Origin of the sequence: uncultured Brachyspira sp., from assembly GCF_949287625.1 — a bacterium.
GTDB lineage: Bacteria > Spirochaetota > Brachyspiria > Brachyspirales > Brachyspiraceae > Brachyspira.
The window spans coordinates 1-57,671 of record NZ_CASEGO010000003.1 but is presented as its reverse complement, the minus strand read 5'-3'; the positions used below and the strand labels follow the sequence as shown (position 1 = coordinate 57,671).

51 protein-coding genes, 3 tRNA genes and 2 pseudogenes (1 of these 56 running past the window's edge) are annotated in these 57,671 nt (G+C 27.6%); 16 read left to right on the top strand and 40 right to left on the bottom strand.

The features are described from left to right. The 4 genes in view from Q1X91_RS01550 to Q1X91_RS01535 are tightly spaced (at most 31 nt apart) and all read right to left on the bottom strand, a layout consistent with a single transcriptional unit that may run on beyond the window. Positions 1 to 44: the start of a hypothetical protein gene (locus Q1X91_RS01550; RefSeq protein WP_300752672.1), read on the bottom strand. 1,030 nt of this gene lie to the left of the window's left edge; 44 of the gene's 1,074 nt are visible here — the first part of the coding sequence; its start codon is at positions 42 to 44; its stop codon lies beyond the left edge, outside the window. A gap of 31 nt (positions 45 to 75) precedes the next feature. Then, on the bottom strand, positions 76 to 573 hold the full coding sequence (locus tag Q1X91_RS01545; protein ID WP_300752670.1) for a BspA family leucine-rich repeat surface protein: 498 nt from the start codon (positions 571 to 573) through the stop codon (positions 76 to 78). A gap of 22 nt (positions 574 to 595) precedes the next feature. Beyond that, positions 596 to 2,884 (bottom strand): BspA family leucine-rich repeat surface protein, encoded by a 2,289-nt coding sequence (locus Q1X91_RS01540; protein ID WP_300752668.1) that lies wholly within the window; start codon positions 2,882 to 2,884, stop codon positions 596 to 598. 22 nt (positions 2,885 to 2,906) lie between these two features. Further along, positions 2,907 to 3,902 (bottom strand): segregation/condensation protein A, encoded by a 996-nt coding sequence (locus tag Q1X91_RS01535; protein ID WP_300752666.1) that lies wholly within the window; start codon positions 3,900 to 3,902, stop codon positions 2,907 to 2,909. 123 nt (positions 3,903 to 4,025) lie between these two features. Here Q1X91_RS01535 and Q1X91_RS01530 point away from each other — a divergent pair, with 123 nt between their 5' ends. Then, positions 4,026 to 5,006 carry a Gfo/Idh/MocA family oxidoreductase gene (locus tag Q1X91_RS01530; protein ID WP_300752664.1) on the top strand — a complete coding sequence of 327 codons (981 nt, stop codon included), beginning with the start codon at positions 4,026 to 4,028 and terminating at the stop codon, positions 5,004 to 5,006. A gap of 115 nt (positions 5,007 to 5,121) precedes the next feature. On the opposite strand, the gene Q1X91_RS01525 is transcribed toward Q1X91_RS01530, so the two are convergent. The 3 genes from Q1X91_RS01525 to gltA all read right to left on the bottom strand — a co-directional run bounded on the left by Q1X91_RS01525 (position 5,122) and on the right by gltA (position 9,481). After that, positions 5,122 to 7,002, bottom strand: coding sequence for a hypothetical protein (locus tag Q1X91_RS01525; RefSeq protein ID WP_300752662.1), 1,881 nt, complete (start codon positions 7,000 to 7,002; stop codon positions 5,122 to 5,124). 14 nt (positions 7,003 to 7,016) lie between these two features. Further along, positions 7,017 to 7,637 (bottom strand): hypothetical protein, encoded by a 621-nt coding sequence (locus tag Q1X91_RS01520; RefSeq protein ID WP_300752660.1) that lies wholly within the window; start codon positions 7,635 to 7,637, stop codon positions 7,017 to 7,019. A 443-nt stretch (positions 7,638 to 8,080) separates the two neighbouring features. Beyond that, complete coding sequence (gltA, locus tag Q1X91_RS01515; RefSeq protein WP_300752658.1) at positions 8,081 to 9,481, bottom strand: NADPH-dependent glutamate synthase; 1,401 nt, start codon at positions 9,479 to 9,481, stop codon at positions 8,081 to 8,083. Positions 9,482 to 9,691: 210 nt separating this feature from the next. On the opposite strand from gltA, the gene rpmB reads away from it, so the two are divergent. Then, a complete protein-coding gene (rpmB, locus tag Q1X91_RS01510; RefSeq protein WP_020005657.1) occupies positions 9,692 to 9,883 on the top strand; it encodes a 50S ribosomal protein L28 in 192 nt (63 codons plus the stop codon). 32 nt (positions 9,884 to 9,915) lie between these two features. After that, positions 9,916 to 11,664 (top strand): 4-hydroxy-3-methylbut-2-enyl diphosphate reductase, encoded by a 1,749-nt coding sequence (gene ispH, locus Q1X91_RS01505; RefSeq protein ID WP_300752654.1) that lies wholly within the window; start codon positions 9,916 to 9,918, stop codon positions 11,662 to 11,664. Between the two features lie 89 nt (positions 11,665 to 11,753). On the opposite strand, the gene Q1X91_RS01500 is transcribed toward ispH, so the two are convergent. Continuing rightward, on the bottom strand, positions 11,754 to 12,566 hold the full coding sequence (locus Q1X91_RS01500; protein ID WP_300752652.1) for a DUF4912 domain-containing protein: 813 nt from the start codon (positions 12,564 to 12,566) through the stop codon (positions 11,754 to 11,756). Between the two features lie 156 nt (positions 12,567 to 12,722). Between Q1X91_RS01500 and Q1X91_RS01495 the strand changes: the two genes are divergently transcribed. Next, positions 12,723 to 13,259, top strand: a complete 537-nt coding sequence (locus tag Q1X91_RS01495) for a hypothetical protein (protein ID WP_300752650.1) — start codon at positions 12,723 to 12,725, stop codon at positions 13,257 to 13,259. A 65-nt stretch (positions 13,260 to 13,324) separates the two neighbouring features. After that, positions 13,325 to 13,397 (top strand) — tRNA-Asn (locus tag Q1X91_RS01490). A gap of 42 nt (positions 13,398 to 13,439) precedes the next feature. On the opposite strand, the gene Q1X91_RS01485 is transcribed toward Q1X91_RS01490, so the two are convergent. The 4 genes from Q1X91_RS01485 to Q1X91_RS01470 all read right to left on the bottom strand — a co-directional run bounded on the left by Q1X91_RS01485 (position 13,440) and on the right by Q1X91_RS01470 (position 16,708). Then, positions 13,440 to 15,116, bottom strand: coding sequence for an AarF/ABC1/UbiB kinase family protein (locus tag Q1X91_RS01485; protein ID WP_300752648.1), 1,677 nt, complete (start codon positions 15,114 to 15,116; stop codon positions 13,440 to 13,442). A 91-nt stretch (positions 15,117 to 15,207) separates the two neighbouring features. Next, a complete protein-coding gene (locus Q1X91_RS01480; RefSeq protein ID WP_300752646.1) occupies positions 15,208 to 15,522 on the bottom strand; it encodes a phasin family protein in 315 nt (104 codons plus the stop codon). A gap of 147 nt (positions 15,523 to 15,669) precedes the next feature. Next, on the bottom strand, positions 15,670 to 15,882 hold the full coding sequence (locus Q1X91_RS01475; protein ID WP_300752644.1) for a hypothetical protein: 213 nt from the start codon (positions 15,880 to 15,882) through the stop codon (positions 15,670 to 15,672). A 22-nt stretch (positions 15,883 to 15,904) separates the two neighbouring features. Continuing rightward, the gene (locus tag Q1X91_RS01470) at positions 15,905 to 16,708 is read right to left on the bottom strand and encodes a TM2 domain-containing protein (RefSeq protein WP_300752642.1); all 804 of its coding nucleotides are present in this window, start codon (positions 16,706 to 16,708) and stop codon (positions 15,905 to 15,907) included. A gap of 147 nt (positions 16,709 to 16,855) precedes the next feature. Here Q1X91_RS01470 and Q1X91_RS01465 point away from each other — a divergent pair, with 147 nt between their 5' ends. Next, entirely contained in the window at positions 16,856 to 17,596 is a 741-nt protein-coding gene (locus tag Q1X91_RS01465) for a DNA methyltransferase (RefSeq protein ID WP_013113354.1), read from the top strand. Positions 17,597 to 17,760: 164 nt separating this feature from the next. On the opposite strand, the gene Q1X91_RS01460 is transcribed toward Q1X91_RS01465, so the two are convergent. From Q1X91_RS01460 to glmS, 17 genes are all read right to left on the bottom strand, one after another. Beyond that, positions 17,761 to 18,183, bottom strand: coding sequence for a helix-turn-helix transcriptional regulator (locus Q1X91_RS01460; protein WP_300752639.1), 423 nt, complete (start codon positions 18,181 to 18,183; stop codon positions 17,761 to 17,763). 3 nt (positions 18,184 to 18,186) lie between these two features. Next, positions 18,187 to 18,870, bottom strand: a complete 684-nt coding sequence (gene radC / locus Q1X91_RS01455; RefSeq protein ID WP_300752638.1) for a RadC family protein — start codon at positions 18,868 to 18,870, stop codon at positions 18,187 to 18,189. 151 nt (positions 18,871 to 19,021) lie between these two features. Beyond that, on the bottom strand, positions 19,022 to 20,518 hold the full coding sequence (locus tag Q1X91_RS01450; protein WP_300752637.1) for a hypothetical protein: 1,497 nt from the start codon (positions 20,516 to 20,518) through the stop codon (positions 19,022 to 19,024). Positions 20,519 to 20,663: 145 nt separating this feature from the next. Continuing rightward, positions 20,664 to 21,044, bottom strand: coding sequence for a hypothetical protein (locus Q1X91_RS01445; protein ID WP_300752635.1), 381 nt, complete (start codon positions 21,042 to 21,044; stop codon positions 20,664 to 20,666). Positions 21,045 to 21,169: 125 nt separating this feature from the next. Beyond that, complete coding sequence (locus Q1X91_RS01440) at positions 21,170 to 23,305, bottom strand: hypothetical protein (protein WP_300752633.1); 2,136 nt, start codon at positions 23,303 to 23,305, stop codon at positions 21,170 to 21,172. A gap of 88 nt (positions 23,306 to 23,393) precedes the next feature. Then, on the bottom strand, positions 23,394 to 25,178 hold the full coding sequence (locus Q1X91_RS01435) for a hypothetical protein (RefSeq protein WP_300752631.1): 1,785 nt from the start codon (positions 25,176 to 25,178) through the stop codon (positions 23,394 to 23,396). Between the two features lie 21 nt (positions 25,179 to 25,199). Then, complete coding sequence (locus Q1X91_RS01430) at positions 25,200 to 26,024, bottom strand: hypothetical protein (protein ID WP_300752629.1); 825 nt, start codon at positions 26,022 to 26,024, stop codon at positions 25,200 to 25,202. Between the two features lie 252 nt (positions 26,025 to 26,276). After that, positions 26,277 to 27,275 (bottom strand): hypothetical protein, encoded by a 999-nt coding sequence (locus Q1X91_RS01425; protein ID WP_300752627.1) that lies wholly within the window; start codon positions 27,273 to 27,275, stop codon positions 26,277 to 26,279. Continuing rightward, a complete protein-coding gene (locus Q1X91_RS01420) occupies positions 27,259 to 28,602 on the bottom strand; it encodes an LptA/OstA family protein (protein ID WP_300752625.1) in 1,344 nt (447 codons plus the stop codon). The genes Q1X91_RS01425 and Q1X91_RS01420 overlap by 17 nt, the downstream gene beginning before the upstream one ends. Then, positions 28,586 to 29,155, bottom strand: a complete 570-nt coding sequence (gene lptC / locus Q1X91_RS01415) for an LPS export ABC transporter periplasmic protein LptC (RefSeq protein WP_300752623.1) — start codon at positions 29,153 to 29,155, stop codon at positions 28,586 to 28,588. The genes Q1X91_RS01420 and lptC overlap by 17 nt, the downstream gene beginning before the upstream one ends. Then, a complete protein-coding gene (locus Q1X91_RS01410) occupies positions 29,133 to 29,684 on the bottom strand; it encodes an HAD family hydrolase (protein WP_300752621.1) in 552 nt (183 codons plus the stop codon). Before Q1X91_RS01410 ends, lptC begins: the two co-directional genes overlap by 23 nt. A gap of 40 nt (positions 29,685 to 29,724) precedes the next feature. Beyond that, positions 29,725 to 29,797: transfer RNA gene (locus Q1X91_RS01405), tRNA-Arg, on the bottom strand. A gap of 33 nt (positions 29,798 to 29,830) precedes the next feature. Then, positions 29,831 to 29,913 (bottom strand) — tRNA-Ser (locus Q1X91_RS01400). A gap of 64 nt (positions 29,914 to 29,977) precedes the next feature. Next, the gene (truA, locus tag Q1X91_RS01395) at positions 29,978 to 30,721 is read right to left on the bottom strand and encodes a tRNA pseudouridine(38-40) synthase TruA (protein ID WP_300752619.1); all 744 of its coding nucleotides are present in this window, start codon (positions 30,719 to 30,721) and stop codon (positions 29,978 to 29,980) included. A 65-nt stretch (positions 30,722 to 30,786) separates the two neighbouring features. After that, entirely contained in the window at positions 30,787 to 31,746 is a 960-nt protein-coding gene (locus Q1X91_RS01390; protein ID WP_300752617.1) for an ABC transporter substrate-binding protein, read from the bottom strand. Positions 31,747 to 31,838: 92 nt separating this feature from the next. Continuing rightward, entirely contained in the window at positions 31,839 to 33,182 is a 1,344-nt protein-coding gene (locus Q1X91_RS01385) for a hypothetical protein (protein WP_300752615.1), read from the bottom strand. Between the two features lie 588 nt (positions 33,183 to 33,770). Beyond that, on the bottom strand, positions 33,771 to 35,594 hold the full coding sequence (gene glmS, locus Q1X91_RS01380; protein ID WP_300752613.1) for a glutamine--fructose-6-phosphate transaminase (isomerizing): 1,824 nt from the start codon (positions 35,592 to 35,594) through the stop codon (positions 33,771 to 33,773). Positions 35,595 to 35,811: 217 nt separating this feature from the next. On the opposite strand from glmS, the pseudogene Q1X91_RS15590 reads away from it, so the two are divergent. From Q1X91_RS15590 to Q1X91_RS01360, 3 genes and pseudogenes are all read left to right on the top strand, one after another. After that, positions 35,812 to 36,752 (top strand): annotated as a pseudogene (locus tag Q1X91_RS15590) (integrase core domain-containing protein). Positions 36,753 to 36,906: 154 nt separating this feature from the next. After that, positions 36,907 to 39,027, top strand: a complete 2,121-nt coding sequence (locus Q1X91_RS01365) for an alpha-amylase/4-alpha-glucanotransferase domain-containing protein (protein WP_300752609.1) — start codon at positions 36,907 to 36,909, stop codon at positions 39,025 to 39,027. Positions 39,028 to 39,053: 26 nt separating this feature from the next. After that, positions 39,054 to 39,719 carry an AAA family ATPase gene (locus Q1X91_RS01360; RefSeq protein WP_300752608.1) on the top strand — a complete coding sequence of 222 codons (666 nt, stop codon included), beginning with the start codon at positions 39,054 to 39,056 and terminating at the stop codon, positions 39,717 to 39,719. 62 nt (positions 39,720 to 39,781) lie between these two features. Here the strand turns inward: Q1X91_RS01360 and Q1X91_RS01355 are convergent, their stop codons facing one another. Beyond that, a complete protein-coding gene (locus Q1X91_RS01355) occupies positions 39,782 to 41,113 on the bottom strand; it encodes a glucose-6-phosphate isomerase (protein WP_300752606.1) in 1,332 nt (443 codons plus the stop codon). 117 nt (positions 41,114 to 41,230) lie between these two features. On the opposite strand from Q1X91_RS01355, the gene dcd reads away from it, so the two are divergent. From dcd to Q1X91_RS01330, 5 genes are all read left to right on the top strand, one after another. Further along, positions 41,231 to 41,749 carry a dCTP deaminase gene (gene dcd / locus Q1X91_RS01350; RefSeq protein ID WP_300752604.1) on the top strand — a complete coding sequence of 173 codons (519 nt, stop codon included), beginning with the start codon at positions 41,231 to 41,233 and terminating at the stop codon, positions 41,747 to 41,749. Positions 41,750 to 41,938: 189 nt separating this feature from the next. Then, on the top strand, positions 41,939 to 42,901 hold the full coding sequence (locus Q1X91_RS01345; RefSeq protein WP_300752602.1) for an ATP-binding cassette domain-containing protein: 963 nt from the start codon (positions 41,939 to 41,941) through the stop codon (positions 42,899 to 42,901). A gap of 1 nt (position 42,902) precedes the next feature. Then, positions 42,903 to 43,559, top strand: coding sequence for a methionine ABC transporter permease (locus Q1X91_RS01340; protein WP_300752600.1), 657 nt, complete (start codon positions 42,903 to 42,905; stop codon positions 43,557 to 43,559). Between the two features lie 11 nt (positions 43,560 to 43,570). Next, positions 43,571 to 44,377: a DUF169 domain-containing protein gene (locus tag Q1X91_RS01335; RefSeq protein WP_300752598.1), complete on the top strand. Its 807-nt coding sequence runs from the start codon at positions 43,571 to 43,573 to the stop codon at positions 44,375 to 44,377. A gap of 22 nt (positions 44,378 to 44,399) precedes the next feature. Continuing rightward, positions 44,400 to 45,197: a MetQ/NlpA family ABC transporter substrate-binding protein gene (locus tag Q1X91_RS01330; RefSeq protein ID WP_300752596.1), complete on the top strand. Its 798-nt coding sequence runs from the start codon at positions 44,400 to 44,402 to the stop codon at positions 45,195 to 45,197. A gap of 490 nt (positions 45,198 to 45,687) precedes the next feature. On the opposite strand, the gene Q1X91_RS01325 is transcribed toward Q1X91_RS01330, so the two are convergent. From Q1X91_RS01325 to Q1X91_RS01310, 4 genes and pseudogenes are all read right to left on the bottom strand, one after another. Further along, positions 45,688 to 47,304, bottom strand: a complete 1,617-nt coding sequence (locus tag Q1X91_RS01325) for a CTP synthase (protein ID WP_300752594.1) — start codon at positions 47,302 to 47,304, stop codon at positions 45,688 to 45,690. 115 nt (positions 47,305 to 47,419) lie between these two features. Then, on the bottom strand, positions 47,420 to 47,968 hold the full coding sequence (locus Q1X91_RS01320) for a DNA-binding protein (RefSeq protein ID WP_300752592.1): 549 nt from the start codon (positions 47,966 to 47,968) through the stop codon (positions 47,420 to 47,422). A gap of 10 nt (positions 47,969 to 47,978) precedes the next feature. Next, positions 47,979 to 49,190, bottom strand: coding sequence for an ATP-binding protein (locus Q1X91_RS01315; protein WP_300752590.1), 1,212 nt, complete (start codon positions 49,188 to 49,190; stop codon positions 47,979 to 47,981). A 193-nt stretch (positions 49,191 to 49,383) separates the two neighbouring features. Further along, a pseudogene (locus Q1X91_RS01310) lies at positions 49,384 to 50,980 on the bottom strand (peptide ABC transporter substrate-binding protein). A gap of 196 nt (positions 50,981 to 51,176) precedes the next feature. Between Q1X91_RS01310 and Q1X91_RS01305 the strand changes: the two are divergent. Further along, entirely contained in the window at positions 51,177 to 51,575 is a 399-nt protein-coding gene (locus Q1X91_RS01305) for a hypothetical protein (RefSeq protein WP_300752589.1), read from the top strand. 168 nt (positions 51,576 to 51,743) lie between these two features. Here the strand turns inward: Q1X91_RS01305 and Q1X91_RS01300 are convergent, their stop codons facing one another. Further along, positions 51,744 to 52,646, bottom strand: coding sequence for an Rpn family recombination-promoting nuclease/putative transposase (locus Q1X91_RS01300; RefSeq protein WP_300752588.1), 903 nt, complete (start codon positions 52,644 to 52,646; stop codon positions 51,744 to 51,746). A gap of 101 nt (positions 52,647 to 52,747) precedes the next feature. Between Q1X91_RS01300 and Q1X91_RS01295 the strand changes: the two genes are divergently transcribed. Further along, positions 52,748 to 53,638 (top strand): ankyrin repeat domain-containing protein, encoded by an 891-nt coding sequence (locus Q1X91_RS01295; protein ID WP_300752587.1) that lies wholly within the window; start codon positions 52,748 to 52,750, stop codon positions 53,636 to 53,638. Positions 53,639 to 54,022: 384 nt separating this feature from the next. Here the strand turns inward: Q1X91_RS01295 and Q1X91_RS01290 are convergent, their stop codons facing one another. The 5 genes from Q1X91_RS01290 to dnaN form a co-directional block, all read right to left on the bottom strand. Next, positions 54,023 to 54,523, bottom strand: coding sequence for a BspA family leucine-rich repeat surface protein (locus tag Q1X91_RS01290; protein ID WP_300752585.1), 501 nt, complete (start codon positions 54,521 to 54,523; stop codon positions 54,023 to 54,025). A 24-nt stretch (positions 54,524 to 54,547) separates the two neighbouring features. Beyond that, a complete protein-coding gene (gene recF / locus Q1X91_RS01285; protein ID WP_300752584.1) occupies positions 54,548 to 55,615 on the bottom strand; it encodes a DNA replication/repair protein RecF in 1,068 nt (355 codons plus the stop codon). Between the two features lie 92 nt (positions 55,616 to 55,707). Then, positions 55,708 to 56,076 carry a type II toxin-antitoxin system VapC family toxin gene (locus Q1X91_RS01280; RefSeq protein WP_300752582.1) on the bottom strand — a complete coding sequence of 123 codons (369 nt, stop codon included), beginning with the start codon at positions 56,074 to 56,076 and terminating at the stop codon, positions 55,708 to 55,710. After that, the gene (locus Q1X91_RS01275) at positions 56,063 to 56,251 is read right to left on the bottom strand and encodes a hypothetical protein (protein ID WP_300752580.1); all 189 of its coding nucleotides are present in this window, start codon (positions 56,249 to 56,251) and stop codon (positions 56,063 to 56,065) included. Before Q1X91_RS01275 ends, Q1X91_RS01280 begins: the two co-directional genes overlap by 14 nt. A 22-nt stretch (positions 56,252 to 56,273) precedes the next feature. Further along, positions 56,274 to 57,401, bottom strand: coding sequence for a DNA polymerase III subunit beta (gene dnaN / locus Q1X91_RS01270; protein WP_013113460.1), 1,128 nt, complete (start codon positions 57,399 to 57,401; stop codon positions 56,274 to 56,276). Positions 57,402 to 57,671: the final 270 nt, after the last annotated feature.

Below are 57,671 nucleotides of genomic sequence, written 5' to 3'. Positions count from 1 at the left end.
ATAAAATATTCACTATGCAAAATACTATATAATAAATCTGTCATTCATAAAACCTCATAATTTTTTTAAAACTTATCAGTACCATTTAGGACTTTCAGTTAAATTTGTATTTATAAACATATCTTTTGTATAAGTATCCTCGCTTACTTTCCAAGCATCTAAATTCTGATTAAAACTAACAGCATTCTTAAACATACTGCACATATTTTGTACATTGCTTATATCCCATTTATACAAAGGCATATTGAAACTACTAGCTCCGTAAAACATATAACTCATATCAGTAACATTACACACATTCCAATCATTAATACATACATTAAAATTGGCTGCATTATGAAACATAGATTTCATTGTTACAACATTAGAAGTGTCCCATTTCTCTATACCTGAAAAATCAGCCCTTACATTATAATCCTCATATTCGCTGTAAGAACCCTCAAAACATGCAAAATTGGGTTTATCAAAAAGCATAGACATATCAGTTATTAAAGAAGTATCAATATCGCCTAAATATATATTACTATTTTCTATCAAACTTCTTAATTCTATTTTATTGTTTGGTTTATACACGATTAAAATCCTAAATGATTATTTAATAAAAAAGTTCTTCTTTTTTAAAATCACTTATCATCAAAACAAGTATATAATATATAAATCTATTATCAACTGTTTTATTTTCTATATTGTAAAATGATATATTAATTTTAACAATATCTCCATTATTAACATATTCGTCAAATTTAATCTTTATAGTAAATTTATCTTTTTTAAAATCTTCAAAATAAAATATACTCTCTGAATATTCATAAATAACATTCATAGAATATCTGCTTGCAAATGCTTTCAAACTGGAATAAACTATTTCTATGTTTTGAAGCTTTTCTATTACTTTATTGAAATCTGAAGTATCAATATTGATAATTGGAAACTGATTTATAGGCTGTGATATATCATAATCATTTAAATGTATTTTCCATTTTGAAATATCTTCTTTAGTTAATTCAAATATGCTGGATAAATTAATATAACAATTTTCATCTATAACAACATTATTATCATTGCAATCAGTATAACTGCTGTCGCCTAAATATCTGAAAGAAGTTTTAAAATTCATATTTTCATCATATAAATTCCAAATTAAACTATATGCATATTTATTCATTATAGGATTATCAATAAAAATATCTTTCCAAAATTTATAATTATATTTCTTACCGCTTATTAAAATTTTTATCAAATTATAATTCTGGCTCTTTAGTATATTTGGAATCTCTTTTCTAATATGCTTTATTTCTTCTTTTATATTTTCAGGAAAGTATTTCGGTATTGATTTTAATTCTTTTTTATTATTAATATCAAACAATTCTACAGCATTATTATTTTTAAGAGAGATTTTATATTTATTATCATTTACTTCTATGATTTTCTCTACCCTTTTATCAAATCCGAAATCATATACCAATTTGAAACCTAATTCATATAATTCTAAATTCATTTTTTCAGCAATAGAGTTTAATAAGTTAACAGCCTCTTTTTTAATTGAAGCTTTTCTATGTCTAGCAAAAACATTATATAATAAACTTAAAGCAAATTTACTGTCTGTATGCAATGCTAAAATCCTCATAAACAATAAAGAACTATTTTCTCTATTGTACATCTCAATTAACATATTATCATCAGCATATACACCGCAAACTAAAGTAGAAACATCTTTTTGAGAATTAATATATATTTCTCTTATACAATTTTTAAAACTATCTTCATCAAGAAAATTAATTATATTATCAAGACTTTGTATTTTATAAATATATTTTTTTAAATTAAAATATTCTAAATAAATATACTTTATTATTTTTACATCTATATTTTTTGATTTATCTTTACTAAAAACTTTTATTTCTTTTTCTTTGATTATATCATCAATGAACTTTAATTTTGTATTATTTTTCTTATCATAATTCACAAAATTTTCTATATCTTCTATATTACTAAAATTTAATACTTCATTATTATTCGTTTTTAAGTCTGTTAATTCTCTATAAAATTCATTTTCAAGCATTATTCTAAAATCAGCATATATTTTATTATCATAGTTAATAATGCTTTTATATGCCTCTTTTACATTATTTTTTATTATTTCAAACTGCTTAATCTTTGATGATTTATTCTTCGCCGTTACATATTCTGCAATTATAAATTGTATAGGGATTTTATTATTCTTTTTTAGTGATGTTTCTTCAAATGCAAAATCTAAATCTGACACATTATCTAAATTCCAATTGGATAAATCCTGATTAAACATTAATGCCTTATAAAATATATAAGACATACTTTCTAATTTTACAGTATTCCATTTATTTAAAGGCTTGTTAAAACTTCCTGCCCCATTAAACATAGAAAGCATATATTTTACATTTGAAATATCCCAATCATTTAAAGACTTATTAAAATTATAAGCACCAGCAAACATAGAAATCATATTTTCAACATTAGAAACATTCCATTTATATAAAGCCTGATTAAATTTTTCACATAAACAGAACATATTAGCCATATTTGTAACATTAGATACATTCCAACTATTAATATCCTGATTAAATTCCTTACAAGAAAAAAACATTCCTATCATATTATTCACTTTTGAAGTATCCCATTTATATAAAGGCTCATTAAATTGACTTAAACCTGCAAACATAGATTCCATATTAATAACATTTTCTGTATTCCAATTCTCTATACCTGAATATTCTTTTCTATTAGTTTTCCTAAATAAATATGACATATCAGTTATTAAAGAAGTATCAATATCACCTAAATATACATTATTATCTTCTATTAATGTTTTTAACTCTTCTTTATTTTTGGGTTTATATTTATACATAATCTAAATATTAAAAATGTTATTAATTTTGATTATCTGAAGTATTTTCATTATTTTCTTCTAAAGAATTACTTTCTGTATTTGTACTGTCTTCTGATTTACTTTCCTCTTTATTATTAGAAACTTCTTCTGCATTATTACTTTCTTCTTCACTATCTATATTTTCTTTAGGTATAAAACGCTCATCTCTTTTAAATACATATATCTCTTTAAATCGCATCTCTTGTTTTAGTAAAATCTCTTTTTCTTTAACAAGTTCAAGCATAGCTAAAAAGAATGTAACAAGCTGCCTCTTTGTAACTCCGTCTTTAAATAATACTATAAACGGGAAAAAAGCAGTCTCTGATAATTTTATCCTTATCATATCAATAGCATTATCTATATGGAAATTAGACATTCCAGATAGAACTGCCAAATCTGTTTCTGGTACAAACTGAACCTTTGTAAAAGCATATACCAAATCATAAAGCGTAACATCTTTCCACGCAACTTCATTATCATCTAAAGAATTAATATTATTAAAAAACTTCACTCTCTCTGTATCTTTACGCTCAAATATAGAATCCGAAGCCTCCTGAAGTCTGTCAAGCTCTTCAGAAACCATTTTATATCTCTGAAACTCAAGCATCTGCTCTACTATTTCAAATTTTAATCTGTCTGTAAACTTATCATCATCTATATCATGAGGCAAAAGCATTTTTGATTTATATAGATGAAATTCAGAAGCCACTACCAAAAAATCCCCTGTAGAATCAAGATTTAATGCTGCCTGAGCTTTTAAATATTCAACAAACTGATCTATAATTTCCAAGATAGAAACTTCATATATATTTTTTTCGCTTCTTTTAAGCATATCAAAAAGTATAGATAAAGGTCCTTCATAATCTATACTCGATAATGAAACAGTGAACTCCTTATAATCAGGATTATTATTTTCTGTTTCTTTATTATTGTTTAATACGTCAGAATTATTTTCTGTATTATTTTCTTTATTTGTTTCGTTTATATTCTCTTCCATAATGTTTTATACTATATTATAAATATATAAAAATTCAAGTATATAAGTTTTTATTATATTGACAATAAATAAAATTCTAATATTATTTTATTAATAAAATCACTAAAATAAGGGGTAACTAAAATGAAAAAAATAAATATAGGTTTTATAGGAGCTGGAAATATAGCAGAAACTATGGCTAAAACTATAGCTAAAATAAAAGAAGTAGAATCATATGCTGTAAGTGCAAGAGATTTAAAAAGAAGTAAAGCATTTGCCAAAAAATACGGATTTAAAAAGTTCTACGGATCTTATGAAGAGATGTTACAAGATGAAAAGATTGATTTAGTTTATATAGCAACACCGCATTCGCATCATTATGAACATATAAAACTATGCTTAAACAATAATAAAAATGTAATATGTGAAAAATCATTTACTGTTAATGCCAAACAAGCGAGAGAAGTATTGATACTAGCAAAAAAGAAAAAACTTTTACTTGCAGAAGCTATATGGACAAGATATATGCCTAGCAGACAAATAATAAATGACACTATAAAAAGCGGCATTATAGGAAAAGTAACTTCTTTAACTGCCAATTTAGGATATGTTATAAATAAAGTTCCTAGATTAATAGAACCAGAATTAGCTGGGGGAGCTTTGCTTGATGTAGGCGTTTATGCTATCAATTTTGCTTTGATGGTATTTGGTAATAAAATAAGCAAAATAGATTCCTGCTGTGTAAAGACTAAAAAAGGTGTAGATGAACAAAACTCTATTACATTAACATTTGAAGATGGAAAAATGGCTGTATTAAACTCTACAATGTCCGCATTAACTAATAGAGAAGGAGTTATAAACGGAGGTAAAGGCTATATGGTTATAAAAAATATTAATAATCCAGAAAGTATAACAGTTTATTCTCTTGACAGAAAAGTTGTGAAAACTATTAAAGTACCAAAACAAATAACAGGCTATGAATATCAAATACTTTCATGCGTTGATGCAATTAATAACGGCAAACTAGAATGCAAAGAAATGCCTCATGAAGATATTTTAAGAGTAATGAATATAATGGATACTTTAAGAAGAAGTTGGAAAATAAAATACCCTTTTGAAAAATAAAAAGATAAATTTATTAATATAAGAATACCAATTCCAATATTAATAAAATCATATAAACATAAAAAAGCCATGCATGAATATTATTCATACATGGCTATTTCTTTTTTAATAACTTTTAGTTATTTGTTTGAGCAGCATTATTTTCTTCTTCATATCCTGCATTTGCTTGATCAGCTGTGATATTATTTTGCTGCTGATTTTTCAATATCATAGCTTCATCATAAGTAATATATTCCATATTAGGATCATATGTACCAGCTCTTTGTTCACCATTCATACTAGGTATAGTTAATACCTGACCTGGAAGTATCAAGTCTGGGTTATTAGGATCTCTTAATATATTTCTATTAGCCTGATATAATCTGTACCATTGTATAGGATCATTATATATGAAAGAGTATCCAGCTATTCTCCATAAAGCGTCAGTTAAAGGAGTTCTTTGTACAACTGTATAATACATAGGAAGTACAGTAACTTTACCTTCAGTATTAACAGTCTGACCAGTAGTAGCATCGATTATCTGACCTCTTTCACCATCACCGTCTCCTTCTACTAAATCGCCGTCAACAGGTCTTTTTGGTCCCATTTCATATATAGCGTTCATAGAATTATTAGCTTCTTCAAGTTTTTGTCTTGCTAAGGCATTATCATTATTAGCTAATGCATCTTCAGCATCTTTAATAGCTTGAGAAAGATTTTGATCTTCTTCGCTGCCCGGTATTATATAACCTTGATCAACAAGCTCTTGATATCTTGCTTTAATTTCATCTAATTGTCTTTGATTTTCTTCTCTTGCTATAGTGTTATCGCGTTCATTAATTAAATCGTCCATAGCTTTAGAAGCCTCTAATGCTTTTTCACTTGCAGCAGCAGGATCAGTTTCAGCCAAATTATTAGCATCAGCTAAAAGAGTAGATATATTCTGATCAACTTCATCTCCTCTAGTTATAGTGTTGTCATTAACAAGGCTGTCATATTTTTGCTGAGCATTGGCAATATCTTGTTTAGCTTTAGCAACAGCATCTGCCTGTTCTTTAGCAAGTGCTTCCTGTTCTGCTTTTTGTCTAGCTTCTTCTTCAGCTTTTTTCTTAGCTTCAGCTTCTGCCTTAGCTTTTGCTTCAGCCTCTGCTTTTGCCTTAGCCTCAGCAGCAGCTTTTGCTTTAGCTTCTTCAGCTTTTCTCTTAGCTTCAGCCTCTGCTTTAGCTTTTGCTTCAGCAGCAGCTTTCGCTTTAGCCTCTGCTTCTGCTTTTGCTTTAGCAGCAGCGGCAGCTTTTTCAGCAGCAGCTTTTGCATCTGCTTCTGCTTTAGTTATTCCAGCAAGAGCAGCAGCAACATTTTGCTGTACACTTGCAAAATTATCAGATTTTAAAGCCTCATCAGCTTTAGCTAAAGCACCAGATACAGTTTTATCATTATTATCACCTGCTTTTATACTTTTACCCAAAGCAGCATTATATTTAGCTCTTGCATCAGCTATAGTTTTTGAAGCAATATCTCTTTCTCTGCCCAAATAACCTTCTTTAACAGTATTAGCTGATGATAAAGCATTGCTGTAAGAGTTTAAAACAGTTGTAAAAGTATTTGAAGCAGCGATAAACTCTTCATCAGTTTGAGCAGTAGCATCAGGAGCTGGAATGCTTCCTACATTAGCATTTCCTTCTTCGAAATATTTAACAGCTTCCTCATATGTTGTTTTAAATTGATTATCACTAGAAGCACCCATTTGATTTATTTCAGTAATAGCTTTATCAGCATCACTTCTAGTCTTATTTATTCTAACATTCATAAGTCTGTAGAATAATGCCATAGTAGCTTTATCTATACTAACAGAAGCTTCCTGAGATTTATCATAAGACTGCTGATATTGTCCTTCATTTTGAAGCGTATCAGCTTCTTCTGTAATTCTTGCAGCATCTTCATAAGTTTGCGCTGGCAAAACAGACCATGTAAAAGATAATAAAGCTATAGTAGCTATTATTTTTTTTATTCTCATCATTTACTCCTTATATATTAATTCTGTTCCTGTTCAAAGGCTTCAACTTCCTGCATCATTTTTTCTAATTGTGCTAAGCGTTCTTTTACTGTTCTTAAAGCCTCATCACTTTTATCGAATTGCTCTTTAGTTTTATTATATAAATCAGTATATGCTACTTTAGCTTGATAAAGTTTATCTACCATTGTTCTATAATCTTTAGTTTCAGCAGTGTACATTGCATTAGCTTCCTGATATAGAGTATCAGCATTACTAAACTCATCAGCATACATTACACCAGCTTTGATATTAATAGCATTGGTAGCACTTTCATCTGTTTGTTTTTTCAAAATTTCAGAATATGGCGGCAAGCCTTTATCTAAAACTAAATTATAATTAGTTTCAGCAGTTAATAATAACTCTTTAGCTTTTTCTGCCTCATCTTTATTTTCTTCTTTCATGATAATATCAGCTTCTGCATAACCTTTTTCTGCTATATCAAAATCTTCTGGGGCAAATGTTTTTATCTCAGAATATTTGTTTACCACTGTATCTCTTAGAGCGGTTACCCTTTCATATTCTTTTACTGGTAAGCCGCCGCATGAAATAAGCATAAAAGCTATTAAGGTGATAAAACCAACTTGTACCTTTAACTTCATAATTAGATTAATCCTCCCAATCTTTATTTTATAAAATATATCTTATGGCTTATATAAATATAAACCATAATTATTAAAATAAGAAAAATATATTATTACAAAAAATAGTAATTATGTTAACACATATTATTATTAACGGTATAAAAGTCAATAGCTTTCATAGTTTTTTGGTTATTTTATATAGAGATTTTTAATTTAGATAAAAGAAAATTCATTTATTTTTGTATTATTTACAAATAATTTAATTATAAAAATTTATTTATATATTTAAATAAAATACGTATATCAGAAAACAAAATAACTTTACTTTTATAATTGGCTGCTTTACTAGAAGCAGAATAATGATAAAAATATATTAATCATATAACATATTATTGCTTTACATATATTTTTAAAAATAAAAAAGGAGACTAAAAAGCCTCCTTCAAATATTCATTCATTAATTATTTATTAGACAAATATTTATCTATTCCAGCTGCAGCTCTTTTGCCGTCACCAATAGCTAAAATAACTGTAGCAGCACCTCTTGCAGCATCTCCTCCTGCAAATACTCCTTCCATAGAAGTAGCACCTGTTTCTTCATCAATAACATAAGTACCTTTTTTAGTAGTTTGTAATTCTGGTACTTTTCTAGCGATAAGAGGGTTAGGAGTAGTTCCTATAGCAATAATAACTGCATCAACTTCTATATCTTCTGTCTGACCTTCAACAGCAACAGGTTTTCTTCTGCCGTCAGCATCAGGCTCACCAAGCTCCATTACCTGAGTTCTTATAGCTGTAACATTATCATTTTCATCTGCAAGAATCTCTAAAGGAGCTCTTAAAAATCTAAAATCTACTCCCTCTTCCATAGCATGATGTACTTCCTCTACTCTTGCTGGAAGTTCTTTTTGAGTTCTTCTATAAACTATATATACTTTTTCAGCACCTAATCTTACAGCAGTTCTGCAAGCGTCCATAGCTACGTTACCGCCGCCTAATACAGCAACTCTTTTATGTCTTATAACTGGAGTATCCACTTCTGGGAATTTATAAGCACCCATTAAGTTAACACGTGTTAAATATTCGTTAGCAGAATATACTCCGCAGAAATTTTCACCAGGTATGTTTAAGAAAGCAGGAAGTCCGGCACCAGTTCCCAAAAATATAGCATCATATTCTTTTCTTAATTCATTAAAATCTAAAGACACACCTGCAACTTCATTTATTTTAAAATTAACCCCGTCTTTTTTAAGGTTCTCTACTTCATGAGCCACCAATTCTTTTGGTAAACGAAACTCTGGAATACCATACATCAATACTCCGCCTATTGTATGCAAGGCTTCTAATACAGTTACATCATATCCTAGTTTAATTAAGTCTCCTGCACAAGCTAATCCTGCAGGACCTGCACCAACTATACATACTTTTTTACCATTTTTTTCTACTTTCAAATCTTCATGCTGAGCATGTTTTCTTTCATAGTCAGCAACAAACATTTCCAATTTACCTATAGCTACAGGTTCAAATTTTTTACCTACAACACATCTTTCTTCACATTGAGTTTCCTGAGGACATACTCTTCCGCAGGCTGCTGGTAAAGCATTTGTTTCTTTAATTTTTTTAGCAGCTTCTAAAAACTTTTTTTCAGCAACAAGTCCTATAAACTCAGGGATCTTTACTTTAGCAGGACAGCCTTCCATACAATGAGGTACTTTGCAGTCTAAACATCTCAAAGCCTCTGTATAAGCCTGCTCTTCAGTATAGCCTGTAGGAACTTCTTTAAAGTCCTTTCTTCTCTCTTCAGGACTTCTAGTAGGCATTTCTTGTCTAGGTATTTCACCTAATTTTGATCTTGGGGGCATATATCTCTCCTATTTAGGTTTTTTAACATCAATTTAATTTTAGATTATTATACTACAATTTCAAATATAATCAATGGTAATTTTTTTATTTTTACTAAACTATTATTACAAAAATGAAGTACAATGAGAAATGCTCTATTGACTAGAATAATTTTTTATAATATAATCATACAATTATAAATTTAATATATCATTTCTTGGAGGAAAATTATGGCAAGAGTATGTGAAATATGCGGTAAAGGCAAACAAAATGGTCATAGTGTGAGCCACTCTAATATAAAAACTAAACGTTCTTTTAATGCTAATTTACAAAACATTAGAATAGAAGTAAACGGCTCTGTAAAAAAGGCTTTAGTATGCACTAAATGTCTTAAAGGCAATAAAGTAGCTAAAGCTAAATAAAAAATAACAATTGATAAAAATATATAAAAACAATGAACGTAGATATAGGTAAATTTGCTGGTTTCTGTGATGGTGTAAAATATGCAGTTGAAAATACTTTTTCTCAGGCTGCTAAAAACAATAATGATGATATATATATTGACGGACATTTAATACATAATCCTCAGACTCTTGATATGCTTGAAAATATAGGCGTAAAAACATATGAAGATGATGAGGATATGTCTGTTTTAAATAATAAAACTGTTATAGTAAGAGCTCATGGTATATCTCCTAAAAGACGCGAAGCTTTATCTAGTCATGCAAAAAAAATAGTTAATCTTACTTGCAAATATGTTGCCAAAATTCAAGGTCTTGTAAAAAAACATAGTTCTCTCGAATACAGAATTATAGTAATAGGAAATCCTAAACACCCTGAAATAATTGGGGTATGCGGGTATGCTGATGATGTATATGTTGTTTACAAAGACGAAGATTTAAATAATTTACCTAATGATGCAAAAAAAACTCTTATAGTAGCTCAGACAACTTTGCAGAAGTCTGTATTTGATAAATATGTAGATAAAATAAAAGAAAAATATCCTAATACAGAAATTATTATAAAAAATACTATATGCGAAGCTACAGAACAAAGACAAAATGAAGTATTAGAAATAGCTAAAAGAAATGATGCTGTACTTGTTATAGGCGGATCTGAAAGTTCAAATACCAGAAATTTATATAATATAGCATCGTCTATAAAGCCTGCATTTTATGTTGAATATAAAGAAGATTTAGAAAAAATAGATTTATCAAAATATAAAAACGTAGGTATAATGGCGGGAGCTTCCACTCCAGACTGGCTCATAGAAGATGTAGCTCAGACTATAAAAGATAAATATGCCAGTTCTTTTACAAGATTTGTTTCAAGAATATTTGATTTTCTCAATTACGGATATATATTCTTTTCTGTAGGTGCTTTTTTAATGTCATATGCTATATATGATATATTATCACAGCCATTTCAGTATAAAATAGGCATAGTAATAGCTGCCTATTACCTATATATGAGTTTAGGAAACGGATACAGTAACTATACAATTAAAATAAGCGATAAAAGAAGATATTTATTCTATCAAAAAAATAAATTATTTTTTATGACACTTATAACTGTAAGTGCATTATCAATGTTTTATTTTGCGTATAAAGTAGATATCGGCATACTAATGCTTACAATACTTTCAAGTCTTTTAGGTATAGGGTATAATATAAGTTTTGAAAACAAATCAAGATTTGAAGCTTCTATATTTTTTAAACTATTTAAAAAACTTATACCATTTAAAGCCATAGTAATATCAGTTGCTGTTACAATACTTTTGAACGGATCTATATTTATAATGCATAGAAATATAATAAAAGAAAAACCTTTCTTATATATATTTTCTACAAGCATAGTATTTTTATTTATGTTTATAAGACAGGCATTAATAGAAATAAAATTCTCTCAAAGCGATAAAATAGCAGGTGCTGTAACTTTAACTACATATATAGATTCAAGCAAATTAGCAGTTATAACTAGAGTAATACCTATTGCACTTATATTATTTATGATAATTAATATTCTTATAGGAAAGTTTCCATTGGAATTGAATAAATTAAAATATTTTATACCGATTATATACAGCAGTATTATATCTTTTATTGTAATGAAGAAGAAGATTATAACAAGCAGACATTTATTTTCTATATTAATAGATTCTCCGCTTTATGTATTATTTTTAGCGGCATTAATCAACATTTAATTTACAGAGTCAGCAAAAACCAAAAACAGAAAAATTAATAAAGCATATATCTATTAATTAATACCGCCTAAAAATTTAATCTTTTTTATTTAATTCTTTTTTAAGAAAAGTGAAGATGATGATGAACCAGCTAAATGATGTCTTCTCAAATCTATAAGTTCAAATATTGTAGCAGAAGATAAACTTTCTCTTAGAGCTTTAGGTGATTTTAGAAGTTTAATAATTTCTTCATTAACCATCCATTCCTCATCATAAACATTGCTTATAGAATCTCTAGGAGCATATATCATATTACTTCTAGCAAGTACTATGAATCTATTATTTTCATCATAATAACCCAATTCTCCGATAAAATAAGCATGAGGCATAGCTAAATTAACATATCTGTCGCCATATATATAGTTAACTTCTATTTCTTTATGTATCTCTCCGTTAGTGATATCGTATCCAAATACATGGAATATTCTTACAGATATTCTTTTATCTTTTAAAGAATGATAAGCTATATCGCTGTCAGATATATCCCAATAGAAGAAGCACCATTCTGGATCACGCATCATAAGAACCAATTTTGTTTCATTATATCTGTCTGGAAGTTCTCTAACTATATCAACTTCATCAGGTATATACTCTTCTTTTTTTGCCTCTTGTTCATCTAACTCTTCTATTTCTTCATCTTCTTCAATTTTTTTCTTTGAAACTGATTTTTTAGATGATGAAGTTTTTTTACTATTAGCAGTTAAAGCTGTTTTTTTAGCAGAAGCAGATTTAACTGCAGCTTTTTTAGCAGAAACTGATGTTTTTTCTTCTTCATCAGTTTTTTTAGCATTTGCAGTTTTTTTAGCAGCAGTAGAAGTTGCTTTCTTTTTAGCGGTATCTTCAGCTGTTTTTTTAGTAGCCATTAAATATCTCCATAAATTTATATTTTCAAGACCATTATAGAACAAATACTTTTATTGTCAATAAGCAACATAAACTTTTTTACTTTTTTGATTTTACTAGATTTATATTATTACGATAATAAAAAAACAAAAAATTATTAAAACTTTGGAGCAAAAGTGAAAATTAAACTTATTTCAGCAATATTTTTATGCATTGCACTGTCAGCATTTGGTCAAACAGACCTAGATATACCGATAACACCAAGCAAAGATCAGGAGTTAGATAAAGCGGCAGGATATTCAAGAACATTATCTAGTTTTGATGGAAGTATTAATGCCTATGCAAGATTAAAAGCATATATAAATCTTTTAGATTCTAAGGGAATGCAGGCATTAAAATCTCACCCATCATACCCAAAACTAGGTGATATTTACATGTATGGTGCTATATATTTAGAGAAAGAGTTTAAAGAAGATAAAATAATAGAACTTTATGAAAAGGCTTTGGAATTAAGAGCAGAGCCTAATTCTAATTATAAACTTGCTCTTAAATACAAAACTAAATATGATAATGCTGTGAAAAAGAATGATATAGAAAAAGAAATGGAATACGGTAAAAAAGTATATGAATATTTAAATACCTATTTAGTATTATCTGGAAATAAATCTCAAAAATATAAAGAAATATTAGAATATTTTAGCATTTATAAATAAAAAAATTGTTTTAGGTATTGACATTTTTTATGCTTATGCTATAATACTTAAACATTAAACAACAATCCGAGATAGCTCAGTCGGTAGAGCAGGTGACTGTTAATCACCGGGTCGCAGGTTCGAGCCCTGTTCTCGGAGCATTTTTAAGCCTCCTAAAAATAGGAGGCTTTTTTATTATCTTTATCTCTTCTTAACATACTTCTTAATAAATCTGCTTATTATCATTATAAATCCCATAATAGCAGAAAGTCCAAAACCTATCATACCTATAACTGAAGTACCATGAAATAAAGGAGGCATCTTGCTTGTTATAATCAAAGCACTTGCCATTATTAGAGAAGCTAAAACTATAGAATAGCTAAGTCTATCTGCCAAACCGTCTAATGTAGTTGATAACGATTCCAAGTTTTTATGCTCAAGCTGAATTTTCATGCTGCCTTTTTTCATCACTGAAACTAAATCGCTGAAATCAGCAGGTAATTGCTTTAATATATGAGAATAATCAGTTACTAATTTTTTTAATTGTTTTAATATATTATCAGGTTTTATCTGTTCTTTAACATATCTGAAAGCAAAAGGCTTTATATGTTCTATTAATTTTACATCTTTATCTAAATTCCTTGCAACTCCCTCAAGAACTATTAAAGATTTTATTAAAAGCATAATATTGCTTGGAAGAGTTAATCTAAACTCTCTTATTATTTCTATAAGTTCATTAAACACATCTTCTATATTAATATTATCCAAAGACATATCAATATATTTATTAACCAAAACAAATATTGCCATATTAAAATCATCTATATTTTTTATATCGCTATGATAACATAAATCTAGTATTGATTTTGATAATGCCAAATAATCAGCCGAGCTTATACTCATAATCAAAGATGAAAATGCTTCTTTCGAATTTGGAGGAATAAATCCTATCATTCCAAAATCTAAAAAACATAATACATTATTCTCTAAAGCCATCAAATTACCAGGGTGAGGGTCGGCATGAAAAAATCCAAGCATAAATATCTGCTCTAATACAGCATCAATACCAATAGAAACAAGTTTTTTTCTGTCATACCTATTATCATCTGGTGATATATCCGATATCTTTATTCCATCTATATATTCCATAGTAAGTATGCTTTTTGTACTGTATTCTTCATATATTTTAGCTATTTTAATATTTTTATTATCTTTAAAATATCTTGCAAACTTAAGAGTGTTATTTTTTTCAAAATTAAAATCTAGTTCCTGCAAAAGCTGAGCTTTAAAAGCTGCTATTAGTTTCTGAGGCTGCATTAAAGCAAACTCTTCATTATATTTTTCTATAATATTTGAAAGCCATATAATAACCTCTATATCCATAAGTATATTATCTTCTATATTCGGTCTTTTTACCTTAATGGCAACTTTTTCTCCTGTTTTTAATACAGCAGTATGTACCTGAGAAATAGATGCACTTGCTTTAGGCTTCATATCAAATGATTCAAATACTTCATCTATTTTTTTACCTAATTCTGTTTCTATTATATTAATGGCCTCATTTTCATCAAAAGGCTTTACATGATTTTGAAGTTTGCTAAGTTCATCTGTAATATCTTTTGGAAGTATGTCATTTCTGTTTGACAGTATCTGACCAAGTTTTACAAAAGTAGTTCCCAAATCTTCACAGGCCATTCTTATACGCTCGCCCCTGCTGTAATTACGTAAGTCAATACCTTTATATTTTATATTAATTTTATCTATTGGATTTTTTATTATTTTCAATATTGGAGTTATGGCTATGATGTCTCTGAAGCCGTAAGCCATTATTATTGAAATTATCTCTCTTGCCCTATTTATAGATCTAATATTATTCATTTTCATTTCCTATTTTTATATAAAAAAATGCACTATTAAAAATATATAAATAATTTTAATAATGCATTATTCTTTAATTGCTGCTAAATCTTTACTCTTGATTATTCTTATTTAAAGAGGCTTTTATTTCATCAAGCTCTTTTTTCATAGATTCGTATTCTTCTTTTTTTACATATCCCATTTTATCTATGACTTGTTTAACTCTGTCATCTATAAATTGTGTAACTTCTTCTTTTGTTTCAGAAGCCTTATTTACCATGTCTTTAACAAACTTTTCTCCCTCTTCAGCACTTATATTTTTGTCTTTAACAAACTCACGTGCTGCATCTTCTAATTTTTCCTTACCCTTAAGCATCATACCTATGCCGGCATAAAATCCTGATTTGATATCATCTGATATACTCATTGTTATCTCCTTTAATGTATTTATTTTTATTACTAATAAATTATTTACTTTAAAACAAAAAAAGTCAACAGAAAAAAATACATATTTATAAATATATAAACCAATTATATATAGTAAAATACATTTGATAAAATCATTGACAATTATTTAATTATCAATAGCATCAAAGTAGCAAGCCATAAAATCTCCTTCCCCATTCTCAAAGTCTTTAACCATAGAAGAAACTCTTTTATTAAGCTCTTTTATCATAATATAAGCTATTTCCTGTGCCTTACTCTCTGTAATTTCACTGTTATTTTCTCTGATATGTTTTATAACCTTATTAATATCTACTCTTTTATATACGCCGTCGCTATCCACTTTTTTATACTCCTATTATTAATTAAATATAACCGCCTTTTCTTAATGTGCTTTTTAAAACATCTATATCGCTTGTAATATCCATAATATCGTCTTTTTGTATATTTTCCGAAACCTTTTTTAGATACTCTATAACTGCTGAAACAGAATCTTTAATATCATGTATTATATTATTATTACTATTTAATGTTTTTGAATATGATAAGTCTATATATGAATTAATAAGTTTTAATATTGTAGGTATATTATATTCAAGCATTTTATTAAGTTCTTTTCTCGATATACTTTTATCTTCAGAATTTTTTGCCTTATCTATAATACCCATAAACAAACTATTTAATTGTCTTATATTAGATGCAAACTCATAATCAGTTATTGATTTTAGGCATTCATTAATTGAACTATGATACTCAAGTGCTTTAGATATTAATTCATCTTCTGTATTATAATTATTTTTTTCAGTATTTTTTTCTATATCATCATCAACATAGCTGTACTGGGCTTCAACAGCATTATCAAATCTATTTGCATAAACTTCGCTCTCTTTATCTGAATCTAATTCATTAGTGTAAGAGTATTTATCATTATTATTTGAATATTCCTCTGTAAAATAACTGCTGTTATATTTAATATTAAATGCATCATCGCTCATAAATATAAATCTAAGCAAATCTACAACACATAGCAAATAAGGAATACCCGTAAAAAAGAATATAACATAAAAAACGCCTCTCTTATACTGTCCTAAATAAAATTTCTGTATTCCTATACCGCCCAAAAACAAAGATAAGGCAGAACATATTATAGCTTTAAATCTTGTTTTCATTTATATAAAAATCCTATTTAATTAATAATTACAGTTATATAATATATTAAAGTATTTTTTTAACAAGTAATTTTTATTTAATGCTTGTTAATAAATATGTTTTATTATAGTATATACACTAAATTTATAATAAGCGAATAGTAAAATATGAAAAAAAAGCTAGAATTACAAAGTACAACATTATGGGACTATCCATCTCAGCAATATTTAAAAAGCGAAGAAGAAAAGCATAAACACTATATAGGAGCTACTCCTTCATATATAATATGGAATCTTCTAAACAGATACACAAAAGAAAAAGATTTAGTGGTAGATCCAATGGCTGGAAGCGGCACAACTATTGATGTAGCCCGTGAATTAAACAGACGTGCTTTAGGATATGATATAAACCCAAAAGCATTGCAGAGAAAGGATATTTTTAAAGCTGATGCTAGAAAAATACCTATAGAAGATGAAAAAGCTGATTTTGTATTTATAGATCCGCCATACAGTACGCATATAAATTATTCTGATGAAAAAAACTGTATAGGAAAATTAACTGCAAAAGAAAATGAATATTATGAGGCTATGGAAAAAGTTATAAGTGAAATATTTAGAATAATGAGAAAAGACAGATATATGGCTTTATATGTTTCTGATTCCTATGAAAAAGGATTTCCTTTTATGCCTATAGGATTTAAATTATTTGAAATTATGAGTAAATACTTTATGCCTATAGATATAGTGTCTGTTGTACGCCATAATAAAACTTTAAATAAGGGCAATTATCATATAGCAGCTATAGAAAATAATTTTTATTTAAGAGGTTTTAATTATCTTTTTATAATGTATAAAAAAGGAAATAAAACTATAGATAATAACGGCAAAGTTCATTTAAGGAATTTATAATTTTTTTGTATTAATATAATTCTTACAAACTATTTTTATTTAATAAATACCTAAACAATTATAATTTCTAAACTTTTTATGTATATGCTGCAAATACTATATTTTAATAGATTTATATTAGATATATGCAAAAATCATTGCATATATCTAATACATAAAAAAAATCAATCTGTAATATCTTTTAAATCCTTTATAATAGTATCTATATTTGATAACTGTATTATAGAATAATTTTTAAGCTTATTTGCTATACATAAAAGTTTCTTAGTTTTCTCAATATGATCATAACTGAAAAATACGGCAATAGGTACATTTAAAGTTTTTGCTATTTTATTGAGATTTGTTATTGATATATTTCTTTTTCCAACTTCAACGCTCTGTAAATATTTTGATGATATTTCAGATATTTCTGCTATTTCTGATATAGTTTTCATTTGAGACTTTCTTATAGCACGTATATTTTTACCAACAGATGATATTAACTCTTCATCATCAATAGGTCTTTCATTATTTTTATCATCTTCTTCTATTTTACTGTCGCTGACTATATTATTGTAGAAAGGTTTTTTCAAATTAGTAGTAAGCATTAATCAAACCTCCGCACCATTTTTATATTTATCAAACATTCCATCTTCTCTGAAACTGTAATAAGAATTAGCGGCAATTATAATATGATCCAGCATTTTTATATCAACCATTTTAAATGCTTTATACAGTACATTCGTTATATTAATATCCTCTTTAGAAGGCTTTGCTATACCTGATGGGTGATTATGAGATGCTATTACATAACTTGCCCCCAAAGATAATGATTTCTCTACTAAATCTCTAGGATATATAGTAGCTGAATCTATAGTGCCTCTAAAAATATGCTCTATTGATATAAATTTTTTATTCACATCCAAACAAACAATAGAAAAAGTTTCAAATTTTAATTTTCCTAATTTTATTATCAAATAATTTATCAAATCTCTTTTTTTAAAATCAGGAGTATTAGCTTTTAAACTGCTTAATAAATAGTATTCCAAAATAGAAGGTATACTCTTTATAAGTTTTATCTTTTTTTCATTGAGCCCCTTTACTTTCAAAAGCTCCTTATCTGAAGCATTAACTATATTATATAAATTATAAAAGCTGTAATATAACTTATCTACTATAGTATTTGCCCTGTCCAAAGATATGCCGTTTGATATAATAGAGGCTAATATTTGTTTTTCGTCTACTAAATCGGCATTACTAAATTGCAGGTTATTATTATAAAAATCATTATACATAAATACTTCCTTAATAAATTATAGTATAGCCTATAGTTAAACAAATTTTTTTTTAAAAATAAGCCATTTATTAAAGAAAATAAACAGTATATACTTTACTTTTTATAATTTTTTAAAAAAACTTAATATTATTATAAAAAAATCATGCAATTTAATAAGTTAAAGTGTATATTAACTTTATACTTCCATCTGTATCATTAGCACCGATTGAAGGATTTTGTATTGTAATCTCAAATTGTTTAACTTCACCCTTTTTTAGAGTAAAATTCTGAGTATAAGAAACTGTATTTACCTCTCCAGTAACAGAATCAAACACAAAAGCACTTTGAGCTTTATCATATCTGAATTTTATCAAAGGTTTTTCTTGTTCTATTAAAACAGTATCATTAACAATTTGAGGTATTTTATAAGTTCTATCATACATTGTAAGAGAAGCATCTAAATAAAAATAAACATTATCTGCATCCTCATACTGTATATCAAGAGTATATGCTGTAGAAATCAGGCTTTTAGTTTCTCCGACATTTACAGTTGTTAAAGAATCAAAGAACAAACTAGGCTTATCTTTTGAAGCAACTGTATTAAAATCAGCGGGGTCTGTATTTAAGTTATATCCAAGTCTTATATCATAGCTGAACCCTGCATAATTTGTATATTCATCTTTACCAGAAAGTTTATCAACAAAACTTTGAGCACTAATATTTTGTATCTGCAAATCCTGAACCTGCAAAGCTATTTTATTTTTTTCCACTATTTTTATAGGCAGATAAGGAGATCGTCCTGCAAAATTATAATCAGCAACTTTTCTAGTTAAATCAGTAGGACTTCCGTCTAATCTAGGAGCATAACTATTGTCATTGGCTATAGATAAAGTACACCAAGGATATATCTCTATAGTGCCGTCAGAATGAACTATACCTACAGGGTCATATTCATAAAAATATGTAAGCCCGTCAACAGCAAATTTTACCTGTTCATTTAAAGTGGCACTATCAGCACTAGCTTCCCATCCAAGTTCTACAGCCCCCCATTCCATAGGAGCAGGTATTCCTAATATAGATTTCCACTTCGTAGGAATGGCAAATGCAAATACTAATTTCGAATATGTATCTATCGCTATTAAATAATTATCTGTATCAAGACCTGCAGTACCAGTAAATCTGTAAAACCAAAATCTTTTAAGTCTATCGCTTTTATTGTAGGCACTAGTAGATGAGAAAGTGGGATTCATATTTTTATACATATAATATTTTACTTTATTAACAACAAAACCAGCTGCCTTAGTATTTGTACCATCATAATAGTATTCATTTTTTGACAAGTCGCCTGCCTTCCAAGCACCATCTTTAATAAGCATATATGTAGGTTCATTTTTAAGTCCGAAAGAGGCAGCTATTACATATTCTGCATCAAGGTCAAGAGTAAAACCTCTATAATCTGCTTTATTCCATTCCCCAGTTTTAAAAGGATCTTCTGCATCACTTACAATATTTTCTCCTCCTATATCAGGCTCTTCTGTATCTCCGCTGCTGCTGCTTGATCTTGACATTTCCTGATAATAATATCTAGGATTAAAATGGCTATTGCAAGTATTTAATAATAATCCTGCTAAAAACATTGATAAAATAACAAATATGGTATTTTTCATAGTATAAGTTCTCATAAATAGTTTTTATGAATATAATTATACTAATAAAATAAATTAAGTAAACAATATATAAAATTTATTTAAAAAAAATAGGCAAAAGTAAATATTTTTTATTACCCTGCCTATAAATATAATATTATTATTTTTATTTAGTTGAATTCTTTAATTCAGTCTCTGATATTTTGTAGCTTACACCATCTCTAACGCTAAAAGCTAAACTGCTATTTCCATAGAAATTAATAACATAAGTATAAGAAGTATTAATTTTAGACTTAAGAGTAAAATTTCCTGTAGTTACTGTAGGAGTAATATCATAAGTATCATTGATAACACCTAATCCATTAACATTATAAATATTGACAGTAAGATTCTGTTTATCATACTTAGAAACAGTTATTATAATATTTTCATCATTACTTTGATAAACACCCTCTCTATCTTTAAACTTCATTCCAGAACTTCCCAAAGAAGAAGTACATGAAAGTATGAATAAAGATATAAATAATAAAATAATTTTTTTAAGCATTTTTATTTATCCTAACATTATATAGTATATATTATATAAAAAATATAATTTTTGTAAATAGTAATTTTTAATAAAAAGCGGAGAGAGTTTTATTCTCCCCGCTTAATTTCAATATAATTTTTTAATTATTGTCTGTAAGCCTTATAATCTCCAGCATCTCCTACCATATCTATCTTTCCTCCAAGTAATGAAGATACTATAGTATTATCATTTACAAGTTTTGCTCTCTTATAAGGAGTTAACTGTGTCCAATAATCTAAATCATGATATATAGCTGTATTATTGTTTTCAATTTGGTTATCAAAACGAGCCAATTTGAAATTGTGCTTATCGCCATCTTCATAATCTAAAGTAAATGATGTTCCATCTTCACTAAATGTATAAACTGTTTTACCATTTTTAAATACTGCTCCTCTTACTCTATCTGGGAATAATGGACCATGATCTATAAATGAAACATCTCCAACCTCTTTTCCATCTCTATATAAACGATTATTGTCATTTACTATACTTACATTAACTTTAACACCATTATTTTCGTATACTGCCTCTTTATCTGAAGAAGAAACTATATTATAACTTGTAGTTGTAGTATTTTTTCCATAAACTTGTTCTGTTATATTAAGTGTCTGTCCATTAGCTGTAAACTCATAAATATATAATGTTAAACTTTTTCCTGTTATAACATAATCAACTGGCAAAGGACTATCTGTTCTATACTCAGAATAATCTCTATATTTATATGTTTTACCTTTAACATTATCTACAAAACCACCTGATATAATATTAACTTTATAATATCCAGGTGTTGAAGTTACTCCCTGAGTAGGTGTTGTTCCAGGAGATGCCCAAGGACTTCCAGACCAATAAAGAACACCGTCTTTTATATTTTCACTTTCATCATCTGCCAATCTCAACCCCCAATATCTTGAAGTAGTTTCTTTATATACTGCTCTATCGCTTGCATCCTGCTCGGCAAATGTATAAGTTCTTACATAACCATCTTTATCATAGTAATCTAAACTTGTGCCTGTAGAATTAAACTTATATTCATAAGTTCCATCTTTTGCTTTATATGTTTTTCCTGCTACTCTATCAACAAATGCCGGACCATTATCTTGATAATCAAGAATATATTCTCTAGTGCCGTCTTTTATTTTATCATAAGTACCAAGTCCTGTTATAGTTAGCTCTCCATATTTCAATGATGTAGCCCCCAAAACTTCTTCTGTACATCTATAAGTATTTTGAGTAGAACCATCATAAAAATGATCTTTTGTTACAGTAAGAGTTTTTCCATCTTCAGAAAACTTATATGTATATAAAGTTAATCTGTCTCTTATACCATAAGTTTTTCCTTTAAACTGATCTATTATAGTTTGAGGATCTATATCGGCAAGATTAACCATATAGTATGGAGATCTTCCTGCACTATTGGCATCAACATAACCTGCTATTTCTCTGCTTGCATCATGTATCTGAGGAAAATAAGCATTAGCATCTCTAGCCATCTCATTCTGATATTCTCTATATAAAGTTAATTTTAAAGAATCTGCGGAAGCATCATAAGACATAAAACCTATAGGGTCATATTCATAGAAAGGTCTTTTATCTCCATGAAGCTCTACTGCCTCAAAAGCTGTAGGGTATGCCTGTCCCATAGTACTTCCTGTTTTGGTTATTTTACCATAGGCAAATACCAATTTTGAGTATGTATCTACTGCTATCAAATAGTTATTTAAAGGAACAATTACTGCATTACCCACAAGTCTATAGAATACAAATCTTTTCATTCTGTCAGACTGGTTATATGAATTTTCAGGTGCAATCAATGGGTTTTTATAATCATATCTATAAAAAGTAGCACTGCTTATACTATATCCCTGTGCTTTATTAGCTCCGTCTTTAGCATTATATTTTTTCTCCGCTGTTAGTGCATCCGATACTTCCCACTGTGTACCATCTTTAAAGAACGAGTATACAGGTACATTATTGTTATCAAAACTTGCAGCAAATAAAAATTCTAGTATTTTATTTCCGTCAAATTCATAATCAATAGAATTCCACTGACCATTTAAAAATGGGTCTTGGTCAGCAGGAACTTCTGATATTCCTAACTCTACATCGGCAGGAGTTCCTTCTTCTAATTCAGTAGTTGACGAACTTTTGTTATAATAATATCTAGGATTAAAGAAATGGTTACCGCATGACATCATAAATAAAGATATTATCAATAATAACAAGAAATAATTCTTTTTCATAAAAAATCTCCCCATATAAAATTATAAAGCGGAGAGAGTTTTTTTAATTCTCTCCGCTTAATTTTTATAAATATACTAACTTAGTAATTTACTCTCTAGTAGCCACTAAATCAAGTCCCAAATTTGATGTAGGGTCATCTGGAATTTCTCCTATTAAAGGTATTTCCCAAACACCTTCTACAGGATGCAATGTCATACTCATACGTATGATATCACCTATCTCATCAGGTCCAGGATTAGTTGTACTACTATAATCTCCTTTTCTAAATACAACTCTGACATAATTACCTAAAGTACCTGTTTCTGTTGTACATTCATATTTAGCTGTCCAAGTATTTTCAGCATCAGAATCAAATCTGGCTAGTCTAAATTTTTGCTCTTTATATTCTTCAGAACCAGGAACAAACAGATAGATATGTTTACGATAATATGTCATTGTAAACTCTGTACCATCTTCATTAAATATAAAGGTCAAATCTCTAATTGTAGCATGAGTAGCTCCAGTGTCAACAAATGTGCTAAATACTGATAAATCAAAAGATCCATTATATTTAAATGTAGTATTTTTAGCTCTGTCTACAAATATAGGTCCGTAGTCTTGGAAATTTTTATCTAATACTGTACCGCTTACAGATATAGTATTCTCTCCGTTATCATTTTTTACTATAGATACAGACAAAGTATCTGATGTATCAGTTTCATTTATATAAGTAGCCTTATATGCTGTATTTACCATACTTAATTTATATTTCTTAGAACTAGATGATGAAGTACTATTGAATTCTTTAGTAGTAACTGTTAAAGTATTTCCTCCATCAGTTAATTTATAAGTATATAATGTTAAGCTAAGTCCTGAATATCCTGCTTTTTTCCATGATGCCAAATCTATCTGGTCTTTTTCACCTGTAGGAGATTTCTGATAACCTACATAGTTACGATATTTATATTCATTAACATAATTTTTTATATCTTCTTCGTATGTTTTTCTATCCTCTTCGCTTGCTTCTGTATTGCTATTTAGAGGTACATAAGGAGATTTACCTGGTTTTAATTTATTATGCTCTGCATAATTATCATAACCATGCTGTTTAGGAGAATATCCTGTAGGGTTTGCCACAAATTCAGTTTCATAATGCTGATAGAATATTACAGTACCTGTACTATCAACATAACCTATAGGGTCATATTCATAGAAGTGTTTTTTATCTGCATAATATTCTATAGCCTCAAATTTGGTAGGAACTAAATCTCCATTTATAGCTTTTTCTGTGCCTGTTATAGCACCGAAAGCAAATACAAACTTAGAATAAGTATCTACAGCTATCAAATACTGTTTAAGATCTATAATAACTGCTTTACCTTGTATAGAATAGAAACGGAATCTATCCATTCTACCGGGTAAATAACCATTATCATCATAAAGAGGATTATCTTTATCATATTTATATATACTCATAGAACTTATACTATAACCAGATGCCTGATTCTCACCATCATTTGCTTTATAAAAACTAGCAGCTACATTATTCCAATCTGCACCGCCTGCTATCCAAGATCTTGAAGAATCATCAAAGAAATTATATACAGGAAGTTTATCATCTCTGAAACTTGCTTTAAATAGCCAAGAATCAAATTTACTAGCATCATATCCTCCGTAATTAGGATTATTATAATCCGAATTAATTTTAAAAGGATCTTCATCTACAGGTATTTCTGCAGGAGGCTCAGCTTCTTCAATAGTTAAGCCGTCTGAAGAAGAAGATGATGATGATGAACTTTTGTTATAATAATATCTAGGATTAAAGAAATGGTTACCGCAAGACATCATAAATAAAGATATAATCAATAAAAACAATAAATAACTCTTTTTCATATCATTTCCTTAAATTTATAATTATCCTTTAAATGCTAAACCTAAAGTAAGACCAAAATCTAATGAGTTTATATAATAAGATTTTAAAGGTGTTGTAGTATTAAATGCAGGTTTTCCTTCTTTTTCTAAAGCAGAATTCATTAAACTCAATAAACTGTCTGGCATAGTAATATATTTTGGAGAATATACATTAAATCTTGTATAAGCACCTAATATAACTTCAACTCTGTCATTTACAGGCTGATTGTATTCTAGCATAAATTTTATACTAAACATTACTGGATTCATATTTTTAACCATAAAGTCAGTTACTATTATCTCTCCTATTTCAGGGAAACCAGGCATATCTATATCAAAGTAAGCTAAATATTCAGGTGATACATCTGCTATCAATTTACCTCCTATATGAAGTCCTAATGCCAATCTGCTGTCTAAGAAATAAGCTTTAGTACCAACTCCGAAACTTATTACAGGTGTATAAGAAACATTAATATAAGCATTTGCTGTAACACCTTCATATGTTGCACCTGAAACCTGTCCGGCAAATCCGCTTCCCACACCTATAGAGCCAAATACACTCATACCGCTGAATTTAGCAGGATCCAATCCTCCGAACCATTTTTGAGAACCAAATAAATAACCAAGTTCAGCCTCTCCGTCCATAGTATATCCAACTCCGCCTTTCATATAACCAGCACCGATTTTACTCAAATCTTCATCACTTATTGAAGGCATTGTAGCAGAGCCGTTAAAGTTAGCCTTTAATGCCCATATAAAACCTTCATCAAAACCATACGCCACTGAAAAACTTGCTGCCATAAAAATGTAAATAAATATTTTTTTCATAGTAATTTTCTCCCACTAATAAAAATCGACAAATTATAAAAAATGTTTATGCTTACATTCTACTATTTTATTTTTTCTAAGTAAATACTATTTTTACATAAATTTACAACAAATTTATAATTATGTTTATTGACACACTCAAAAATCATACATTTTATACAAATATAACCGACATTTTTATTATTGTGTATTGTTTTTTATAGACATTTTCGAGATAATGTTTATTTTATTATAGTTAATTCATACTATTTTTTATGGAACTATATTTTTTATATTATCTCTATACTCTTTAATTGTTTTGTAAGGAGTTTTTAATTGAAAGTTAACTATATTGCTGTACCAATTAACATAATCAAATCGGCTTACTTCAGACATTATAGAATGTTTATCATCGCTGACATCATATTTAGGAAACATCATTGCCATAGTCTGAACTATATAATAAGAGAATATTTTTTTTATTGTTTCATAATCAGCATTAGACTGGAGAAATGTATATGTACTTATTATAGATATAGATTTACAAGGTTTTATATTATTATTTTCAAGTACAAGCCTGTCTACAAAACCTCCGTCTGCAATTGACTTTGCACTCATTGATAAATAATTGGCAGTTAATGGCATATTTACTATCACTATAGAAGAATCTTTAAACTCTCCTGCCATTATTCTCCAATATAATGCCGTATAGAGCATAAACCTATTGCCGTCTAATAACTGACTTCTATTTTTTACAGGTGTATTCCAAACATTAAGTATGCTTTGTACATATGAGGGTGCTATATTTTTAGCTATTGTTTTTAAAGGAGTGCTGTATTCATATCCGAATAATTTTTTTATATTAGCCCTAGTTTCATTAGAAAGCGAGTATAATATATCATTTTCTAATTTATGATAATTTATATTTTTTATATCTATAAAATCTCTTTTAAATATATCAGCATTATCATTTATAACTTTTCTATTAGCTCTATAAAAGTCATCATCTGTGATTCCATTTTTAAGATTATATTTTATATTATAGCCTAAAATTTCGTATGTGAGTTTTGAAAGATCATCATCAAAAATATCAAGAAAATCTCTAGGAGAAAATGAGTTTAATGCATCATCTTCTATATAAGTTATGTTCACAGTATAAGTTTTTTCTTTATTAAGAGGCTCTGTACTATTTTGACATGATAAAAATAGCAATAAAAATAAAAATATAAAAAACAAATATACAATATTGACTAAATTACTGAGGTATTTCACCGCTCACACCCATAGCCTCAACCTTTTGAGTATCTATATAATATTTTATCTCTCTTGCCCTTACAACACTTTCCTTTTGCTTTAAGTATGGATTTTCACCCCAAAGTCTTAAATATTTCTGCTTATCAAAGTAAGTAGCCCAAGCACTTTGAGAGTTCATATCTTTGCCTTCTACATATACATTTCCATTAGCACGCAGTTTTTCTTCATCATTAAACATCTGCATAGTAACTGATGTAATTCTAATACTTCTATTTTCAACATATGCCTTAGGACTGCCGCTTACTGTTGCAACCTTAGTATCAGGATCTAAATGCAGCAAATCACCTTCCAATGATAAGTTAGCATCATAATCAACCATCACAACATCATTATGAAATATAACATCTTTAAACTCAGCATCTTTTTTATATTCTATCCACTCTCCAAAAGCTATAATTCCCCTATCTGGAATTCTTACAGAAGGATCTTCATACATATACACATGCTCATTATCTATTTCATATTCAATATATCCGCCTTTAAGTATCATGTTCTCTTCATAGAAAAACGCTGTAACATTACCATATGCGTATAAAGTACGTGTATTATTATCCTTTCCGCCATACTCATTCAAAAATAATCTGTCGGCTACTATAATGTTATAATTACTAACATTACTCTTTTTTTTATTTGTTTCTGATGTATTTACATAATTATTAGTCTGAAGAACATATATTTTTCCTCTGCCCATAACATTAGCCGTAGCAGTTTTGGCATTATATTCCAGTATTTCACCTTCAAGCCTATCAGAACCTTGATAAAGTCTAGGATTTCCAGTTAATACAGCTGTTTCTTTATCCATATCATAAATCAAATTATCAGCATAACCATCTGTTTTTCTTTTGCTTTCTCTGTCAATATGTGTTAAATGAACATTACTTATAGCCTTAGCTATAGGAGTATTAAAATCACGCTCCATAAAAGAACTTCTTATTGTCATATTATTTGTAGGCGATCTTAATATAGGATTATTTTTTACATAAGCATATCTTGTTTTTCCATTATAGCTTGCATATCCGCCTGTTATTGCAGATCCGTTTGTTTTACTCAAAAGCCTAACACTGCCGCTGAATGTTGCCAACTCTGTTTCCTGATAGAATGTCATAACATGACTTGTGATAATAGCTGATGAATCTTCCATTTTAGAATTGCCTGTATATTGGAAGACTTTTGTTTTATTATTAAATGTAAACTTATCTGCACTTCTTCTTGACTGAGCATTTAAATATAATACTGATAAAAACAGCATAAAAATAGTTAAAAATAGTCTATTTTTCTTCAGCAACAGGTACTCCTATAGCATCGCCTTCATCAACTTCATTATATATTGTAATATGTTCAAGTCCCATATCCGCTTCCATACTGCTTCCAGTAAGCCAGCTTCCATCTTCCTGCTCTACACGTATAGAAACTGGACTTTTTACCTTCTGTTTATCATTATCCCACTGTAAATATTCTGTATAAAGTGTTGTATTATTTGAAGATTTGGCAATAACATTAGTATATATTTCTGTATATAAAGTATCTTGATTTACTTTTACAAACTCGCCTGATATACTTGCTGCTACTGTATGATTAGAATCGTATGTATATGTTCTGCTTTCATAAAGTTCTATAAGTTTTTTCTTATTGTAAAATTTAGCATTAGTCGCAAAAGAGTCTAGCTGCTTAAAATTTGTATCATAATTTTCTCTTCTAAAGCCGTAAAACTCCATATCAGGCGGAGGAACAAAATCATTTTTCTGTTCAAATTCTTTACCAAGATCTTTAAAATTTGTGCAGGAAACACATAATAATATAAAAATAATATATAAACTAAAACTGTTTAATAACTTCATTATAAATACCTTTAGCTTTGAGAATCATATCTATAACAACTCTCACAGCACCGTATCCGCCTCTTTTATTAATGATTATATTTGCTGCCTTTTTAGCTTCATTTACAGCATCTTTTGGAGCAAATGACATACCTACATATTTCATAACCTTAATATCTATCAAATCATCACCTATATATGCTATCTCTTCTATTTTTAAACCATATTTCTCAATTAAAGTTAAAATAACAGGCATTTTCTCCTCTTTTCCAAGTATCAAATCTTCGAAACCATGACGGCTAAACTTATCAAATCTAGTCTTTATAGCATTAGAACTGCTGCCAGAAATAACAGCTATTTTTATACCAGATTTTAATGCCATCACTATGCCCATTCCGTCCTGAGTATGAAAAAACTTACTTTCTACCCCATTATCATCAAATACAAGCCTTCCGTCAGTCATAACTCCGTCTATATCTGAAACTAGAAGTTTAATTTTTTTTAGCTTTTTAATATTAAATAAATATGATATATAATCTCTGAACGTCATTTTAGAAAATCTTTTTTATTAAGAATTAGGATAAACAATTTGGGGCTTACAGGACTCGAACCTGCCCACACGGTTTAGGAAACCATTGCTCTATCCTGATGAGCTAAAGCCCCCTATAATAAAGAAGCTGTTCGTACTAGTAAAATCGGAGAGTGTGGGACTCGAACCCACATGGGTGTTAGCCCGGCGGTTTTCAAGACCGCTGCTCTACCAATTGAACGAACTCTCCAAACAAATATGCTATACATTATAACATATATAAAATTTATTTCAAGTCTTTTTATAATTAAAAATCATTTAAAAAAGGCTCGTCTGAAATAAAGTCCATGTGCTGGGGCTGTTACAAAGGCTTCTGTTCTGTTTTCGCTTTTCAATATATCTTCTATGAAATTTACAGGCATCTTTTTTTTCTGACCTTCTACCAAAGTGCCTACTATAATCCTTACCATATTGTGTAAAAAAGCATTGCCTCTAATAATAAAATATATAGTATCACCCTTTCTTACAGCTTTCACTTTTTCTAAATATCTGAACTTACTGTCATTTTCATCTTCTGTAGAACAAAATGATGTAAAGTTATGCTCGCCTATTAAATATTTTGCATATTCATTAATAAGTTTTTCATCTATAATGTTTTTTCTGTAAAACCAAGCATACCGCTCATAAAACGGAAAAGATGTACTGCTGTTATGAACTATATATAAATACTCTCTGAATGTTGCAGAAGCTCTTGCATTAAAATTATCGTCCATTTCTTCAGCTTTTATTATCCTCAAATCTCTATCCAAACAGGAATTCAAAGCTATATGAACTTTGTTAATAGGTACAAGCATCTTTGGAACTCTAAAATTGGCTACCTGACCTAAAGCATGAACACCAGCATCAGTTCTGCCGCAGCCGTATATTGTAATTTTTTCTCCATATATTTTTTGAACAGCTTTATATATTTCTCCCTGTACTGTTCTCAAATTCGGCTGTATCTGCCAGCCGTAAAAATCTGTACCGTCATATTGTATTGTTATCTTTATATTATTCATAAATATCAAAAATAAAAAGCCCATATAATATTTATACAGGCTTTTTTATATAAAAATTAAATATCTTACTGTAAATCAGCTGGTATTGTTACACCTAGTTTTTGTGCTGCATTAGTATTTACTTCTAATACTGGATTTTGTATATATTCTATAGGCATAGAAGCAGGTAAAGCCTCACCTTTTAATATTCTTACTGCCTGTCTTCCTGTAAGTTTTCCAAGTTCATAATAATCTATACCATAAGTAGCAAGTCCGCCGGCTTCAAGCATGCCAGCCTCTCCGCATATTACTGGTATTTTAGCAGGTTCTGTAATAGATATAACATTAGCCATACCAGCAGCTACCATATTATCTGTAGGAGCGTAAATAGCATCTACTTTTCCTACCAAACTTTGAACTACCTGCTGTATATCATTAGGATTTGTTATAGTAGCATCTATATATGATATACCCATTTCATCTGCTTTTAATTTTGCCATATCTACTTGGAATTTAGAGTTTTGTTCGCTTGAATTATATAAAAATGCTACCCTCTGTACTGAAGGAACTAATTTTTTCAATAAATCCATTTGTTCTTTTACTGGTGTTAAGTCTGAAGTTCCAGTAACATTGCCTCCTGGTACATTATTATTATCAACCAATTTTGAATCTGCTGGGTCTGTTACTGCTGTTACAAGTATAGGTATATCTTTTGTTGTATTTGCTGCCGCCTGTGCTGCAGGTGTTGCTATGGCAAGAATTAAATCTGCTTTATCATTAACAAATTTTTGCGATATTGTAATACAGTTTGCCTGTTCACCCTGAGCATTCTGATAATCTATAGTAATATTTTTACCGTCTTCATAACCTGCTTCTTTTAATCCGTCTACAAAACCCTTATTGGCCTGATCCAAAGCATTATGCTCCACTAACTGGAGTATGCCTATTTTAAACATTTTTTCACCATTTGAAGATGAATTAGATGAATTATTTGAGCAGGAAAGAAATAATATACCTGCAAATAATATAATAAATAGCTTTTTCATTATTATATCTCCTTAAAATTCATGATTACTATTACTAGTATAATATAATATAGCTATAATAAAGTCAAATAAAATTCATATGTAAAAATTAATTATTTATGTTCATTCAAAAAAAGCTCTATATTTTTATTATGTATCACAGACAAATCTTTTTCAAATTTTACTACATATCTTTCAATACTTCCAAACATAGCTGCTGCATTTAATACCAAAAAAATAGATAAACCAAAAAATATTTTCTTAGTATTAATAATAAAATTTTCTTTCTGAACAAAAAATAATATAATAGGAGCATAACATACAGCAAAAAGTCCGTAAAAATAATGAAAATAACCCTCTCCAAATTTGAAGATAAAAAAACATAAAAGTGTTATAAATATTGATAAAATAAAAAATTTTGATATCTCTAAAAATATGTTTTCATTATCTGTTTTTCCTTTATACCTAAGATTAAATACAAAATAAAACATATTAATTAAACAGTAAAAAGAAAACACAAGATTAAGAATTAAAAATATCAAGCCGTATATATAAGATGGTGATGAAATCCAGAATCCTATAATATTATTAAAACCTTTTAAATAATGAGAAGACATTTCATTTGTAGGAAAGAAAAATAATGCCTGTATTTTTGCAATAATGATTCTTCCAGTATCTGATCCTTTTAAAAACATTAATTTAGTATTATAAAATCCATTATTAATTTCTGATATTAAGTAAGGTAAATATTCTAAAAATGACAAAAAAACTCCTAAAATCCAATATTTCAAATATTTAATTGTATTTTTATAAGTTATAATTAAATAAAATATCATAGTAGGTACAACAGAGAAAAATGAAGCAAAATGACCTTGTGCCGCAACAGCTAATACTGGAAAAATAAATATAGAAGATATTACTGTTTTTTTACTGGATTTTTTATCTATATATTCATAGAGTAGAATAAAAAATATAAAACTAAAAATTAATGATATATTAGGATTCCAAAAATTAGTCATAGCTTTTACTAAATAACCATTAAGTAAAATAAGAGGAGACATAAAAGAACAAACAAATAAACCTAATTTTTTATAAAGCCAAAATAAAAACAATGATATTATAAAAAGACTGAAAAAATAATTAATAATCTTAGCTGTATATACATTCTCATTACCTAATTTATAACATAAAATATAAAATATATAATAATCTCCGCCCGGTACTCTTGGAGTTATAAACTCTTCTTTATAAGTATCAGATAATTCAAATCTAGTGCTTGTTAAAGGTAATGATTTTTTTTCATACCATCTGTACATATCATAAAAATGCTGAAAATCATCGTAAGTACTTCTTATTGGAATTATAGAAAAAGATAATATAATATTCATAATAAATGAAAAAATAATTATAGATACAAGTATTAATTTTATATAATTTTTTTTAAAAAATTCTTTCATTTATTATAATCCTATAACTAATCGATTATTGAATAATCATAACTAATATACTGAAAATTCTTAAGTTTGTCAACAGCGAGCAGCTACACCTTCCTGCACGGTATTGTTTATTCTTATCAAATGTCAACGCGACCGAACGAAGTGAGGAACACCATAATGGTATACGGTTGATTACCTATTATTATAAAAAATAAATTATTTATTTTACATTTAAAACTTATTTTATTAACAACTAATAATGCTTTATGTTATTTATAACTTATAATTACATTTATTAACAACTAAAAATTAACAAACTATAGTTGTTTAGGTATATACCAAAAATTTTTAAGTTTGTCAAAAGTTAGTTTTTTAAATTTATTGTTTGTGGTGGCTTTGCCCCCACACCCCAACTTCTTTTGGTGACCCAAAGAAGCAAAAGGACTGCATTTTTTAACTAAAATATAGTCATTACAATACATTTAAAACATATTTTATTAATACTAATAATACTTTATACTATTTATAAATAATAATTACATTTACAAATAACTAAAAATTGACAAACTATAGTTGTTTAGGTATATACTAAATTAAAACATATAAACACTATTCAACTGTTACACTCTTAGCCAAATTTCTAGGCTTGTCTACATCACATCCCCTCATAACAGCAGTATGATAGGCTAATAATTGTAATGCTGCTATAGAAACTATAGGCATAAACATATCCTCTACTTTAGGAAGATATAATATTTTTCTGTAGGCATCTTTATCTATATCAATACCTTCTTTGGCAAATAAAAGCACATTAGCTCCCCTAGATATTACCTCTTTTGTATTGCTTATCATTTTACTTAATATTTTCTCTTGTATAGCTAATGCTACAACTGGAGTATTATCAGTTATAAGAGATATAGCACCATGTTTAAGCTCGCCTCCTGCATATGCCTCGCAGTGAATATAGCTAATCTCTTTCATTTTTAAAGCCCCTTCCATAACCTGATAATAATCCAAATCTCTGCCTATAAAAAATATACTGCTAGCTTCTTTATAATCTATACATAAATCTTTTATAGCACTGCTCATATTAAGCACATCTTTTATAGAGTCTATAGTATTAAGCAAATTTTTTATAAGAAGTTTTATATAATCATCATCTTTTATTTTTCTCTCTAATATTATCTTAAAAGTTATCAAGTACATTACAGCCATTTGTACAGAATAAGCCTTTGTTGAAGCTACAGATATTTCAGGTCCTGCATAAGTGTATATAACATAATCAGCATTCCTAGCAATGGAAGAGCCATTAACATTTACTATAGCTAAAGTTTTGTATCCTTTTTCTTTAACCAAATTCAAAGCCGCCAAAGTATCAGCAGTTTCTCCAGACTGTGATATAAATATTGATAAAGTTTTTTCTGTGAGTATTGGATTTTTATATCTGAACTCAGAAGCTATTTCGCATTCTACAGGTATTCTGCAATTATCTTCTATAAGTCTTTTTCCTATCATAGCAGCATGCATAGAAGTACCGCAGCCTACTATATAAACTCTGTCAAAAAACTTCCAAAAATTTTTATCAGTAATACCGTCTCTTTCAAAATCTGGAATACCCTGAACTATTCTAGGCTCTATAGTATCAAGAAGTGCTTTAGGCTGCTCATTAATTTCTTTAAGCATAAAATGATCATATCCGCATTTCTCTGCCTGCTCTACAGTCCAATTAGCCTCAAGTATTTTATAGTCAGTTTCTTTTAAGTTTTTATCATATATAGTTATTTTATTTTTCTCTAAAACGGCAATATTATTTTCTTCTATTAATATATATTTATTAGTGTATTTCAATATTGCTGGTATATCGGAAGCTAAAAAGTTTTCATTATGGCCCAATGCAGCTATTAAAGGGGCTGACTTTCTTACAGCATATACTTTATTAATATCATCTTTAAATATTATAGCAAAAGCATAAGACCCTTCTATTATGTTAACTGCTTTTTTTATAGCTGTTAAAGGATCTCCTTCATATAATGAATCTATTAAATTTGCAGCTGCTTCAGTATCAGTTTCAGAAAGAAATTTATATCCTTTAGCTATTAAGTCTTTTTTAATATCTTTATAATTTTCTATAATACCGTTATGAACAAGAGAAAGCCTTTCTGTAAAATGAGGGTGGGCATTAATATCAGAAGGTGCTCCATGCGTTGCCCATCTAGTATGTCCTATTCCTATATTTGATGATATATTATCTTGAACAATATGTCTCAAATTCTCAAGTTTTCCTTCAGCCTTAAAAGTAATAATATCATTTTTTGAATCAACTATAGATATGCCAGCAGAATCATATCCCCTATACTCCAAAGATGAAAGCCCTTCCATTAATATATCAATAGCGTTATCATTATGTCCTACATATCCAACTATTCCGCACATAAAAAATTCCCTAAATAATAAATTTTATCAAAAACATTATTTTTTAAAAATAGCTCATTTTTGATAATCGTATATTTTAAAGCATAAAAAAATAAAGTCAATACTGTTTAGAGTAATACTATTGTTTAAGTGCTATAGATATTGCACACTTTTAGTTTAAAAAAAGAAAGTATTCCTTATAATTTAAATAAGCACAAATAAACAAAAAGGAATACCTATGAAACAATATAATACAAATCAGAAAAAAAAGATAGTAGAGATTATCAATAAAGTTAAAAATAAAAAAGTTCAGGCTTTAAAATTTAATATTAGTATTAGAACTTATTACTATTGGAAGAAAAAATTAGAAGAAACAGATAGTATAGAAAATAAGAGCAGGAAACCTAAAAATATTCCTCATAAATTAAAAAATAAAAAGATTATTAATAAAATTGTTGAAATACGAAAGAAATATAAATATGGTAAAACAAAAATAAAGAAATTCTTAGAAAAAGAAAATATAAAAATAGGTACTACTGCCATTGAAACTATATTAAAAGAATATAATTTGTATCAAAAGAAAAAAAGGAAAATAAGAAAGAAACATAAAGGAAAGCATGCTTTTTATATAAAAGAAGCAGGGGAAAAGGTTCAAATAAACACAACGCTCTGCGGACTTCGTCGTATGCTTTTTTTGGTGAGATACGCTATTATCAGCTAACTGCTGTTGATTTAGCTTGCCAAGGCACACTTCGTGCAAGAATAACTTTTAGGTATTTGTATAGCGAAAAAACACCAGATAGTACAATAGATTTTATCAAAAGAATGATAGGCTATTTTCCTTTTAGAGTTCATTGTATACAGACTGATAATGGTACAGAATTCACCTATCGTAAACATTTTTTTGAAACAGAGCATCCGCTAGATAATTTTTGTAAAAATAAACACATCAAAAGAGTTTATAGCCCAATTGCTAGTCCTTGGTACAATGGTGTTGTGGAAAGTACACATAACCGAGATCAAAAAGAATTTTATGATTATTGTACGATAGAATTAACTTTAGATAAGGCAAATCAAAAATTAAGAAAATATAATAATTATTGGAATTATAAACGCATACATTCAGCTTTAAATTATGACACACCGTTTGTTTACTTCAAAAAGATAAGGAATAATTAAATGCAATATCTCTGGCTCCTGTGCATTTAGAGTAATACTATAAATATAATGGCACCTTTACAAAAAGACTTATTTAGTATAGAATTATGTTAATTAAAATTTCTATTATTACGAAATTATAAGTAATAAATTTTTAATCAGGCAGGGCATAATAATGAAAACTATTAACTTAATACTAGGCAATCATAATCATCAGCCAGTAGGTAATTTTGACTTTGTATTTGAAAATACATACCAAAAAGCATATAAACCTTTTTTAGATATACTCACAAAATATAAAGATATAAAATTTAATTTTCACTATACAGGCTGTCTATTAGAATGGATAGAAAAACATCACCCAGAACATATAGAAGCATTAAAAAAATTGGCAGATGATAATAGAATAGAACTTCAAAGCGGCGGTTTCTATGAGCCTATAATGCCTTCAATACCTGATAAAGATAAAGATATACAGATAAAAAGATTAAATGGATATATAGAAGATAAATTTAATTTAACTCCGAAAGGAGCTTGGCTTGCTGAAAGAGTATGGGAGCCTACATTAGTTAAAAATTTAGCCAAAAACGGCATTAAATACATAATGCTTGATGATTCTCAGTTTTTGACTACAGGAATAGACACAAAAAATATGTTCGGCTATTTTATTACTGATAATGAAAGTTATAAATTAAATATATTTCCTATATCACAGGAACTTCGCTACCTTATACCTTTCAGAGATGTAGAAAAATCTATTGAGTATTTAAAATCAATAGCCACAGAAGAGGGAAACAGAGTTGTAGTTTTGCACGATGACGGAGAAAAATACGGAGATTGGCCTGGTACTCAAAAATGGGTATATGAAGATAAATGGCTTGAAAAATTCTTTGAAGCACTTACAAAAGAAAAAGATACTATCATAACAACAACATACAGTGAATATATGGAGCGTCATGCACCTGTTTCAAAAATATATATACCTACAGGTTCTTATGAAGAAATGCTTACTTGGGTACTTCCTGCTGAAACTCAGTATGAATTCCATAAAAAACAGGAAGAGCTTAAAAAAGATGAGAATAATGAAATAATAAGCAGATTTATGAGAGGCGGATTTTGGAGAAATTATTTTTATAAATATTCTGAAAGCAACAGAATGAATAAAAGAATGATATTCACTTCCAATCTTATAGGCGAAATTACAGAATCCAACTATAAAGAAAAAGAAATTGCTTTAAACTATTTATTAAAAGGACAATGCAACTGCCCTTATTGGCATGGTACATTCGGAGGACTATATTTAAATAATTTAAGACATGAAACATATGCCAATCTAATAAAGGCAACTACTATATCTTTAGAAAAAGTATATGGAAGAAAACATTTCCTAAGTCATAATATGGATTTTGATATGGACGGAAGAGATGAAGTTATGATCTCATCAGAAAGTGCCGATTTCATTTTGCATTCTTTGAGCGGTTCTGTAATAGAATGGGATATAAAAAAAGAAAATCCTATCAATTTAATAGATTGTCTGAAAAGAAGAAAAGAAGCCTATCACATAGCTGCCATGAAGAATGCAGATACTAATAATAATGGTAATGAACATGTATCTATACATGAAATAGCAAAAAAAGCTGATGAAAAAACAGCTAAATATTTGGTATTTGATAAAAATGAAAAAGTTTTCGGTGTAGATCACTTCTTAAATAAAATGCCTACTGCAGAAGAATTCCAATTACTAAAATATGAAGAGAATGCATCATTTTATGAAGAGTATTATAATATACTAGAAAATCTTATTAATAAAGACTATGCTACAGTTTCTTTTGAAAAAACTTCAAAAGTTAATGGTAAAGATATTCATTTGATAAAAAGATATATAATAAATAATGACGGTACTTTCTCTCTTGATGTTATTATGGAAAATAAATCTAATGAAGATACAGAGTTTATATATGCATTAGAAAATAATATAACACTTCTTGCAGGACAAGAAAAAGACAGATATTATATAGGCGGTGAAAAAAGAATATCAAATAATCTTTCTGATATTGGTGAGTATATAGGCAGTTCTTTTGCTATGGCTGATGAAGGATACATAAAAATAAATGTAATGATAGAAAGTAATGAAGAAACCGCATTCTTATATATGCCTAACTATACTATATCTGATGCTGTTGATAAACTTGAAATGAATTATCAAAACTCTACAATAGTATGCTGCAAAAAAATCTCATTAAAAGCGGGAGAGAAAATTAAATATAAAATAAAAGCTTCAGTTAAAGATATTTAAAATATATTTAATTTTAAGGGTGTTTGATGAAAATATTTTGCATTATATCTGATAAAAGCCATGTAGGAAAAACTTATCTTTCCTCTCATATAATATCATCATTAAAAATGTTTGACAAAAAAGTATGCTATTACAAACCTTTTGTTATGGAAGTAAGAGACAATAAATTATTTGACTGCGAATATATAAAAAATACTACTAATCTAAAGGCTTCGGAAATATTTGTTTCTTATGCCACAAACGGCAATATATCTCCTATGCATAGCATTAATACAAAAATTGATGAAAGAGATATTACCGATTTAATAGATGAAAATAAAAATATTTATGATTATATGGTTTTTGAATCATTATCTTTATATTGCCCTATAAAAGAAAACTATAACTTTATGGACTTGATACTTGATATAGAAAAAGAAAATGAAGTGCATATAATACCTATTATAGAGTATGATTCTAATGTCATACATACATCTTTAGAACAAGTAGAACTTTTCCATACAAGAGGATTCAAAGTTCCTTTTATAGTTATAAATATAAAAAAAGATGTATTTGTTTCAAATAGTGTTATAGAATATATAAGAAGGCAGATAAATCCTATAAAAGTACATACAACAGAATTTGATAATACTCCAGAAAATAAAAAAATAGAAATAGTGAAATATCCTGATATTATTAAAGAGTTATTTTAACAAATAAAAAGAGGCTTTAGTATATTAAAGCCTCTTTTCTTTTATAATACAATTAAATATTATTATTTTTCTAATCTTGCTCTTAGAGTTTTACCCATCTCCTCATAGCCTTTTTTACCAAGCATAGCAAACATATTTTTCTTATACTCTTCTACACCGGGCTGATCAAATGGATTAACACCAAGCATATAACCTGATATACCGCATGCTTTTTCAAAGAAATACAAAAGCTCTCCGATAGTGAAAGGAGTAATTTTATCAATATCTACTATTATATTTGGTACGCCTCCGTCAACATGGGCTAATACTGTAGCTTCCAATGCTGATTTATTTATTTCATGCAAAGACTTTCCGTCTAAATAATTAAGTCCGTCCAAATCTGATGCTTCTTTTTGTATTTTTAAATCAATATCTTCTTTATCAACTCTTATAACAGTTTCAAATAATCCTCTTTTACCGTCTTGTATAAACTGACCTAAAGAGTGCAAATCGGTAGAAAAATCAACAGAAGCAGGAAATATGCCTTTTTTATCTTTACCTTCACTTTCTCCGTATAATTGTTTCCACCATTCTGATATATAATGCATTCTAGGTATATAATTAACCATTATTTCTGTGCTGTATCCTTTAGTATAAAGTGCATTTCTAAGCATAGCATACAACATAGAAGGATTTTTCTTATAATCCATTTCTTTAGTTAATTTAGCCATAGCATCAAAACCTTTCACAAACTCTTCTATATTTATACCAGCAACTGCAATAGGTATAAGCCCTACTGGAGTAAGTACAGAATATCTTCCGCCTACATCATCAGGTATAACAAAAGTTCTGTATTTATTTTCATTGGATAATGTTTTTAAAGCTCCTTTAGCCTTATCAGTAGTAGCTATTATTCTTTTAGCTGCTCCTTCTTTTCCGTATCTTTTTTCAGCATATTCTTTAAGCATTCTAAAAGCTATAGCAGGTTCAGTTGTAGTACCGCTTTTAGATATTACATTAATATAAAAATCTTTGCCTTCCAAATAATCAAGTAAATGTTTAAAATATTCACCGTTCATATTGTGTCCGGCATATACTACCTGAGTATTTCCTTTTTTAGCCTGAGCAAAAGGATTTAAAAATGATTCAATTACAGCTTTACCTCCCAAATAAGAACCGCCTATACCAACTGAAACCAATACTTCAGCATTCTCTCTTATTTCTTTAGCTAAGTTATCGATTTCACTAACCATTTTTAAGGCTTCTGCAGGTAAGTTAACCCAGCCTAAAAAATCATTGCCAGCACCTTTTTTATTTTCTAAAAGTTCATTAGCATATTTTGCAAAGTCAGATAAATATTCCAATTCATGTTCTCTTAAAAAAGATAACACATTTTTATAATTTATAGATATCATTAATAACTCCCTCGTTTTATTTTAGTTGGTAAATTATACTATAATAATACCGAAAAATAAAGAAAATAATTATAATTTCTTAAATAAAAATATAACAACAAAACAGGATAAAGATAGATGATTTTGTCTGGGCTTCAAATAGAAAAAAATATAGGTGAAGATATAATAATAGAACCATTCAATAGAAAACAATTAAATTCAAACAGTTATAATGTAAGACTGCATAATAAACTCTTAGTATATAAAGATAAAGTTCTTGATATGAAAAAACTAAGCGAAACAAAAGAAATAATAATACCAGAAAGCGGATATGAATTAAAACCTAATGAATTGTATCTTGGACGCACCCTTGAATATACAAAAACAAAAAAATATGTACCTATGATAGAAGGACGTTCATCTATAGGGAGACTTGGAATATTTATTCATATTACAGCTGGTTTCGGCGATGTAGGTTTTGCTGGATATTGGACTTTGGAAATATTCTGCATAAAGCCTATTATAATATATCCAAATGTAGAGATAGCTCAGCTTTATTATCACACTATAGATGGAGAATATGAAGAATATACCAGCAGTAAATATCAAAATAATACTGATGTTCAGCCAAGTATGCTCTATAAAGATTTTAAATAGTATATCACATTAAAATCAATTGATTTTTTATTTTACTATGCTATAATAGAGTATATGATTTTTAATATTTTTTTCTTCTTTTTTAAAGATTATTATTTTCCCCAGAATAATTAATTCATTAAACCGTGTGTTTATTTAAATAAATCCAATAAAATCTTAATAATTAATTCAATAAATAAAACTAGTATTATGATCAAAATAGCAGCATTAAAAAAACAATATAACAATATAGAAATATTAAAAGGAATAGATCTTGATATAGATAAAGGTAAAATTTTCGGCATAATAGGAAGAAGCGGTGCAGGAAAATCTACTTTACTAAGATGTATAAATGGATTAGAAAAATATGATTCTGGATATTTAGAAGTAAATGGAATTGATATAAAAAAACTTAATGAAAAAGAATTGAGAATGTTTAGAAGAGATGTAGGAATGATATTCCAGCATTTTTCACTAATTACAAGGGCAAGCGTATATGATAATATAGCATTTCCTATGCAATGCTGGCATTATAATAAAAAAGAAATAGATGAGCGTGTCAGATATTTAATAGATGTTGTAGGAATGTATGAAAAAATAAATAATCTTGCAAGAGATCTTTCTGGAGGACAAAAACAAAGAGTTGCTATTGCAAGAGCATTGTCTATGAATCCTAAAATATTATTATCTGATGAAGCTACTTCAGCATTAGATCCTAAAAATTCTGAAGCAATTATGGAGCTTTTGAATAATATAAATAAATCTATGGGGATCACAATAGTATTGGTTACACATCAGATGAATGTAGTAAAATCTATATGTGATGATATGGCTATAATAGAAGATGGTATTGTAAAAGACAAAGGTATTGTTGAAGAAATATTTATTAATCAGCCTGCTTCTCTTATCAATATACTAGGAGATAATAGGATTTTACTCCCTAATTCTGGTAAAAATATTGAAATTATGTATAAAAAAGATGATTCAAATAATATTATAGAAAAATTAATAAGAAAATTTAATGTAAATATAATAGACTTTATTATGGAAGATTATAAAAACTGCATAATAGGAAAAGTTATAATAAATGTTATAAATAGTAATGATTTAAAAAAAGTTGAAGAATATTTAAAATCTATCAATATAGAAAATTATAAAGTGTTAGGAGAATAAATTGGATAAATATATAAATTACTTCGTAAAACTAATACTGCCTTCTACAATAGTAACAATTAGAATAGTATTTTTTACTATATTAATAGGATTTGTATTGGGATTTATAATAGCGGTTTTATTAACAATGTACGGTCCCAACGGACTTAATTATAAAAAGAAATTCTATAATGTATTAAGTTTTATAGTTAATACTATAAGATCATTTCCAATATTAATACTAATAGTTGCCATATCTCCTTTTACGCGTCTTATAATAGGAACAACTATAGGAGAAAAGGCTGTAATACTTCCATTATCAATTACAGCAACGGCATTTATAGCAAGATTACTTGAAAGCAGTTTTATTAAAGTTGATAAGCAGTTAATAGAGGCAGCAAAATCATTCGGAGCTACAAATATTCAAATAATGTTTGGAGTAATTATCAGAGAATCAATACCTTCTATAGTATCAGTTGTTACTATGGCTGCAGTTAATTATATTGCGGCAACTACTATAGCAGGTGCAGTAGGGGGAGGCGGACTCGGTGCTGTAGCATTGACTTACGGATATCAGAGTTTTAATAATACAATACTATATTTTTCTGTATTTATTATGTTTTTATTTGTAAATATAGCACAATATATAGGCGATTTTATATATAAAAAATTAATTTAAAGGATATATTTATGAATTTAGAAGAAATGGATAAAATACTTAACAGCATATTAGAATTAGAAAGATGTCCAGTAGGAATAAAATTCATATTTACAGAAGATGAATATAATAAACTAGATGCTGAAGAAACAAAAAATAAAACATCTTACTGCAGGTTTGTAAGCCGAGCAAGCGAAGGAAGAAAATTAAAAATACATAAAGGACATAATGCATGTTCAGGAGGTGCTGTTGCTCTTGGATTTCAAAGTGTACTTCCTGAAACTGTATCTGGAGTAAGGAGAGTAAAGGCTGGAACATACAGAGATTTAGGCGTAAGCAGAAAGATGTCAAGAAATATGGTTTATTGTGAGCATAAAATTTTCGGAGTAGCAATTATGCCTTTAAAAGATTATAAAGAAGAACCTGATATTGTTATATTTGTATGCAAACCATATCAGGCTATGCGTTTAGCTCATGGATATGCCTATCATTACGGACATGCTAATAATATAAAATTATCTGGTATGCAGGCACTTTGTGAGGAATGTACTTCTTATCCTTATGAAAATGGATGCTTTAATATGTCTATGATGTGTTCTGGTACAAGAATGATGGCTGGCTGGAAAGACGATGAAATGGGAGTTGGAATGCCTTATAGAATATTTTTAAATGTATTTGACGGATTAATTAAAACTATAAATCCTCTTGAACGAAATAAACATAAAAAAATCATTAAAGAAAAACTTGAAAAAAATAATTTATCCGATTTATTAGAAATAAAAATGAATCAAAACTACGATGATAATGGCTATATAGGCGGAATCGCCGAAAGAGAATAATAAAATAAAAAAAGGAGAAAAAATGAAAGGAAAAATAATATCAATTTTATCAATGATGCTCATTTTATTAATGGCATCTTGCTCTAACAAAGCATCATCTTCATCAAATGATACTATAGTAATAGGATGTATGGCTTTAAATGCTGAAGCAGTGGAAGAAATTAAAAGACTAATGGAAAAAGAAGGCTATAAAATGGAAGTCAAAGTATTTGACGGAAATAATTTGCCTGCTTTGGCTTTAAGTGCTAATGAGATTGATGGTCTAATACTAAATCATAAACCTTGGATAGATACTTTTAATAAGGCTAATAACTCACATTTAGTTTTAGTTGATGGATTTAAATATGCATCTTTAAATGCTCTATATTCATCAAAACATAAAACATTGGAAGAAATACCTGACGGAGCTACAATTACCATATCTAATGATCCAAGCAATATGGACAGAGGACTTAGATTCCTTGAAAAATTAGGTCTTTTAAAATTGGGAGAAAAAACAGGAGAATTTTATACTATGCTTGATATAAAAGAAAATCCAAAAAATATAAAATTCTTAGAAGTAGAAACTACATCAACAGCTGGTTCTTATGCAGATGCTGATGCTACTATAACATTTTCAAGCGTTATGAAAAATGCTGGTTTTGATGCTCATTCATATATAGTGGAAGACGGAGAATACAATAATTTCCCTACAGGATTAGTTGTAAATGAAGGAAATGAGAATTCTAAATGGGCTCAGGATATCATTAAAGTTACTCAAACAGAAGAATTTAAAAACAAATTTAATGAAATATTTCAGGGTGCTTATATAATATATTAATCTATTATAATAAAAAATCTAATAGGAGTTTTATATTAACTCCTATTAGTTAAATAATATCAATAACCTGCTTTTATAATTTTAATCTCATCATTAATATTTTTCTACTATACATAATATATTCATCAAATGATATACCTAAACAAATATAATTTGTCAAAAATTAATTTTTTTGATTTAAATATTTGCAGAGCTTTGCCCCGCACCCAAGTTCTTTTATTGGTATAAAAGAACCAAAAGAACTGCATTTTTAGCCTAAATTTCGAGTATTACCATACATCTAATACATATTTTTAAAATATAAAATTCTAGCAATTGCGTTTTTTGCAACTTTTTTGTGCGGCAAAAAAGTTGATAATTCTATATAATGTACATTAGTTGACAAAATGAAATCGTTCCAGTATATATTAAAAAAATTACATGTCAGGCTGCCGTAATATAAAAATGGCATGCCAATTATAAGCATGCCAATTTATAAAAATATTAATCTTTACTTTCTAAATTTTTTGGCTGCTTCTATAAATCCTACAAACAAAGGATGCGGATTAGTAATTCTTGATTTTAATTCTGGGTGGAACTGAACACCTATCATATAAGGGTGATCTTTAACTTCTGCTATTTCAGCCAGATTTCCATTTTTTAATTTTCCTGTGATAATAAATCCAGCTTTCTCCATTTTATCAATATAGGCATTATTGAACTCATATCTATGTCTATGTCTTTCGCTTATTGATGTTTTTCCGTATAATTTATGAGCCAAACTTCCTTCTTTTATATCACACTCAAAAGCACCAAGACGCATTGTACCGCCTTTTAATATATTTTTTTTCTGTTCTTCCATAAGCGTAATAATAGGATTTTTTACATTTTCATTAACTTCTATAGTATTAGCATCTTCAAGTTTTAATACATTTCTTGCAAACTCTACACTCATAAGCTGCATACCCAAACATATTCCGAAATAAGGTATTTTATTTTCTCTAGCATATTTAATAGCTTCTATTTTACCTTCAATACCTCTCTCTCCAAATCCTCCCGGTATAATAAGTCCATGAACACCTTTAAAATATTTTGATATATCTTCAACATCTTCCAAATCCTCAGCGGATATCCAATCTATATCAACATTAATATCATTATATATTCCGCCATGATTTAATGCTTCTGTTAAAGAAATATAAGCATCTTTCATAGAAACATATTTTCCCACTATAGCAATCTTTACTTTATCATTCTGTATAGCTATATTTTTTTGCTTACATACCAAATCAGTCCAATTAGTTAAATCTATTTTAGCAGTTTCTAATTTAAAATGCCTGCATACAACATCAGAAAGCCCCTGAGCTTCAAGCATTAAAGGCACTCCGTATATATTTGGCTCATCAAAGTTTTCAAATACATTATCTTTAGGTACATTGCAGAATAATGCTATCTTTTTTTTATGCGATTCCTGCAAATGCTGACTAGTTCGGCAAACTATAATATCTGGTATAATACCGCTTTGCATAAGTTCTTTAACGCTATGCTGAGTAGGTTTAGTCTTGATTTCTTCTGAAGATTTTATAAAAGGTATTAAAGTTACATGTATATAAAGTACATTATCCTGACCTAACTGTGTTTTTACCTGTCTTATAGCTTCTATATATGGAAGGGATTCTATATCTCCAATAGTACCCCCTATTTCGGTAATCACTATATCTGTTTTTTTAGTATCATTTTCTCTGTATATTCTTCTTTTTATTTCATTAGTAATATGAGGTATAACCTGAACAGTCTCTCCAAGGTATTTACCTTCTCTTTCCATATTTATAACATGCTGATATATTTTACCAGTAGTAACATTGCTGTATTTATTTAAATTTTCATCTATAAATCTCTCATAATGCCCAATATCCAAATCAGTTTCCGCTCCGTCATCAGTAACAAAAACTTCACCATGCTGAAAAGGACTCATAGTGCCGGGATCTACATTTATATACGGGTCAAATTTTTGTATAGTTACGCTTAATCCCCTAGCCTTTAAAAGTCTTCCTAGTGAAGCTGCTGTTATACCCTTACCTAAACCAGATACAACACCGCCTGTTACAAATATGTATTTAGTGTTCATATAATCCTCTAATTTTTATTTTTTATTAAAATATAATAAAATCGCTATAACATTATCATAAATTATTATTAAATCAAGCGAATTTTATTATTATGTTAATTTCAAATAATATTTTCTAATAAAAATTAACTTCAATACCTAATATGTTTTTCATATAACTATTCCAAGAATATTCTGTTAAAACATTAGAAGTATATATAAACTGATTGTTATATAATGACTTATTAATATTTGAAAAAATAGGTAAATTATGTTCCAACCCTTTACGCATATTTCTTAATACAAATTTTGGAATACTGCTAGGCATAGAAACAATAACATAATAATATATATTTAAACCTAATTTATTTGATGAATATTCTCTTATAAAAGTATCTCTTGCTTTTTGTATACAATCATAAGTATAAGAATATCCATCTTCTTGTTTTCTATACACAAATTTTGAAAAGAAATTATTTTTTTCTTCTTCTGTTTCAAGTTCCAAATATTTTTTATTATAATTTTTTACTTCAATAAAAATAATTATATCATTAACATATACAATAAAATCAACATTCTTCATACAATAGCTATAATTTAATTTTTCATCATCTATTTTTCTGACAATTACGGAATTATCATTATAAGTCATTTTAAAATTGCTTTTTTCTTCAAATACTTCCATAAATAATTAATTACTTTTTAAATGCATTTTCTATAGACTGCAAATGCTGTTCTTCAAACTTATCCTCTATTGAATTATGTTGTATATTATTTAAATATTCATTGCTCTCAACTAATACACCTTTATTTTTATCATTATCAAAATAAAAAGAATGAAATTTAATTTTATCATTTTCTCTTCTTTGTAATTCAAAATCTTCTATAATAAAATTATTATGAGTAGCCAAAAATATCTGCACTCCTATCCTTGATAAACTTAATAATATATCAACCAAAACTCTTGTAAGTTTAGGATTAAGATTTGATTCTGGTTCATCAAAAAGAAGTATAGTATCCTTATCTATCTCTCCATTTTTTATAAGAAGCCAAAGCAAAGCAAGTTTTTTATGTCCTTCAGCCGCCATTGTAAACTGCACTTCTCCAAAATCTTTATACTTAATAAAAAATACCTCATCTTTTTGAATAACAATTCCGCCTATTGCATTTTCTATTTTTTCAGTGATTTCTTGCATATGAAAAGATATTTCTCTTAATTGAGGTACAAAAGCCTTATTTAAAACATCATAATATACAGATTCAAAAGATACCTCCCTTTTATTATATAATGAGACAAAACCTTTTGAATTAGTTAAAATATCTTTACAAGGTATATATGTAATTTTTTTATTTTTAAATATATATTCATTATCATCAAATAAACTCTCATTATCTTTAATATTATTCTTATCATAAATACAGAAAATATTATTTGAAAAAATGGTATTATCTTTTATTTTAGTATTATTATTTGATAATTTTATAACTACGTTATTGAATTCAATTTCCCAATCAGTAATAAAATCAAAATATTCATTAAATTTATTTACAATATTTATTTTTAATTCTTTTCTATCTTCTTTATTTTGCAATAAATTGAATTCCTTAATATATTCCTGTAGTTCAGTTTCTTTATTCTTAATATAATCTTTTATTTCATTATATTTTAATTTATTTAATAAATTAAAAGGGTAATTAAATGGATAATGTAATTTATCAACAGACATTTTATACTTATTATTACCTATTCTTTCATAGAAAGTTTCATTCAAACAGTAAATAGCTTTAAGTAAATGTGTTTTACCTGTTCCATTCTCTCCAATAAATATGTTAACTCCATTAGAAAAATCTATTTTACAATCTCTAAATACAGTAAAATTCTTTATATGAACATTTTCTACATACATATTAAATTACTCCGTTATTAATTTCGGAGTTAATACTAAAAAAATTATATTATAAATAATGCAAATATCATAATTTTGTTTTAGATAAAATATTATTAAAAGAAAGTATTAAATCAAGCGAATTTTATTAAATAACTGCAGTTGTAATTTTCTACTCCTGCAGTTATTTTTATAATTTTTTATAATATAAAAATTATTTTTCTATATAGGCATAAAAAAACTTATGCATAGCTAAGCTGTCAAAAACAACATCCTTTAATTTAGGGCTTATTAATGTAGGAGTGGCATAAAAATATAAAGGGATTATAACATCATTATCCATAAATATTTTTTCTGCTTTATGCATAGCGTCCATTCTGATAGTTTGATCTATTGTATTCATGGCTGTTTGAAGAAGACTGTCATATTCCTTATTTGTAAATAAAGCATGGTTTTGAGAGCTGTAGCTTAAAAACATTCCTAAAAATGTCATAGGATCATTATAATCTGCTGTCCAGCCGCTTCTTCCTATTACATAATTTTTATCTGCATATAAAGTCTGTAAAAATACTGCCCATTCCTGCTGACTTATAGTACTGTCTACTCCCAAATGCTCTTTCCACATATGCTGAACTGCTTCAAAGGTAGGAATCTCTCTATTAGAGTCTACTAAAAACTGAAGTACTGGAAACCCTTCTCCATTAGCATATCCTGCTTCTGCCATTAATCTTTTAGCCTCTTCTACATTCTTTTGATAGTCTTCAGCTTTTACACTTATATAATCTCCTCCTACTTCTCTAAAATCTCCATTAACGTCAGGAGATCCAAAAGGTACAAAAGCTCCAGAAGGAACCCCAGCTTTTACTATACTATATAGTTTCTGTCTATAGCAAGTGATAATGCTTTTCTAACTCTGCCGTCTTTTAAAACATCATTAGTATGATTAACAGCATAATAATATGTTCCAAGACGTTTTACTAATTGAAGAAGTCCTTCAGCTCTTAAAGTATCAATATCCTGAGCTGGAACTCTGTCAGAAAAATACAAAGAACCTTCTTTAATACCCGCAACAGAAGCTGCGGCATTATCCATAAGTACAAAAGTAATTTTTTCAGGAACTAAAGAAGAATAATTCCAATAATTCGTATTTTTTGTCATTACTATATTATTATCAATATTGCGTTCTATCATAACATAATGACCTTTCCTATATAACTTTCAGGATTCATAGTCCAAGCTTCTCCGTATTGTTCTATTATATACTTTTTTACTGGGTAGAATGTAGGAAATGCTGTTAATTCCAAGAAATAAGCAGTAGGTTTTTCTAAAGTTACCTCCAAAGTATAATCATCAATAGCTTTTATTCCTAAAGTATCCAATGCCATTTTTCCTGCATTAATAGCCATAGCATTTTGTACAGGTTCAAATTGATAACTGTATTCGCTTGCTGTTTTAGGATCAACCGCCCTTTGCCAAGAATATACAAAGTCATTTGCAGTTAATGGAGTACCGTCAGACCATCTGCCGTTAGTTCTTAAATGAAATACATATATAAATCCGTCATCGCTTATATCCCAGCTTTCTGCAGCACCTGCAGTTATTAAACCATTCTTATCTTTAGAAGTAAGCCCTTCAAAAGCATGAACTATATAAACTGCAGCATCTGCAGCTATATTTAAAATTGGATCTATTGTTTTTGGTTCAGGCCCTACATTTATAAATAAGCCTTCATTGTTATTATTATCGGAAGAAGAACATGAAGAAAATACAAACCCAATTAATAATAGAAATAAACAAAAAATCTTTTTCATAAAATTAATCCCCTTATTTAATTATTTTACAATATCGAAAATACTATACTATAGAATATAAAAAATCAATTAATTAATTATAATTTTTTTACTTAATAATAGTTTATTTAAAAACTAAAATATATTATTATATATAATTATGAATAATAAATACAAAATAATAAAATATAAAATCACACTTTTTTTTGTAGGGTTAATGTTTATATTTTCATCACTGATGATTATTTTTCTTAATATAAGATTTAATCATAACAACAGCAGTATAATAAAAATTGATGCCAATATAGAAAGCATAAATCACTATGAATACGGTACTATTAAAAAAAGAAAATTTGCAAATGTAGTTTACAGTTTTATATATGAAGGAAAAAACATCATGCTTACCAATTCATATTTAGAAGAAAATAATAATTTATCGGTTAATTCAAAAACAGAAATATTTTATGATACTAAATCTGGAACTATTATAAATGAACCTAATAAATACACATTAATTTTGGCGTTTATATTTATAATTTTCGCAATAGTCATAATTACATTTGCTTTTAAATTGAAACAAAATAATATATATGTATTGCCGAAACTAGATAAATAAATTTTATCATGCTTTTATAATACTTGTTTAAAATATACCGTATATGATAAATCAATTAAAAAACACATTAACAAAATATACCAATATACTGTGTAATCAAAAAAACTAATATAAATTTTAAAAATGTTTATGATGAAAAATAATATCTGATTATACTAATTTTTTTAATCATAATTTTTCTATTTTTTCTATACTAAGCCCTGTTAATTCGCTTATAAGATTTAAATCCATATTTTTATTTTTCATATTTCTAGCTAGAGAATATTTTTCTTGCTCTATACCTTGTTCTATACCTTGTTCTATACCTTGTTCTATACCTTTTTTCATTCCTTCCTCTATACCCTTTATACGCTCTTCATTAAGCATTAGAACATTAAAATAATCTCTTTCATAATTACTATAGCCATTATATAAATCATTGCTATTAACAAATTTATTATACTCATCATATACTTCTTTCATTATAGGGTTTTTCTTTACTAATATTTCCATAGTATCCTCCAATTTATCTTTTGAATTTAAAAACTCAAACCAATCTGATAAATCTTTACACAATTTATTATTACTATTAAATTTTTTCAATTCCAAAAAGTGAATCTCTAAATGATTAGTTAATATATGATTGGTTTCTAACTCTTTAATAAAATAACAGCTATGAGGTTTATCTATACCTTTTATCAAATTAAAATCCAAAATATTAATACTTATTACAGGTGTCAAATCTGAATATATATCTTTGGATTTTAAATTTGTAAAATAATTCTTAGCCCAATAGTATAAACTTCTATATATAAATGAATGGTTACCTATTCTTTGTATTTCTATAATTATAGTTTCACCTGATTTAGTTTTAGCTTTAACATCTGCAATACTTTCCTTATCAAAAACATTTTCTTTTAAATTAAAAGTATTCAGAACTTCTATATATTCAAAAGGCTCTTGATTGGCATCTATTCTTACAGAATTAATAAGATTTTTTAATATATGCTCATGTCCCTTTTTGGCAAACATATAACGCATAAAATAATCATTAAGCACATTAAAATTTTTATTATTTGATTTCAATTCCATAAAGTTATTATAATGAAATATTTATACTTTGTCAAACAATATTGACAAAATATACCATCATAATGTATAATCAAAAAACTAATATTAAAAAGAGGTTTATGATGAAAAAAACACTATGCATTATTATCTTTATTATTAGTTCGTACATTTCTTATGCTCAAGTGAGTGAAGATTTTAAAAATTTAGCTCTAACAAATAAAGAATCCGCATTAGAACAATCAGTAATATCAGAAAATCTTGATGAGTTTAAATATACAATTGAAAATATAGAAAACAATAAAGAATATATAACTTACTCTATAACGAATAGTAACTATGGCTGGTATGACAATATACATATTTTAAGCACTAATAATTTCTCTAATTTCGTAAAAGTTTTATTAGATAATGGAATAAATATTAACGAGAAAAATAATTCTGGAAAAAGCCTTATACTTGATGTAAGTAAGTCCTACGATTCACATCGTAAACCTAAATTCCGTACAAGTGAAATTATAGGAGTTCCAGATAGTAAATATAAAATTGAAACACTAATAAATCTTGGAGCAAATATTAATATACAAGATAATGACGGAAATGGTGTACTTCACTATATACTTTCTAGAGATAATATAGGAATAGAAGAATATGATATTTTTGAAATGCTTATAAAAAATGGAATAAATATTAATTTACAAAATAATGACGGAGATACTGCCCTTCATAAGATTTCATATAAAAAAAATAATGGGCATAGAGATATTGATATGGAAAAAAAAGTTATATCTCTTTTGATAGAAAATAATGCAGATAAAAACATAAAAAATAATAATGGAAAAAAAGCGTATCCCGGAGCATTTATATATAATATAAAATTAATTTTTAGTAAAATATTTAATGATATATTATACCCTATTTTTATACTTCTACTTATAATTATAGTTGCTATACCATCTTTTATATTCTATGCAATATCAGGATTTATTGAAAATATAGCTGGTTTTTTCAGATAATTGATTTTATACAGCTTAATACTATACTTAAAATATAAAAATACTAAAACTGCAAATTTAAATATGAGATATATATTAAATATATACCTAAACAACTATATTTTGTAAAATTTTAATTATTTATAAATGTAATTATAATTTATTTGTAACATAATGTATTATTAGTAATCAACATAATATGTTTTAGATGTATAGTAAATTACTTATTTGGTATAATAAATAGGTAATCAGCCGCATACCCTCACCACAGGCGGACTTCGTCTCCGGTACTTCCTCACTTCGTTCAGTCGCGTTGACATTTGATAAGAATAAACAATACCGTGCGGGAAGGTGCCGCAGTTAACGGTTGACAAACTTAAAAATTTTCAGTATATAATAAACTTTTTAATTTTTATTATTTTCAATTAATTCTTTTAATTCTTCATAATAAACATTTTCAAGTTTTTTTATAAACTCTTTATTTTTCTTATAATTGATTTTATCATTATTTAATTCTGTATAAACTTCTTTTATATCAAGACATTCAAGCATACTTTGAAGTTTCTTTTTATATTTTTTATCCTTACATGCATTGTAAAACATTAAAATAGTTTTTATATGTTTAAAAGAATTATCAAATATTTCATCAAACTCTTTTAATTTTTCTATATTCCAAGAAGTTAAATCTTTATTAAAATATAAAGCATTATTAAACATATATTTCATGTCAGTAATATTTGATACGTCCCAAGTTTCAAGACCTTCAAAATTTTTTCTTTTGCTCTCTTGGAATAAGTAAGACATATCAATCATATTACTTGTATCTATATCAGAGAGATTTATATTTTCATCTTCTAGCAAATCAAGTAAGGCATATTTATATTTTACAATATATTTTTTATTCATTTTATAGGTCCTTTATTTTGTTTTTTAAACTCTTATATTTGGTATATCAAATACTTTTCCGTTTTCAAAATTTTTCACCTTTTCTTTTTCTGTAACAGTAATAAATACCTGTCCTAATGTTTTTATGTATTCTAGTATATTATCGCGTCTTGTATTATCAAGTTCAAGCATAGCATCATCAATAAGTAAAATAGGGGATTTCCTTCTATACTCTGATAATATTTTCTCGCTTGCAAGTTTCATTATAAGAGTAAACATTCTCTTCTCTCCCTGAGATGAAAATTTTTTTGAAAGTGAGTCTTTATAAAAGAATTGATACTCCGCTCTGTGTATGCCAAAATATGTTGTACGCATTCTTATTTGTTCGCTTAAAGTGCTTTCTAGTTTTTTTACGTATTCATTTTCATTTAATATATCTTCTATTGTAGACTGATACTTTATTGCATAAGGGTTTTCATCATTAAAAATATTTTTATATATTTCATTCATTTTATCTTCTAAAATAGAAGAATATTTTTTATTTTCACCAGCTATATAAATAGAGAGTTTTGCTATATCATTGTTATAAATATATGCTTCATTTGGTTTTGTACTTAGACAAACATTTCTCATTTTTAAGAGTTTATTATATTTTATTAATGCAGTTAAATATTCCAAAGATATTGTTGATATAAGCATATTAAAATAATCGCGTCTTAATTTTGGCTCTGCTATAACTAAATCTGTATCATTAGGAAGAAATATAACATAAAGTATCCTTCCTATTAAATCCTTTCTTGATGAAATTTCTTTTTTATCAAGAAATACCTTCTTTACTTTTTTTTGATATGCTATTTCTATATTTGTATCATAATTTAATTCATCTTCTCTAAAAATGCCTCTTAAAAAATAATTATCATTTCCATTTTTTACAAGCTCTCTGTCAAGTCTTGTTCTAAATGACACACCGTTTCCAAGCATATATACTGCCTCAAGTATATTAGTTTTGCCGCATCCGTTATGTCCGTAAAGCACATTAATTTTATCAGAAAATTCAAATACATTTTCATTATAATTTCTAAAAGAACGAATTGTAAGTTCTTTGAGTATCATTTTTATTTAAGCCTTTCATTTTATTAGTGAGAAGTATTATATATTAAAAGTTTTAAAAATAGTAGTGTTTTTATTATAATGAAAAGGTATTATTAGAAACATTTTTTTATTTGTATATTTTTATACCCATTATATTTTAATATACCTTCATCTTGAGTTAATAAAATTAAATTATTTGCTTTTGCAGTAGCTAATATAATTGCATCAGGAAGTTTTATAGAAATTTCTCTTTTTATTAAAATAGTTTCATTTTTAATATAATTATCTAAATTTATAATATCAATACTTTTAAGAAAATCTTTTATTACATTTTCTTCTTCCGATGTTATTTTTGGATAGCATAGTAATTCTATTTCCGATATTATAGATGTATACACATTATATTCACTATCTAATAAAAATTTACCGCTTAGAAAATATATAATTGCATTTGTATCAAGTAATATATTATTTCCATTCATTTCTTATTTCTTTTTGGAATTCTAATGGATCTTTTTCTAATATTTTTAGACTTCCGCTAAATTTATTCAAATCATTTTTGGTGTACTTTTTTTGTTTATTGAGCAGTAAATCATAAAAATCTATTATCTGCTTTTTTGCTTCACTATCCAATACAGATAAATCCAAAATTTCCATAAGAATTTCCTCTTAAAATGAATTACTCTTCTCCTATACTCATAGGCATGATGATGTAATAATAATCTTCTCTTTCTATCTCTTTTACCATAGTAGGGCTAGAATCTTTATTAACCATAAAAGTAACTATTTCAGAATCTATTTGTTTTATAACATCTTGAATGTATGTATAATTGTAAGCAACAGAATGCTCTTCGCCTGAATATTTTATATCAATCTCTTCTAAAGATTCTCCCATCTCTTGGTTTATACCTTTTACTTTAAGAGATTCTTCAGAAACAGTCAATATCATTCTTTTTGAACGCACATCATTAATCATAGGTACAATTCTTCTTATAGCATCAAGCAAGTCATTTTTATTTACTCTAAAACTATATGCAAACTCTTTAGGTATAACCTGTCTAAAATTAGGATATTTTCCTTCTATAAGACTTGATACAAAATCGTATTTTCCTATTTGGAAATAAACCTGCTGACCATCTACTCCCATTTTTACCTGTTCTACTTCATCATAATTTGCCGTAACAAGTATTTCATTTAATACTTTAGGCTCTATTATTATAGAGAAAGATCCGTTTTCTACTCCTTCAAATTCTCTCTCTATTACAGCCATTCTTCTGCCGTCAGTAGCAACAGCAAGAAATTTTGAATCAGTTTTTTCAAAACATATACCTCTTAAGGCAGGCTTAAATGGTTCTTTAGCTATAGAAGAAATAGTTTTATTAATCATAGTAACTAATTCTTTAGTAGGAAGCATTATATAGCTTATATCTCCGTTGCTCTCAGGATATGCTGGGAAATCATCAGTTTTCATTCCTATGATTAAGTGTTTAGTTTTTCCATTTTCAGACTCTATATTAATTTTTTCATTTTCTTCAACATTGATAGTAATAAGTCCGTCCGGCATCTCTTTTAATATAGAACTTATCTTTTTAGCATATACTGCTACAGCACCTTCACCCTCACAGTCATCGAGTATTATTCTGCTTCTAGCCCAAACAGAGCCGTCGGTTGCAGTTAATGTAAGCATATTTCCTGCAAGATGAAAAAGTACATTGCTTTCTATATTATAAATTACTTTGCCTTCAACAACGTTTTCTGTAACTCCGATAGATTTAACTATATCCTTTTTTAAACATCTAAATCTCATTGCTTCCTCTTTTATTTATTTTAATTTTATTAAATTTCTAAAAAACTTATAGTATTTGTACTTTAATTTTAACATTAAAAACTATTTTTTACAATAGACTAGTTTCAAAACTAATTTTATTTATGATTGCGGGGACTAGCCCCCGTACCCCCACTTCTTTTGGTGACCCAAAGAAGCAAAAAGACTGCATATTTATATATTAAAATAATAAATTATACAACATGTAAAACATACGATTTGCATAATAATTAATATTATATAATTTAGCAT

Excerpts from the sequence above, each read along its gene's own strand:
- Q1X91_RS01540 (WP_300752668.1), bottom strand. The coding sequence starts at position 2,884 with ATGTATAAATATAAACCCAAAAATAAAGAAGAGTTAAAAACATTAATA.
- Q1X91_RS01535 (WP_300752666.1), bottom strand. The coding sequence starts at position 3,902 with ATGGAAGAGAATATAAACGAAACAAATAAAGAAAATAATACAGAAAAT.
- Q1X91_RS01530 (WP_300752664.1), top strand. The coding sequence starts at position 4,026 with ATGAAAAAAATAAATATAGGTTTTATAGGAGCTGGAAATATAGCAGAA.
- Q1X91_RS01525 (WP_300752662.1), bottom strand. The coding sequence starts at position 7,002 with ATGATGAGAATAAAAAAAATAATAGCTACTATAGCTTTATTATCTTTT.
- Q1X91_RS01520 (WP_300752660.1), bottom strand. The coding sequence starts at position 7,637 with ATGAAGTTAAAGGTACAAGTTGGTTTTATCACCTTAATAGCTTTTATG.
- gltA (WP_300752658.1), bottom strand. The coding sequence starts at position 9,481 with ATGCCCCCAAGATCAAAATTAGGTGAAATACCTAGACAAGAAATGCCT.
- rpmB (WP_020005657.1), top strand. The coding sequence starts at position 9,692 with ATGGCAAGAGTATGTGAAATATGCGGTAAAGGCAAACAAAATGGTCAT.
- ispH (WP_300752654.1), top strand. The coding sequence starts at position 9,916 with ATGAACGTAGATATAGGTAAATTTGCTGGTTTCTGTGATGGTGTAAAA.
- Q1X91_RS01500 (WP_300752652.1), bottom strand. The coding sequence starts at position 12,566 with ATGGCTACTAAAAAAACAGCTGAAGATACCGCTAAAAAGAAAGCAACT.
- Q1X91_RS01485 (WP_300752648.1), bottom strand. The coding sequence starts at position 15,116 with ATGAATAATATTAGATCTATAAATAGGGCAAGAGAGATAATTTCAATA.
- Q1X91_RS01480 (WP_300752646.1), bottom strand. The coding sequence starts at position 15,522 with ATGAGTATATCAGATGATATCAAATCAGGATTTTATGCCGGCATAGGT.
- Q1X91_RS01470 (WP_300752642.1), bottom strand. The coding sequence starts at position 16,708 with ATGAAAACAAGATTTAAAGCTATAATATGTTCTGCCTTATCTTTGTTT.
- Q1X91_RS01465 (WP_013113354.1), top strand. The coding sequence starts at position 16,856 with ATGAAAAAAAAGCTAGAATTACAAAGTACAACATTATGGGACTATCCA.
- Q1X91_RS01460 (WP_300752639.1), bottom strand. The coding sequence starts at position 18,183 with ATGCTTACTACTAATTTGAAAAAACCTTTCTACAATAATATAGTCAGC.
- radC (WP_300752638.1), bottom strand. The coding sequence starts at position 18,870 with ATGTATAATGATTTTTATAATAATAACCTGCAATTTAGTAATGCCGAT.
- Q1X91_RS01450 (WP_300752637.1), bottom strand. The coding sequence starts at position 20,518 with ATGAAAAATACCATATTTGTTATTTTATCAATGTTTTTAGCAGGATTA.
- Q1X91_RS01445 (WP_300752635.1), bottom strand. The coding sequence starts at position 21,044 with ATGCTTAAAAAAATTATTTTATTATTTATATCTTTATTCATACTTTCA.
- Q1X91_RS01440 (WP_300752633.1), bottom strand. The coding sequence starts at position 23,305 with ATGAAAAAGAATTATTTCTTGTTATTATTGATAATATCTTTATTTATG.
- Q1X91_RS01435 (WP_300752631.1), bottom strand. The coding sequence starts at position 25,178 with ATGAAAAAGAGTTATTTATTGTTTTTATTGATTATATCTTTATTTATG.
- Q1X91_RS01430 (WP_300752629.1), bottom strand. The coding sequence starts at position 26,024 with ATGAAAAAAATATTTATTTACATTTTTATGGCAGCAAGTTTTTCAGTG.
- lptC (WP_300752623.1), bottom strand. The coding sequence starts at position 29,155 with ATGAAGTTATTAAACAGTTTTAGTTTATATATTATTTTTATATTATTA.
- Q1X91_RS01410 (WP_300752621.1), bottom strand. The coding sequence starts at position 29,684 with ATGACGTTCAGAGATTATATATCATATTTATTTAATATTAAAAAGCTA.
- truA (WP_300752619.1), bottom strand. The coding sequence starts at position 30,721 with ATGAATAATATAAAGATAACAATACAATATGACGGTACAGATTTTTAC.
- Q1X91_RS01390 (WP_300752617.1), bottom strand. The coding sequence starts at position 31,746 with ATGAAAAAGCTATTTATTATATTATTTGCAGGTATATTATTTCTTTCC.
- Q1X91_RS01385 (WP_300752615.1), bottom strand. The coding sequence starts at position 33,182 with ATGAAAGAATTTTTTAAAAAAAATTATATAAAATTAATACTTGTATCT.
- glmS (WP_300752613.1), bottom strand. The coding sequence starts at position 35,594 with ATGTGCGGAATAGTTGGATATGTAGGACATAATGATAACGCTATTGAT.
- Q1X91_RS01365 (WP_300752609.1), top strand. The coding sequence starts at position 36,907 with ATGAAAACTATTAACTTAATACTAGGCAATCATAATCATCAGCCAGTA.
- Q1X91_RS01360 (WP_300752608.1), top strand. The coding sequence starts at position 39,054 with ATGAAAATATTTTGCATTATATCTGATAAAAGCCATGTAGGAAAAACT.
- Q1X91_RS01355 (WP_300752606.1), bottom strand. The coding sequence starts at position 41,113 with ATGATATCTATAAATTATAAAAATGTGTTATCTTTTTTAAGAGAACAT.
- dcd (WP_300752604.1), top strand. The coding sequence starts at position 41,231 with ATGATTTTGTCTGGGCTTCAAATAGAAAAAAATATAGGTGAAGATATA.
- Q1X91_RS01345 (WP_300752602.1), top strand. The coding sequence starts at position 41,939 with ATGATCAAAATAGCAGCATTAAAAAAACAATATAACAATATAGAAATA.
- Q1X91_RS01335 (WP_300752598.1), top strand. The coding sequence starts at position 43,571 with ATGAATTTAGAAGAAATGGATAAAATACTTAACAGCATATTAGAATTA.
- Q1X91_RS01330 (WP_300752596.1), top strand. The coding sequence starts at position 44,400 with ATGAAAGGAAAAATAATATCAATTTTATCAATGATGCTCATTTTATTA.
- Q1X91_RS01325 (WP_300752594.1), bottom strand. The coding sequence starts at position 47,304 with ATGAACACTAAATACATATTTGTAACAGGCGGTGTTGTATCTGGTTTA.
- Q1X91_RS01320 (WP_300752592.1), bottom strand. The coding sequence starts at position 47,968 with ATGGAAGTATTTGAAGAAAAAAGCAATTTTAAAATGACTTATAATGAT.
- Q1X91_RS01315 (WP_300752590.1), bottom strand. The coding sequence starts at position 49,190 with ATGTATGTAGAAAATGTTCATATAAAGAATTTTACTGTATTTAGAGAT.
- Q1X91_RS01305 (WP_300752589.1), top strand. The coding sequence starts at position 51,177 with ATGTTTATATTTTCATCACTGATGATTATTTTTCTTAATATAAGATTT.
- Q1X91_RS01300 (WP_300752588.1), bottom strand. The coding sequence starts at position 52,646 with ATGGAATTGAAATCAAATAATAAAAATTTTAATGTGCTTAATGATTAT.
- Q1X91_RS01295 (WP_300752587.1), top strand. The coding sequence starts at position 52,748 with ATGAAAAAAACACTATGCATTATTATCTTTATTATTAGTTCGTACATT.
- Q1X91_RS01290 (WP_300752585.1), bottom strand. The coding sequence starts at position 54,523 with ATGAATAAAAAATATATTGTAAAATATAAATATGCCTTACTTGATTTG.
- recF (WP_300752584.1), bottom strand. The coding sequence starts at position 55,615 with ATGATACTCAAAGAACTTACAATTCGTTCTTTTAGAAATTATAATGAA.
- Q1X91_RS01280 (WP_300752582.1), bottom strand. The coding sequence starts at position 56,076 with ATGAATGGAAATAATATATTACTTGATACAAATGCAATTATATATTTT.
- Q1X91_RS01275 (WP_300752580.1), bottom strand. The coding sequence starts at position 56,251 with ATGGAAATTTTGGATTTATCTGTATTGGATAGTGAAGCAAAAAAGCAG.
- dnaN (WP_013113460.1), bottom strand. The coding sequence starts at position 57,401 with ATGAGATTTAGATGTTTAAAAAAGGATATAGTTAAATCTATCGGAGTT.